42 protein-coding genes, 1 tRNA gene, 2 other RNA genes and 2 pseudogenes (2 of these 47 cut by a window edge) are annotated in these 57671 nt (G+C 64.2%); 27 read left to right on the plus strand and 20 right to left on the minus strand.

All coding sequences use genetic code 11. The features are described 5' to 3' along the window. From ACZZ0O_RS14600 to ACZZ0O_RS14630, 7 genes are all read left to right on the plus strand, one after another. A protein-coding gene (locus ACZZ0O_RS14600) for an FkbM family methyltransferase (protein ID WP_463591112.1) crosses the window boundary here: on the plus strand, positions 1-5052 show its 3' portion. The gene continues 12 nt to the left of window position 1, outside the view; the window shows 5052 of its 5064 coding nt (coding positions 13-5064); the start codon falls outside the window, past its left edge; it ends in the stop codon at positions 5050-5052. Between the two features lie 494 nt (positions 5053-5546). After that, entirely contained in the window at positions 5547-5981 is a 435-nt protein-coding gene (gene rpsF, locus ACZZ0O_RS14605) for a 30S ribosomal protein S6 (protein WP_055844662.1), read from the plus strand. An 11-nt stretch (positions 5982-5992) separates the two neighbouring features. Further along, positions 5993-6223, plus strand: a complete 231-nt coding sequence (gene rpsR, locus ACZZ0O_RS14610; RefSeq protein ID WP_005991243.1) for a 30S ribosomal protein S18 — start codon at positions 5993-5995, stop codon at positions 6221-6223. A gap of 263 nt (positions 6224-6486) precedes the next feature. Further along, positions 6487-6936 carry a 50S ribosomal protein L9 gene (gene rplI / locus ACZZ0O_RS14615; RefSeq protein WP_055844660.1) on the plus strand — a complete coding sequence of 150 codons (450 nt, stop codon included), beginning with the start codon at positions 6487-6489 and terminating at the stop codon, positions 6934-6936. Between the two features lie 210 nt (positions 6937-7146). Then, complete coding sequence (gene smc / locus ACZZ0O_RS14620; protein WP_463591113.1) at positions 7147-10650, plus strand: chromosome segregation protein SMC; 3504 nt, start codon at positions 7147-7149, stop codon at positions 10648-10650. Positions 10651-10706: 56 nt separating this feature from the next. Further along, the gene (gene zipA / locus ACZZ0O_RS14625; protein WP_463591114.1) at positions 10707-11441 is read left to right on the plus strand and encodes a cell division protein ZipA; all 735 of its coding nucleotides are present in this window, start codon (positions 10707-10709) and stop codon (positions 11439-11441) included. An 8-nt stretch (positions 11442-11449) separates the two neighbouring features. Next, entirely contained in the window at positions 11450-11833 is a 384-nt protein-coding gene (locus tag ACZZ0O_RS14630) for a hypothetical protein (protein WP_463591115.1), read from the plus strand. A gap of 39 nt (positions 11834-11872) precedes the next feature. Here the strand turns inward: ACZZ0O_RS14630 and ACZZ0O_RS14635 are convergent, their stop codons facing one another. Continuing rightward, the gene (locus tag ACZZ0O_RS14635) at positions 11873-12997 is read right to left on the minus strand and encodes a pyridoxal phosphate-dependent aminotransferase (protein ID WP_463591116.1); all 1125 of its coding nucleotides are present in this window, start codon (positions 12995-12997) and stop codon (positions 11873-11875) included. Between the two features lie 347 nt (positions 12998-13344). Here ACZZ0O_RS14635 and ligA point away from each other — a divergent pair, with 347 nt between their 5' ends. The 7 genes and pseudogenes from ligA (at position 13345) to ACZZ0O_RS14670 (ending at position 25205) form a co-directional block, all read left to right on the plus strand. Further along, positions 13345-15849 carry an NAD-dependent DNA ligase LigA gene (gene ligA, locus ACZZ0O_RS14640; RefSeq protein WP_463591117.1) on the plus strand — a complete coding sequence of 835 codons (2505 nt, stop codon included), beginning with the start codon at positions 13345-13347 and terminating at the stop codon, positions 15847-15849. Then, on the plus strand, positions 15846-16808 hold the full coding sequence (gene epmA, locus ACZZ0O_RS14645; protein ID WP_463591118.1) for an EF-P lysine aminoacylase EpmA: 963 nt from the start codon (positions 15846-15848) through the stop codon (positions 16806-16808). The genes ligA and epmA overlap by 4 nt, the downstream gene beginning before the upstream one ends. A 100-nt stretch (positions 16809-16908) precedes the next feature. Next, positions 16909-16985: non-coding RNA, sX9 sRNA (locus tag ACZZ0O_RS14650), on the plus strand. 262 nt (positions 16986-17247) lie between these two features. Beyond that, a complete protein-coding gene (locus ACZZ0O_RS14655) occupies positions 17248-17931 on the plus strand; it encodes a DUF3011 domain-containing protein (protein ID WP_055844638.1) in 684 nt (227 codons plus the stop codon). A 595-nt stretch (positions 17932-18526) separates the two neighbouring features. Continuing rightward, entirely contained in the window at positions 18527-19591 is a 1065-nt protein-coding gene (mtnA, locus tag ACZZ0O_RS14660) for an S-methyl-5-thioribose-1-phosphate isomerase (protein ID WP_463591119.1), read from the plus strand. 210 nt (positions 19592-19801) lie between these two features. Beyond that, positions 19802-22510 carry a DNA gyrase subunit A gene (gyrA, locus tag ACZZ0O_RS14665; protein WP_115553487.1) on the plus strand — a complete coding sequence of 903 codons (2709 nt, stop codon included), beginning with the start codon at positions 19802-19804 and terminating at the stop codon, positions 22508-22510. 224 nt (positions 22511-22734) lie between these two features. After that, positions 22735-25205: pseudogene (locus ACZZ0O_RS14670) on the plus strand (membrane-bound PQQ-dependent dehydrogenase, glucose/quinate/shikimate family). A gap of 166 nt (positions 25206-25371) precedes the next feature. Here ACZZ0O_RS14670 and ACZZ0O_RS14675 read toward each other — a convergent pair. Continuing rightward, entirely contained in the window at positions 25372-26112 is a 741-nt protein-coding gene (locus tag ACZZ0O_RS14675; RefSeq protein WP_463591120.1) for a hypothetical protein, read from the minus strand. 227 nt (positions 26113-26339) lie between these two features. On the opposite strand from ACZZ0O_RS14675, the gene ACZZ0O_RS14680 reads away from it, so the two are divergent. Together ACZZ0O_RS14680 and ACZZ0O_RS14685 are read left to right on the plus strand one after the other, a co-directional pair. Next, entirely contained in the window at positions 26340-26966 is a 627-nt protein-coding gene (locus ACZZ0O_RS14680; RefSeq protein WP_463591121.1) for a hypothetical protein, read from the plus strand. 6 nt (positions 26967-26972) lie between these two features. Then, on the plus strand, positions 26973-27431 hold the full coding sequence (locus ACZZ0O_RS14685; RefSeq protein ID WP_463591122.1) for a hypothetical protein: 459 nt from the start codon (positions 26973-26975) through the stop codon (positions 27429-27431). Positions 27432-27669: 238 nt separating this feature from the next. On the opposite strand, the gene hutU is transcribed toward ACZZ0O_RS14685, so the two are convergent. The 4 genes from hutU to hutI all read right to left on the minus strand — a co-directional run bounded on the left by hutU (position 27670) and on the right by hutI (position 33142). Next, positions 27670-29337, minus strand: a complete 1668-nt coding sequence (hutU, locus tag ACZZ0O_RS14690) for a urocanate hydratase (RefSeq protein ID WP_463591123.1) — start codon at positions 29335-29337, stop codon at positions 27670-27672. A 16-nt stretch (positions 29338-29353) separates the two neighbouring features. Beyond that, complete coding sequence (gene hutG / locus ACZZ0O_RS14695) at positions 29354-30211, minus strand: N-formylglutamate deformylase (RefSeq protein ID WP_463591124.1); 858 nt, start codon at positions 30209-30211, stop codon at positions 29354-29356. Between the two features lie 166 nt (positions 30212-30377). After that, on the minus strand, positions 30378-31919 hold the full coding sequence (gene hutH, locus ACZZ0O_RS14700) for a histidine ammonia-lyase (RefSeq protein WP_463591125.1): 1542 nt from the start codon (positions 31917-31919) through the stop codon (positions 30378-30380). Between the two features lie 17 nt (positions 31920-31936). Continuing rightward, positions 31937-33142 carry an imidazolonepropionase gene (gene hutI / locus ACZZ0O_RS14705; RefSeq protein ID WP_463591126.1) on the minus strand — a complete coding sequence of 402 codons (1206 nt, stop codon included), beginning with the start codon at positions 33140-33142 and terminating at the stop codon, positions 31937-31939. Positions 33143-33202: 60 nt separating this feature from the next. Between hutI and ACZZ0O_RS14710 the strand changes: the two genes are divergently transcribed. Further along, on the plus strand, positions 33203-34573 hold the full coding sequence (locus ACZZ0O_RS14710) for a formimidoylglutamate deiminase (protein ID WP_463591127.1): 1371 nt from the start codon (positions 33203-33205) through the stop codon (positions 34571-34573). Between the two features lie 42 nt (positions 34574-34615). Continuing rightward, positions 34616-35353, plus strand: a complete 738-nt coding sequence (gene hutC / locus ACZZ0O_RS14715) for a histidine utilization repressor (protein WP_055844604.1) — start codon at positions 34616-34618, stop codon at positions 35351-35353. 516 nt (positions 35354-35869) lie between these two features. Here the strand turns inward: hutC and ACZZ0O_RS14720 are convergent. From ACZZ0O_RS14720 to ACZZ0O_RS14730, 3 genes are all read right to left on the minus strand, one after another. Further along, positions 35870-36877 carry a restriction endonuclease gene (locus ACZZ0O_RS14720; protein WP_463591128.1) on the minus strand — a complete coding sequence of 336 codons (1008 nt, stop codon included), beginning with the start codon at positions 36875-36877 and terminating at the stop codon, positions 35870-35872. A 503-nt stretch (positions 36878-37380) separates the two neighbouring features. Then, the gene (locus ACZZ0O_RS14725; RefSeq protein WP_463591129.1) at positions 37381-37941 is read right to left on the minus strand and encodes a phasin family protein; all 561 of its coding nucleotides are present in this window, start codon (positions 37939-37941) and stop codon (positions 37381-37383) included. Positions 37942-38102: 161 nt separating this feature from the next. Next, complete coding sequence (locus ACZZ0O_RS14730; protein ID WP_055844595.1) at positions 38103-38378, minus strand: polyhydroxyalkanoic acid system family protein; 276 nt, start codon at positions 38376-38378, stop codon at positions 38103-38105. A 263-nt stretch (positions 38379-38641) separates the two neighbouring features. Between ACZZ0O_RS14730 and ACZZ0O_RS14735 the strand changes: the two genes are divergently transcribed. Then, the gene (locus tag ACZZ0O_RS14735; protein WP_115560481.1) at positions 38642-39451 is read left to right on the plus strand and encodes an FHA domain-containing protein; all 810 of its coding nucleotides are present in this window, start codon (positions 38642-38644) and stop codon (positions 39449-39451) included. On the opposite strand, the gene msrQ is transcribed toward ACZZ0O_RS14735, so the two are convergent. Next, complete coding sequence (msrQ, locus tag ACZZ0O_RS14740; protein WP_463591130.1) at positions 39393-40049, minus strand: protein-methionine-sulfoxide reductase heme-binding subunit MsrQ; 657 nt, start codon at positions 40047-40049, stop codon at positions 39393-39395. The two genes, ACZZ0O_RS14735 and msrQ, sit on opposite strands and share 59 nt — an antisense overlap. Before the next feature lie 131 nt (positions 40050-40180). Then, a complete protein-coding gene (msrP, locus tag ACZZ0O_RS14745; RefSeq protein ID WP_463591131.1) occupies positions 40181-41149 on the minus strand; it encodes a protein-methionine-sulfoxide reductase catalytic subunit MsrP in 969 nt (322 codons plus the stop codon). A gap of 176 nt (positions 41150-41325) precedes the next feature. On the opposite strand from msrP, the gene serC reads away from it, so the two are divergent. From serC to aroA, 3 genes and pseudogenes are all read left to right on the plus strand, one after another. After that, entirely contained in the window at positions 41326-42411 is a 1086-nt protein-coding gene (gene serC / locus ACZZ0O_RS14750; protein ID WP_463591132.1) for a 3-phosphoserine/phosphohydroxythreonine transaminase, read from the plus strand. A gap of 66 nt (positions 42412-42477) precedes the next feature. Then, positions 42478-43701, plus strand: a complete 1224-nt coding sequence (pheA, locus tag ACZZ0O_RS14755) for a prephenate dehydratase (RefSeq protein ID WP_463602905.1) — start codon at positions 42478-42480, stop codon at positions 43699-43701. Positions 43702-43814: 113 nt separating this feature from the next. After that, a pseudogene (gene aroA / locus ACZZ0O_RS14760) lies at positions 43815-45125 on the plus strand (3-phosphoshikimate 1-carboxyvinyltransferase); the annotation flags it as partial. Here aroA and ACZZ0O_RS14765 read toward each other — a convergent pair. The 3 genes from ACZZ0O_RS14765 to ACZZ0O_RS14775 form a co-directional block, all read right to left on the minus strand. After that, positions 45122-45197, minus strand: a non-coding RNA gene (locus tag ACZZ0O_RS14765) — sX9 sRNA. The pseudogene aroA and the gene ACZZ0O_RS14765 sit on opposite strands and share 4 nt — an antisense overlap. Positions 45198-45258: 61 nt before the next feature. Continuing rightward, positions 45259-45837, minus strand: a complete 579-nt coding sequence (locus ACZZ0O_RS14770; protein WP_463591133.1) for an energy transducer TonB — start codon at positions 45835-45837, stop codon at positions 45259-45261. A gap of 245 nt (positions 45838-46082) precedes the next feature. Further along, positions 46083-46748, minus strand: coding sequence for an energy transducer TonB (locus tag ACZZ0O_RS14775; RefSeq protein ID WP_055844576.1), 666 nt, complete (start codon positions 46746-46748; stop codon positions 46083-46085). Positions 46749-46859: 111 nt separating this feature from the next. Between ACZZ0O_RS14775 and serS the strand changes: the two genes are divergently transcribed. After that, the gene (gene serS / locus ACZZ0O_RS14780) at positions 46860-48140 is read left to right on the plus strand and encodes a serine--tRNA ligase (RefSeq protein ID WP_463591134.1); all 1281 of its coding nucleotides are present in this window, start codon (positions 46860-46862) and stop codon (positions 48138-48140) included. Positions 48141-48591: 451 nt separating this feature from the next. Here serS and ACZZ0O_RS14785 read toward each other — a convergent pair whose 3' ends face one another. Beyond that, the gene (locus ACZZ0O_RS14785; RefSeq protein ID WP_323514030.1) at positions 48592-49170 is read right to left on the minus strand and encodes an FMN-dependent NADH-azoreductase; all 579 of its coding nucleotides are present in this window, start codon (positions 49168-49170) and stop codon (positions 48592-48594) included. 100 nt (positions 49171-49270) lie between these two features. Here ACZZ0O_RS14785 and ACZZ0O_RS14790 point away from each other — a divergent pair, with 100 nt between their 5' ends. The 4 genes from ACZZ0O_RS14790 to ACZZ0O_RS14805 all read left to right on the plus strand — a co-directional run bounded on the left by ACZZ0O_RS14790 (position 49271) and on the right by ACZZ0O_RS14805 (position 51298). Further along, complete coding sequence (locus ACZZ0O_RS14790; RefSeq protein WP_115512009.1) at positions 49271-50290, plus strand: LysR family transcriptional regulator; 1020 nt, start codon at positions 49271-49273, stop codon at positions 50288-50290. Between the two features lie 285 nt (positions 50291-50575). After that, positions 50576-50665, plus strand: a tRNA-Ser gene (locus ACZZ0O_RS14795). Between the two features lie 92 nt (positions 50666-50757). Continuing rightward, positions 50758-51213 (plus strand): DUF6538 domain-containing protein, encoded by a 456-nt coding sequence (locus tag ACZZ0O_RS14800; protein ID WP_463591135.1) that lies wholly within the window; start codon positions 50758-50760, stop codon positions 51211-51213. Then, positions 51137-51298: a Na+/H+ antiporter NhaA gene (locus ACZZ0O_RS14805; protein WP_463592460.1), complete on the plus strand. Its 162-nt coding sequence runs from the start codon at positions 51137-51139 to the stop codon at positions 51296-51298. The genes ACZZ0O_RS14800 and ACZZ0O_RS14805 overlap by 77 nt, the downstream gene beginning before the upstream one ends. Positions 51299-51374: 76 nt before the next feature. Here the strand turns inward: ACZZ0O_RS14805 and ACZZ0O_RS14810 are convergent, their stop codons facing one another. From ACZZ0O_RS14810 to bufB, 5 genes are all read right to left on the minus strand, one after another. After that, positions 51375-53351, minus strand: coding sequence for a BCCT family transporter (locus tag ACZZ0O_RS14810; protein WP_115553531.1), 1977 nt, complete (start codon positions 53349-53351; stop codon positions 51375-51377). Between the two features lie 46 nt (positions 53352-53397). Next, positions 53398-54498, minus strand: a complete 1101-nt coding sequence (locus tag ACZZ0O_RS14815) for a hypothetical protein (protein ID WP_463591136.1) — start codon at positions 54496-54498, stop codon at positions 53398-53400. A 324-nt stretch (positions 54499-54822) separates the two neighbouring features. Further along, positions 54823-56097 carry a phophatidylserine decarboxylase associated domain-containing protein gene (locus ACZZ0O_RS14820; protein ID WP_463591137.1) on the minus strand — a complete coding sequence of 425 codons (1275 nt, stop codon included), beginning with the start codon at positions 56095-56097 and terminating at the stop codon, positions 54823-54825. 57 nt (positions 56098-56154) lie between these two features. After that, a complete protein-coding gene (locus ACZZ0O_RS14825; RefSeq protein ID WP_463591138.1) occupies positions 56155-57024 on the minus strand; it encodes an HvfC/BufC family peptide modification chaperone in 870 nt (289 codons plus the stop codon). Beyond that, positions 57017-57671 carry the 3' portion of an MNIO family bufferin maturase gene (gene bufB, locus ACZZ0O_RS14830; protein WP_463591139.1) on the minus strand. 314 nt of this gene lie beyond the right edge of the window, so 655 of the gene's 969 nt are visible here — the last part of the coding sequence; its start codon lies beyond the right edge, outside the window; its stop codon occupies positions 57017-57019. Before bufB ends, ACZZ0O_RS14825 begins: the two co-directional genes overlap by 8 nt.

Here is a 57671-nt window from a genome sequence, read left to right on the forward strand (position 1 = left end):
GCCACGGCACACCCAGGGAATGTCGACCTCCAGCCAGGGTCCGGGCCGGCATTGTCCGGCGAGCCGGTCGCGGTGCCGGCATGGTCGCCGCAGGAGCATGCCGTGATCGCGGCCCATCGGGTCGGGCAACGGGCGGTGGTGCCGGCGGCCCTGGTTGTGACCCGCGTGCTCGACGCAGTTGCCCCGGCAGACGCGGCCTGCCGGCTCGGTGGACTGCTCTTCCACGCCGGGATCGCCGCGGAGGATACGCTGCAGATGTCCTTCACAGGACGCACAGGCGATGCGGCCGTCGGCGTCAGTCTGTCGCGTCTACACGACGATGGCGACGCCACGTCCGTTGTGGAACTGGAGGCGCTGATGCCTGCCGACGGGCGCGCGCCGGATCCGGCCGCACCTGTACAGCGTGGGCCCGGCGACCGGATGGACGTCGCTGGCTTTTATCGGGACCTGGCGGCCGCAGGAAACACGTTCCTGCCTGCGCTGCGGCTCGTGACGGGGCTGTACCGGCAGGTGCAGCGGATCGACGTCGACATCACCGGTCGGGATGCACCCGATGCCGCCTGCTGGGACGCGTGCCTGCATGCGCTGCTTGCCTTGCCCGACGATGCTCCGTCGTTCGCGCATGTGATCCATTCGATCGACCGGATCGACGTCTGGGGACCGGTGCGCGGGACGTTGTCCGCCACCGGTTGGCTGCGGACCACGCACGCGCGTGGCTTCGTTGCCGATCTGCAGGTCCGCGACGTCGATGGCCAGGTCGTCGCCGAGGCCGTCGGAGTCACATACGCGCGGCTAGCGCAGTGCCGCCAGACGCTGTCGGTGGCCGGCAACATCAGCCTGGAACCGTTCCAGGAGGCGTTCGATCACCTTGCGCAAGGTGCGGGGCTGTGCGTCCTTACGGCCGGGTTCGACCAGCTGCACCAGACCCTGCTCGATCCGGCCGGCGTGGCAGACGCGCCGGAATGCAGCGAACTACTGCTGTTGGTTGACCTGTCGCAATGGGATATGCCCGAGCTTGCTGTGCAGGGCGATGCGTGGCAGGAGGCGCGTGCGGCCGGTGCCGAGGTGTCGCTGCTACCTAACCATCTACAGGTACTCGGACTGAACCGATACGAGACCGACTACCTGTACGAGGAAATCTTCGACGACCGCAGCTACCTTCGCGACAACATCGTCCTCGAGGATGACGATGTGGTGCTGGACATCGGTGCAAACATCGGTCTGTTCTCGCTGCACATGTTGGACCTGAATCCCAGCGTGCGGGTACTGGCCTTCGAACCATCGCCGGTGACGGCTGCGGTGGCACGCGCCAATCTGGAGGGGCGGGGCCGGGCCACTGTCTTCCAGCAGGGCGTGGCGGAGGCGCAGGGCAGCGCAGTGTTCACCCACTATGCGACGTCCACCGTATTCTCGGGCTTTCATGTGGACGCCCAGGAAGACCGGCGCGCCATCGAGCAGGTGATCGAGAACCAGCTCAGCGACGCGCACGTGGACGGCCAGCACGACAGCTACGTCGAGGACCTAGTGGCCAATCGTCTGGAAGGGCACAAGGTGGAAGTCGCGCTGACCTCGGTGTCCGACGTGATCGATCAGCACGGTCTTGCGTCGATCGGACTGCTGAAGGTCGACGCGGAGAAAAGCGAGGACGCGATCCTGCGCGGGATCCGTCCCGAGCACTGGCCGCGCATCTGTCAGCTGATGCTGGAAGTGCATGACCAGGAGGGCACACGCACCTCACAGATCGTCCGCTTCCTGGAATCGATGGGCTTTGCGGTGGTGCTGCGCGAGGAGGAAAAGCTTCGCCAGTCAGGCCTGGTCGCGCTGAGCGCCACGCGTACTGCGCGCCGAGCCATGCCCTCGATCGGCCGCAACGCGCGCGCGTTGCAGGTCCGCTGTGCCGAGCTTCTGGATTCGCTGCAGGCGTTCCGCGCGCGCAGCCGCAGTCCCGTGACGGTGGTTCTGGCTGCCAGCCATCCGACCAGCGCCACCTCGGCACACATGCGCCGCCAGTACCGCCACGTGATGGCCGGTTTCCGGCGCGCGGCCGGCGCGCTCCCGGGCGTTGCGGTTGTGGCACAGCGCGAGGTGCTGCGCCGCTATGCCGTGTCGCCAGCCGAGGCGGTGTCCGCGCAGGTCGAGGATGCCGGGGTGCCGTTCCCGATGGAATGGTATGCCGCTACCGCGATGTGGGCACTGCGAAGCCACGCACTGCGCCAGCATGCGTTGAAAAAGGTGTTGGTGGTCGACTGCGACAACACCCTTTGGCAAGGCTTGTGCGCCGAGGACGGTCCTCGAGGTGTCACCATCACGCCGGCGTTGCGACGCTGGCAGGCCTTCCTGGTTGCGCAGCGCCGTGCTGGCGTGGTCCTGTGCCTGTGTAGTCGCAACGTACCCGAGGACGTCTGGGCAGTGTTCGAGCAGCATCCGGACATGCTGCTGCGCGCCGAGGACATCGCATTGGCCAAGATCGGCTGGGCACCCAAGTCCACGTTGATCGCCGAGATTGCTGCCGACCTCGATCTGGCGATCGACAGCCTTGTGTTCGTGGACGACAACCCGGCCGAATGCCTGCAGGTGGGCACGGAGCACCCGGAGGTTTCGTGCCTGGTGTTCCCGCAGCAGGCAGCGCAGATCGATGCGTTCTGGCGGCACACCTGGGCGTTGGATCTGTTGCGGCGCTCGCCCGATGGCACCGACCGGGTCCAGCTGTATCGAGAGGAAGGCGTGCGCAAGGCATTCCGACGTGCCCACGGCGGGCTGGAAGCCTTTGTCGATGGACTCCAGCTGGTGGTCGAACTGGACGCCATCGGCCTCGGGCATGAGGCACGCGTAGCGGAGCTCGCGCAACGGACCAACCAGTTCAACCTGCACGCCCGTCTGCGCAGCGCCGACGCGGTGAACGCATACCTGCAGCAGCCGCGGGTGCGTGGCTGGATCATCCGCGCACGTGATCGCTTCGGCGACTATGGCGTAGTGGGCGCCTGCTACGGCGAGCTTGTCGGCGATGCTTTTTCCGTCGAGAACATCCTGCTCAGTTGCCGGGTGCTCGGCCGTGGTGTCGAGCAGCGCCTGGGGCAGCTACTGGCGACGGCGTTGGAGGGGCTGGGCATCCGGCACGGCCATCTCAAGGCACAGCGCACCGTACGCAATGTGCCGGCCACCAGTTTCTTCTTGGCGGTAACCGGCCTGGACGCCGCCGTGGGGGCTGCGGTGTTCACCACGGCGGCGTTGCGGCAGGTCCCGTTGATGGTGGTCGGCCCGGATACATGCGCCGCTGGTGGTGAAGCGGCGCGGCCTGCCGACGGCCCGGGCGCCGCTACTACGGCGGAATGGAATGCGCGCTGGGAACGGTGGATCTTCAGCGTATCGCACAGCGCGGCCGGTATCGCCGAGGCCATCTGGGGCGCGCGCGACCACGGGTCGCAGGACGACACCGTCAGCCGCACCTACGCCGAGCGCGTAGCCTACGGCCTCTGGCGCGATGTGCTTGGGGCCGGGCCGGTCCGTCGCGAGGACGACTTCTTTGCTGCAGGCGGAACCTCGTTGCGGCTGGTTCGCCTAGTCAGCGCGGTGAACCGCCATTTCGGTATTTCGCTTCGCCTGTCGGACCTGTACGGCAACGCCAGCCTTGCGGCATTGGGCGAGTTGATCGATGCCCGGCTGGGGCGCCCGTCACAGGCCGTGGTTGCCACGGGCGAGCGCGCAGCCGGCTTGGCGCCCACCCAGGAGGGCCTGTGGTTCATTCACGCACTGAACCCTGCCTCACCGGCCTACCTTGCGGCCGTGGCGGCGTGCGTATCCGCGCCTGTACAGGCGGCCGCGCTGCAGCCGAGGTTGCAGCGCCTGCTGCAGACCGATTCGGTGCTTGCCAGCCGTTATCGGCTGGACGGGGCACGTACGGTAGTGGAGATCGACCCAGGTGCGACGGTGGCCGTGGTTGAGGTCGACGCCGCAGATTGGACTTTGGCTCAACTCGTCGATCACGCCGGCGACGCATCACGCCAACTGATCGACCTGCAGCGGGGGCCCCTGCTGCGTGCATATCTGTATCGCTGGACAGCGTCGCGATCGGTCCTGTTGCTGGTCTCGCACCATCTTGTCGTGGACCTCCGATCGCTAGAGCTGCTGCTGGGCCGCTTGCTGGGCGAAACCTGGGCTTCGCAGGATATCGCCGACCGCGGCGACTTCATTGACTTCGCTGTCGCCCACCGCCGCGCGTTGGATAGCGATGTAGGGGGCACGCTGCGTCGCGAGTGGGCCAAACGCTTGGCTAATCCACCCCCGCCGTTGCTGGAGCGTGTGACGGGCGGGGCGGAATGGGGCGCGGTCGGGTTCGCTGTGGCCACGGCCAGTATCGGTTTGACCACGCTACAGCGCTTAGTAGAGAGTTCGGTGGCACTGCAGACTAGTAAATTCCTTGTGCTGTTCAGTGCCTTCGTACATCACTGCAGCGAGACTTTCGGACGGGAAGAGTTCATTGTCGGTACCCCTGTATCGCTGCGCGAGGATGACCGCCATGCCGAAGCAATCGGTAATTTCGTCACCACGCTGCCCGTTAGGGCGCGGGTGCCGGATGGTGACTTCTCGGTCCTGCATGCAGCGGTGCGCGAGGCATTCGTCGACGCGCTGGCTGGCAAAGCGTTGCCCTTGCACCAGATCAGCCAGGGATTGGCAGCCGGACGCCGACGGATAGCGCTGGTGCAGGTGCTGTTCTCTTACCATGCAGGCGAAACCGGCATCCCCATCCAACAGTTCTGCGACCACGGGCAGCTCTCTGCGCCGTTCCGTATCGGTGAGTTGCCCTGCCAGATCCTGGGCTTGCATCAGCAGGTGGAGCAGGTCGAGCTAGCGCTCGAAATCTTTGACTGCGACCGTGGCTTGGGACTAAACCTTAAATACAGCTTGGCTTACCTGGACAGGGAACGGGCGCAACAGTTTCTGCAGACATTTATCGATTTGCTGGAGTTGGTTGCTGCCGAGCCTAAGGCAACGCTGACCAAGCGGTTACATCAACCAGACGCTTGGCGATATGACACGACTGATCTCGGATAGGCAATTTTTGGCAGTGCCCGCACCGTTGTCCCTCCGGGCTGCCTTTGCAGCCCCATTGACATATAGCTATGCCGTCAAGCTGGCACGTGTCAGGTACAGGTTGTTGTGGGTGTAGTCGAGCGTTTTCGGAAAGTCGCAGCACTCGTTCGCGCCAGACGTGCTGGCCAGGTGCCCGAGCAGGATTTTCCTGGCGCTTGCGCAGGCTGCACGCGACACTGTCCGGGCAGGCGATCGCGGCGGCGAAGGGCTGAGGACTGCTGCTGGAAGCACTCTGCATCGAACGCCAACGCGTATGGCGGCGCGCTTTCGTCTGCAGCGGGTGTAACCACTCCGCATGTGTATGGCCCCTTAGCCTTGCGGTGCGGCCCCTGCGCTGCCATACTTTCCGGCTTCCTGCCCGGTTCCGGGTGGGAACCCTTGCTCCACCGGCCGCCTTGCGCGGACCACCGGGGAGCTGTCCGGCCCACGTGGCCACATCCGAAAGGTAAAACAACATGAGTCGTCATTACGAAGTCGTGTTCCTGGTCCATCCGGACCAGAGCGAGCAGGTCCCGGCCATGATCGAGCGCTACAAGTCGCTGATCGAGGGCGGTAACGGCACCATTCACCGTCTGGAAGACTGGGGCCGTCGTCAGCTGGCCTACCCGATCCAGAATCTGGTGAAGGCGCACTACGTGCTGCTCAACATCGAAGTCGACCAGGCCGTGCTGAGCGAGCTGGTGGAAAGCTTCCGCTTCAACGATGCGGTGCTGCGTCACTTGGTCGTCAAGCGCGATGGCCCGGATACCGAGCAGTCGCTGATCATGAAGAGCAAGGACGAGAAGGGCGACAAGCCCGAGCGTAGCGAGCGTCGTCGTCGTGACGACGAGGAAGGCGATGCTGCACCTGCCGCCACCGATACCGACGGCGACAACGCCGAAGCCGCTTAAGGAGCGCTGTCATGTCCAAGTTCTTCCGTCGTCGCAAGTTCTGCAAGTTCACCGCCGAGGGCGTCAAAGAGATCGATTACAAGGATCTCAACACCCTGCGTCAGTACCTCACCGAGAACGGCAAGATCGTGCCGAGCCGCGTGACCGGTACCAAGTCCAAGTACCAGCGTCAGCTGGCGACGGCCGTCAAGCGCTCGCGTTTCCTGGCGCTGATCCCGTACACGGACAACCACGACGTTTGATCGGTCGTTCGTTGAGGGTCGCTCATAGCGGCCCGCACGAAAGAAGTGAGTCCTCGTAGGAGCCCATGCGGCTGCATGCGAGTTCTCACAATAGCCCGCACATCCCTATGCGGGTTATCAAATTGATAGAGACCGGTCATTCGAGATGCGGTGTTGATCGTGCTCTTGCGATTCCCAAATCCCGATTCCCGAATCCCGTCTTTTCGGACAGCACCCGTTGCGTCGGCCAAAGTGCCAGCGCTAACGAATAACGGAGCACCACCATGGATCTGATTCTTCTGCAGAAAGTGACCAACCTGGGCAACCTGGGCGACAAGGTCAGCGTCAAGCCGGGCTACGGCCGTAACTTCCTCGTGCCGCAGGGTAAGGCCGTTCCGGCCACCGCTGCCAACGTCGAAGCGTTCGAAACCAAGCGCGCCGATTACGAAGCCAAGGCCAACACCATCCTGGCCGATGCTCAGACCCGTGCCACCAAGTTCGAAGGCGCCAGCGTCACCATCGGCGCACACGCGTCCACCGAAGGCAAGCTGTACGGCTCGGTTGGCCCGCGCGACATCGCCGAGGCGTTCACCGCTGCCGGCCTGCCGCTGGAAAAGAGCGAAGTGATCCTGGGCGAAGGCGCATTCCGCAATGTCGGCGAGTACGACGTTGTGCTGCACCTGCACGCCGATGTGGAAACCTCGGTCAAGGTCATCGTCGAATCCGACGCCTGATCCTTGCTGCATGTGTGAACCGAAGGGCGCCTTGTTAGGCGCCCTTCGTCTTTTACGGCCAGCCGCAGCGTAGCGACGGCACCGTTATACTCATGCCCCATTGTCGGTTCCACGGCCTGCAGATCTTGCCGATCAAGGGCTTAGGTGTCGGCTCCACAGGAAAAGCGCCTGCCGGCTGTGTCCGCGCGGTGCCCGGAACCCGTCCGTCCCATGCGCCTGTCCACGATCAAGCTGTCCGGTTTCAAGTCGTTCGTCGACCCGACCACGTTGCACCTGCCCACCAACATGACCGGCATCGTCGGCCCCAATGGTTGCGGCAAGTCCAACATCATCGATGCGGTGCGCTGGGTGATGGGCGAAAGCTCGGCCAGCCGGCTGCGTGGCGACTCGCTGACCGACGTGATCTTTTCCGGCTCATCGGCGCGCAAGCCGGTGTCGCAGGCGACGGTGGAACTGATCTTCGACAACTCCGATCACACCATCACCGGTGAGTTCGCCTCGTTCAACGAGATCTCGGTCAAGCGCCTGGTCAGCCGCGACGGCAACAGCGCCTATTACCTCAACGGCACCAAGTGCCGGCGTCGCGACATTACCGATTTGTTCCTGGGCACCGGCCTGGGGCCGCGCAGCTACTCGATCATCGAGCAGGGCATGATCAGCCAGATCATCGAGGCGCGTCCGGAAGATCTGCGCGTGTATCTGGAAGAGGCCGCCGGCATTTCCAAGTACAAGGAACGCCGCAAGGAAACCGAAACCCGCATCCGCCACACCCGCGAAAATCTCGACCGCCTGGGCGACCTGCGCGAAGAGATCACCAAGCAGCTGGCGCATCTGCAGCGCCAGGCGCGTCAGGCCGAGCAATACCAGGCCTTGCAGGAAGAACGCCGGATCAAGGATGCCGAGTGGAAGGCGCTGGAGTACCGCGGCCTGGATGGGCAATTGCAGGGCCTGCGCGAAAAGTTGAATCAGGAAGAAACCCGTCTGCAGCAGCTGATCGCCGACCAGCGCGATGCCGAAGCGCGGATCGAAACCGGGCGTGTGCGCCGCGAAGAGGCGGCCGAAGCGGTGGCCAAGGCGCAGGCCGACGTCTACCAGGTGGGCAGCGCGCTGGCGCGCATCGAACAGCAGATCCAGCACCAGCGCGAACTCTCGCATCGCTTGCACAAGGCGCGCGATGAGGCGCAGAGCCAGCTGCAGGAATTGACCCAGCACATCAGTGGCGACTCCTCAAAACTGGCCGTGCTGCGCGAAGCGGTGGATGCGGCCGAACCGCAGCTGGAACAGCTGCGCGAGGACCATGAGTTCCGCCAGGAATCGCTGCGCGAAGCCGAGGCGCGGCTGGCCGACTGGCAGCAGCGCTGGGAAACCCATAACCGCGACACCGGCGAAGCCTCGCGCGCCGGCGAAGTGGAGCGCACGCGTGTCGATTATCTGGACCGCCAATCGCTGGAGGCCGACCGCCGCCGCGAAGCGCTGGTCAACGAACGGGCCGGGCTGGATCTGGATGCGCTGGCCGAGGCGTTCGAGCAGGTCGAGCTGCGCCATGAAACCCAAAAGGCGTCGCTGGACGGGCTGACCGAGCAAGTCGAAGCGCGCAAGCACGCCTTGGGCGGTCTGCAGGAACAACAGCGGGCCAGCCAGGGCGAGCTGGCCGAGGTGCGCAAGCACGCGCAGGCTGCGCGCGGCCGGCTGTCGTCGCTGGAAACCCTGCAGCAGGCCGCCCTCGGCCAGGAGCAGGGCGCGGCGGTGGCGTGGCTGAAGTCGCGTGGGCTGGATTCGGCGGCGCGTGTTGGCGAGCGCATTACGGTGGAAAGCGGCTGGGAAAACACCGTCGAAAGCGCGCTGGGGCAGTTGATCGAAGGGGTGCTGGTGGAGGCGCCCGAACAGCTGGTCGACGCGCTGGGCGAGTTGGGCGAAGGCCGCATTGCGCTGGTGTCCAACGCCACCGATGCCGCCACGTTTGCACCGACCTCATTGGCATCCAAAGTGCAGGGGCCGATTGCGATTCGTCGGTTGCTGGCGCGGCTGCATGCGGCCGACGATCTGCAGGCCGCACGCGCGTTGCAAGCCGCGTTGCCGGAAGGCGACTCGGTCATCACCCGCAATGGCGAGCGCTTGGGCGAGGGCTGGGTGCGCGTATCGCGCTCTGGCGCGGCCAAGCAGGGCGCCTTGCTGCGCGAGCGCGACATCCAGGAACTGCGCACGCAGATCGACACCCTGCAGGAGCGCGAAGCCGAGCTAGAACAGCGGCTCACCAGCTTCCGCGAGCAATCGCTGGCCGCCGAACAGCAGCGCGAAGATGCGCAGCGTCAGCTCTACATGGCGCACCGCAGCGTGTCCGAACTGGCCGGCCAGTTGCAGAGCCAGCAGGGCAAGGTCGATGCAGCGCGCACGCGCATCGAGCGCATCGAAAACGAGTTGTCGCAGTTGCTGGAAACGCTGGATACCAGCCGCGAACAGGCCCGCGAGGCCCGCGCGAAACTCGAAGACGCGGTCACCCTGATGGGCGATCTGCAAGGCACGCGGCAGGCGCTGGAAAACGAACGCCGCCAGCTCACCGATGCGCGCGACCAGGCGCGCGATGCCGCACGTGGCGTGCGCGATGCGATGCATGCCTTGGCGCTGACGCTGGAATCGCAGCGCACTCAGATCACCTCGCTCAGCCAGACCCTGGAGCGCATGGACAGCCAGCGCGGCCAGCTCGATACGCGCCTGGAAGATCTGGTCTCCCAGCTCAGCGACGGCGATTCGCCGGTGGAAACGCTGGAGCACGAACATCAGGCCGCACTGAGCGAGCGTGTCCGCACCGAGCGCGTGCTCAGCGAAACGCGGACGTTGCTCGACAGCATCGACGGTGAGCTGCGCAGCTTCGAGCAGACCCGTCAGCAGCGCGACGAACAGGCGCTAGCACAGCGCGAGCGCATCAGCCAGCGCAAGCTCGATCAACAGGCGCTGGTGCTCAACGCCGAGCAGTTGTCTGCCGCGGTGGTCAAATCCGGCTTCGTGCTCGAAGACGTGGTCAATGGCCTGTCCGAGTCTGCCAACGCGCCCGAATGGGAAGCGGCGGTGAGCCAGATCGACGGGCGCATGCGGCGCCTGGAGCCGGTGAATCTGGCTGCGATCCAGGAATACGGCGAGGCTGCGCAGCGCTCGGAATATCTGGAAGCGCAGAACCTGGACCTCAATACCGCACTGGAAACGCTGGAAGAAGCCATCCGCAAGATCGACCGCGAAACCCGCGGCCGTTTCAAGGACACCTTCGATCGCGTCAACTCCGGCGTGCAGGCGCTGTATCCACGCCTGTTCGGCGGTGGGCACGCGTATCTGGAACTCACCGGCGAAGACCTGCTCGACACCGGCGTGACCATCATGGCGCGCCCGCCGGGCAAGCGTGTGTCCAGCATTTCGCTGCTGTCCGGTGGCGAAAAGGCGATGACCGCCGTGGCGCTGGTGTTTGCGATCTTCCAGCTCAATCCTGCGCCGTTCTGTCTGTTGGACGAGGTGGACGCGCCGCTGGACGAAGCCAATGTCGGCCGCCTGGCCAACATGGTGCGCGAGATGAGCGAGAAGGTGCAGTTCCTGTTCGTCAGCCATAACAAGGCGACCATGGAAGCGGCGCGCCAGTTGTCCGGTGTGACCATGCGCGAGCCGGGCGTCAGCCGTCTGGTCAGCGTGGACCTGGAAGAGGCGGCACGTTTGGCGGGTGCGGCATGACGTGCCATGCTTGCTGGAATGATGACACCTGTCACTCTTATGCGGAGGCACGCTGAATGTCCGACATGGCCATGATCCGGATCGGGATCCTGATCGCGGGACTGCTGCTGGTCGCTGCAATTTTTCTGTTCGGCCGTCCGAAGAAATCGCCACAGGGGCGTCGCGTCGACAAGGACGACGGTCAACCGCGCGAACGCCGCGAGCCGGTGATTTCCGGCGATGCGGGTGTCGATGGCGAAACGTTCGAGCGCAGCGAAGGCAGTGCCGAACAGAGCGAACTCAACCTGGACGACCAGGATGGTGCCGGCGGTAACGATGTCGGCAAGCGCCCCAACCAGGATTTCGACAAGATTGTGTCGCTGTTCGTGGCGGCCAAGGCCGGCCAGATCCTGCGTGGCGAAGATGTGGTGGTTGCCGCAGAAAAGACCGGCCTGGTGTTCGGCCATATGAATGTGTTTCACCGCCTGGTGGAAGGGCATCCGGAGCGCGGGCCGATCTTCAGCATGGCCAGCATCCTCAAGCCGGGCAGTTTCGATATGGCCAACATCCGCGAGATGCAGACCCCGGCGATCGCGTTTTTCCTGACCTTGCCGGCGCCGATGACCGCGCTGGATGCCTGGGAAAAAATGCTGCCGACCGTGCAACGCATGGCCGAGTTGCTGGACGGCGTGGTGCTGGACGACAGCCGCAATGCGCTGGGCCGCCAGCGTGTGGCGCATATCCGCGACGAACTACGTGCCTACGATCGTCAGCACCAGGCACCGCCGCTGACCAAGTCCCCGCGCTGGTGAGTTGAGCGATGTTGAGTCTGCAGGGCGTGTTGGCGGTGGCCTTGCTGCTGGTGCTGTGGGCAATTCTGGCAATGCCGCTGTTGTGGATCTTTTCGTTGATCACCGCGCGCCTGCGCAAACGCCCGCGCAACTCGCCGTGGGTGGTGGGCAGTTTCGCCGCTGCCATCACTCTGCTGGTGGCGCCGGTGCCGACGCCCTTCATCAGTGTGTTCCTGCCGCATGCGATCGCGTTGTTCGATCGCCGCTACTACGCGCACATCCTGCAAGGCCCGTCGATGTTGCGTGAGCTGCTGCTGTGGAATGCAGGCTCGATGGTGCTGACCTTTGTCATCAGCTATCTGTGGATCCGGCGCAGCTTGCGCACACCCGCCACAGCGGAACTGGATCCCTAGGTCCGCTGGTCGGGCAGGGCGCGTGGCAGGCGTTGGCCCTCAGCGCTTGGCTTTGGTAAACGCCTCGCGGAACCGCATCATCTCTGCCTCGGTGCCAACGGTCACGCGCACGCGCTTGGGCCAGATCGGCCAGCTGCGGCCGACGACCACGCCCTGCTTCTGCATCGAATCGGCAAACACGCCGGCCTCGCGCTTGACGTCCAGCATGAAGCAGTTCGCTTGCGTGGGCAGGCAGGTGTAGCCCTTACTCTTGAGCCAGGCGACGGTCTCATCGCGCACGCGTGCGTTGTCCGCGCGCCGGGTCTGCACCAGTTGCGGGTCGCGCAGGCTGGCGATACCGGCCGCCATGGCCGGGACCGGCAACGGGGTGCTGCCGAAGCTGGCGAGCTTGGTCTGCAAGCCCGGCGGGGCAAGCGCTGCGCCGAGGCGCAGGCCGGCCATGCCGTAGAGTTTGGAGAAACTGCGCAGCACGATCAGGTCCTGGCGCTGACGCACCAGGTCGACCATCGACGGCTCGTTGCTGTAGTGGATGTAGGCCTCGTCGACCACCAGCACCGCGCTGGCCGGCTTGTTGGCCAGCAGCCATTCGATGTCGCTGCGCGGGGTGATGCTGCCGGTGGCATTGCCGGGATTGCACAGATAGATCAGGCCGGCGGTTGGGTCGGCCTTGGCCATCGCCTTGACGTCGTGCGCGCCATCGGCACGCAGCGGCACCTTGCGCACCTGCACACCGCGGGCAGTGGCGCTGTCGATGACCGGGTCGAAGCTCGGGTCTGCCACCACCAGGCCGGCGCGCGCCGAGGTGAACAGGTTGCTGGCGCGATTCAGTGCGTCCCTGGACCCGGGAAACAACGCCAGATGGTCGTTGGGCAGCTGCAACTCGCCGGTCATCAGATTGCGCAGGTCCTGCTCCATCTCCTGCAGATAACGGCCCGAACGCGCCAGCGACCGCGTTGCGGCATCCAGCGCTGCCGGAGCAGGCCCAAGCGGATGTTCGTTGAGGTTGAGCAGCACCGTGCCTGCTGCCGGTGCGACGCCCGGCGCTGGGGCCGCGGCTGCGCGCTTGCGGGCCGCCTCAGCCGCGGGTGCCAGCCCCAATGCGGAAACTGCCACGCCAGTGGTGGCAAGGCTGAGAAACGAACGGCGCGAAACGGGCAACGACACGGGTGAGCTCCAGACGAGCAGGGCAAAGAGGTCGCCACGCTAGCGGGTTTGTGCCGGTCTGCCTATCGGGAAATCCCCGGGCGGCAAGCTGTTGGCCGTCAGCGGGCAGATCCGGCGGTCCAGGAAGCCAGTCGCGCCTGTCCGCGTGACGGCAAATCCTGCTGGGCTTGCTGCCGGGGTGCGAGCGAGGCGCTGCCGGCATCATTACGTTTGGCCTTGCGCGCTTGCCTGCCGCTGTTGATGCGGTCAGCGACATCGGATCGGGGGGGCGACGTCAGGGCGCGTCATCGCTTGCGCATCGGCACGGCCCGTTAGAATGGGCGGCCCAGTGCCAGCCCAGCGATCGTATGACTGTCAGCCCGGATCCCGCTCAGCGCATCGATGCCCTGCGTCGCCGAATCGAAGACGCGAACTACCGCTATCACGTGCTCGACGAGCCGCAGATGGCCGACGTCGATTACGACCGCCTGATGCGTGAGCTGGAGGCGCTGGAAGCCGAGCACCCGGCACTGGCCACTGCCGATTCGCCAACGCAGCGGGTGGGGTATCTGGCCGCGTCGCGCTTTGCCGAAGTGCGGCATGCGCTGCCGATGTTGTCGCTGGGCAATGCCTTCAGCGATGAGGAAGTGAGCGAGTTCGTCCGCCGCATCAGCGAGCGGCTGGAGCTCAAACAACCGGTGTTTTCGGCCGAACCCAAGCTCGATGGCCTGGCCATCAGCCTGCGCTACGAAGATGGCGAGTTCGTGCAAGGTGCGACCCGTGGCGATGGCGCCGCGGGCGAGGATGTCAGCGCCAATCTGCGCACGGTCAAGGCAATTCCGCTGCGTTTGCGTGGGCAGGGGTGGCCGAAGGTGCTGGAAGTGCGCGGCGAGGTCTACATGCCGCGCGCCGCGTTCGAGGCGTACAACGCGCAGATGCGTGCGCAGGGTGGCAAGGTGCTGGCCAATCCGCGCAATGGTGCGGCCGGCTCGCTGCGGCAGCTGGACGCGCGCATCACCGCGCAGCGCCCACTCAGTTTTTTTGCGTACGGCGTGGGCGAGGTGCGCGACGGCGCCTTGCCGCAGACGCATTCGGCCATCCTGGCGCAATTGCGCGCCTGGGGGTTTCCGGTCAGCCAGCTGGTCGAAGTGGTGCAGGGCAGCGAGGGCCTGTTGGCGTACTACCAACGCATTGGCGCGGCGCGCGACGGGCTGGCCTTCGATATCGATGGCGTGGTGTACAAGCTCGACGATCTGGCCGGTCAGCGGGAGATGGGGTTCGTTTCGCGCGCGCCGCGCTGGGCGATTGCGCACAAATTCCCGGCGCAGGAGCAATCCACCACGGTGGAAGCGATCGAGATCCAGATTGGCCGTACCGGTGCGGCGACGCCGGTGGCGCGACTGAAGCCGGTACATGTGGCCGGCGTGATCGTCACCAATGCCACGCTGCATAACGCCGACCAGATCGCGCGGCTGGATGTGCGCGTGGGCGACACGGTGATCGTGCGCCGTGCCGGCGATGTGATTCCGGAAGTCGCCGGCGTTGTCGCCGACCAGCGCCCGCCGGGCACGCAGGAATGGCGCATGCCTACCCAGTGCCCGGTGTGCGGGTCGGAGATCGTGCGCGAAGAAGGCCAGGCGGTGTGGCGGTGCTCGGGCGAGTTGACCTGCCCGGCGCAGCGCAAGGAGGCGTTTCGGCATTTCGTGTCGCGGCGTGCGATGGATGTCGACGGTCTGGGTGAGAAATTCATCGAAGTGCTGGTCGATAGCGGACTGGTGCAAGGTGTGGCCGATCTGTATCTGCTCACCGTCGATCAACTGCTGCAACTGCGCCTGATCAGCACCGCCGACAGCCCACATGCGTTCTTGCGCGAGGCGCGCGAGCATTTGGCAGAAAATAAATACCGCGAACTGGAAGGCTTGACGGGTTTGCTGGGCGTCGATTTGATCGATGGGCAAGCTGATTGGCCTGAGAATTGGCAAGCGCAAGTTCTGGGCTTGAAATTCACAGGCTTCGATTGGAACCGCCGCAAGATCGCCACCAAATGGGCGGAGAACCTGATCGAGGCGATCGAAGCATCGCGCGACACCACGCTGGAGCGCTTTCTGTTCGCGCTGGGCATCGAGCATGTGGGCGAGAGTACGGCCAAGGCCTTGGCGGCGTGGTTCGGCGATCTGGAGCTGATCCGCCATCTGCCGTGGCCGCTGTTCAAACGCGTGCCCGATATCGGTGGCGAAGTGGCGCGTTCGCTCGGGCACTTCCTCGATCAGCCTGGCAATCAGCAGGCCATCGACGATTTACTGCAACGTGGCGTGCGCATCGGCGATGCGCACCCGCCATCGCCCAAGCTGCGCGATGCCTTGAGTTTTGCCAGCGTGCTGGAAGACATGGACATTCCCAAGGTGACGCCGGTACGCGCGCAGCAACTGGCGGCGGCGGTGCCGTCGTTCGATGCGCTGCGCACTGCCGGCAGCGACGCGTTATTGCAGGCCGGCGTGCCCGCACCGGTGGTCGCCGCGCTGCTGCAATGGCTGGATCGCCCGGAAAATGCGGCACTCGCCACATCGGCACAACAGGCGATGGAAACGGTGCTGGCGCGCCTGCCGGACGCCGAGGCCGTGCAGGCCGGCCCCTTGGACGGCCAGACGGTCGTGATCACCGGCACCTTGGCCGCCTTGACGCGCGATGCCGCCAAACAGCGGCTCGAAGCATTAGGCGCCAAGGTGGCCGGCAGCGTCTCCAAGAAAACCGCGTTCCTTGTGGCCGGTGAGGAGGCCGGCTCCAAGCTCGACAAGGCGCAATCGCTGGGCGTGGACATCTGGGACGAAGCGCGGCTGCTGGCCTTCCTGGGTGAGCACGGCCAACAGCCATGACCGCAGCGCAACTCGATCTGGCCGGGCTGCGGTTGCGCGCCCAGCTCAATGCCGCGATTCGCGACTTTTTTGCCGAGCGCAGCGTGCTGGAAGTGGAAACGCCGGTGCTGTCGCAGGCCGGCAACACCGAGCCGAATATCGAAAGTTTCAGCACCCGCTTCAGCGGACATGTGGATGCTGGCGCGCCGCTGCGCTGGCTACGCACCTCGCCGGAGTATCCGCTCAAACGCCTGCTCGCCGCCGGCCTGGGCGATTGTTACGAACTGGGGCGCGTGTTCCGCAACGGCGAAGCCGGCGGCCGGCACAATCCGGAATTCAGCATGCTCGAGTGGTATCGGGTGGGTTGGGACGACCGTAAGTTGGCGCAGGAAACCGTCGCACTGGTGCAGCGCGCGCTTGCCCTGGTGCAGCGCGAGGCGAGCGTGCAGGTGCTTACGTATCGCGAGCTGTTCGTGCAACGCCTGGGCATCGACCCGTTGCTGGACCCGGTCGACACGCTGCGTGCAGCACTGCATGACGTTGCCATCGATCCGCAGGGACTGACACGCGACGATTGGCTGGACCTGCTGATGACCCATCGCATCCAGCCAGGCTTTGCCAGCGAGACGCTGACCGTGGTGCACGACTGGCCCGCCAGCCAATGCGCGCTGGCGCGCATCCGTCACGATAGCCCGCCGGTCGCCGAGCGCTTCGAGCTGTATCTGGGCGGCTATGAAGTGGCCAACGGCTACCACGAATTGAACGATGCGCAGGAGCAACGGGCACGCTTCACCCGCGACAACGCCGTGCGTGCGGCGCGCGGATTGCCGCAGCTGCCGCTGGATGAGCACCTGCTGGCGGTGCTGTCGCAGCTGCCCGATTGCGCAGGCGTGGCGGTGGGTGTGGATCGGTTATTGATGGCCTTGCGCGGCACCGCGCAGATTGCCGACGTGCTGGCGTTCGACTTCGCCCGCGCCTGAGTTGCGACCAGCGGAATCGGGCGATGCGCCAGGCACTGGCAGCGGCCAACAACCCTGCTGCGCTCATCGCCGGTCCTGCGTCGCTGGTGCGCGGTGCGCCATGGACTACGTGTGCACGTCGGTTCTCAGCGCGCCATCCGCACTCACATGACGACTGCGCGCTCGGTTTTCTCAGCTGCGCTCGACGCGATACCCGAATGCGGTCCCCGCGTTGCGATTGGCCGTGGCGGGCTGGAGTTGATCACAGCGCAGATCCGGACCCGCGCAGCCCATTGCTGTAGGCGATGCCGCACGCATTTGGTCGTGCGGCAAGCAAGCGTGGGTTGCGCTGCCATGCCGTTGTCATCGCCGCCGTATTGCTATCTTCACATCGATGATGCTCTCATCTTCACGTCCACGGGGGCGCGACGTTTATCGTTTCGGGGTGAGGATTGCTGGCATGAAGTGGCTGATCAGCTTATGCGGTTTGTGGTGCCTGCCGCTGCTGATGCTCGCCGATGCGCGCGCCGCTGAGCGCGGCTCCGGCGTGGTGCGTTGCGAATCCAAGGACATGGCGCGTGTGCATTGCGCGATGGATGTCGCCAGCGGCGTGCAACTGGTACGCCAGCTCTCCGAAACCAGCTGTATCCGCGGTAGCGAATGGGATGTTGACCGCGACGGTGTCTGGGTCGAGCAGGGCTGTCGTGCCGAATTCGCCGCCACCGTGCCGGCCACACCGCTGATGCGGCGTGTAGTGCGTTGCGATTCCAACGGCGGCAAGGTGGTGTGCCCGGTGGTCTTGCGCGGCGCGCCGGTACGCCTGTTGCGGCAACGCTCGATGTGGCCGTGCAAGGAAAACCGTACCTGGGGAACGCGGCGTAACGAAATCTGGGTGTCGCGTGGTTGCGATGGCGAGTTCGAAGTCGGTGCCGAAGATGGGTCCGGTTTCGTGGCGGTGCCGCGCATGGTCACGTGCGAATCGAAAAAAAGCGCGCGCCGCACATGCGGGGTGTCGGTGGAGCGCAAGGTGCGCCTGGGCCGGCAACTGTCCAGGACGGCGTGCGTGGAAGGCCAGACCTGGGGCTGGAGTCGCGACGGGGTGTGGGTCAACGATGGTTGCCGCGCGGAATTCATCGTCGACTGAGCGGCTGACGAACCTGCCGCGTGGTCTATTGCTGGCGAAGAATCTTGGCCACGTACATCGCCAGCTGCTGCGCACGTGCTTTCGCTGCACAGGGTGGCTGATCTGCTGTTTGGCTGCAGGGCCCTTGCCCGCCCACCCTCGCGGGACACGCTGCAAGTACGTCCTTGTAAGCTCTTACGCGGCATCCATGCCGCGTAAGGTCCCGCGAGGGTGGGCGGGCAAGGACCAGTCGCGACGGTCGGTGTGCACGGCTGCACGCAAGGCGTGGTGTGTTGTTTGGATAACGCCGCGTTTGATCAGCTTCGTAGCGCAGCGCGATCGACGGGCAGGTTTCAACAAGGCAATCGGCAAACTTCCTTCCAAAACAATCAGCAAACCGTCTGGTGCGGTGTGCTCGCCGATTGCGGGACCGTGTGGCGGCATGGATGCCGCTACCGAGCCTACAGGGACGTACTTGCGGCGTGTCCCGCGAGCGGCGAGGGCGCCGCGCCCTCGACCAACCAGGCTTTTGCGCTTGAGGCACTGCTGCTCGCACCCTGCAGGCTGAGCATCGCCGGTCACTGACTGGGCTACGCGCGCGCCTTACAATAGGGCGATGAACGACAGCGCCCATATCGATTACGCCCGCTACGACCACATCCGCCCCCTGCTGTGGACCGGCGATGCCCTGGAGTTGCTCGACCAACGCAAGCTGCCTTTCGTGGTGGAGCATGTGCGCTGCGAGAGCAGCGATGCGGTGGCCGAGGCCATCCATTCGCTGGCCGTGCGTGGTGCGCCGGCGATCGGTATCGCGGCCGGCTGGGGCGTGGTGTTGGCTGCGCGCGATATCGCTGCCGACGATGGCAGTGCGGTCTTGCAGAAACTCGAACCGGCGCTGTTGCGGCTCAATGCCGCGCGCCCGACTGCGGTCAACCTGGCCTGGGCGTTGATGCGCATGCGCCGGGTGTTGGGCGCGGCCGGTGCAGACTGGCGCGAGGTGATTGCGCGCGAGGCGCAGGCCATCGCCGATGAGGATCTGGCCGCCAATCGTCACATGGGCGCGCTGGGTGCCGGGCTTATCGCGCCGGGCAGCGGCGTGCTCACCCACTGCAATACCGGCTCGCTGGCTACCGCCGGCTTCGGCACCGCGCTGGGCGTGATCCGCGCCGGCATGGCGCAGCAACGTATCGCCAAGGTGTTCGCCGGCGAAACCCGGCCGTGGCTGCAGGGCGCGCGCCTGACCGTGTGGGAGCTGCAGCAGGACGGTATCGATGCCACCCTGATCGCCGACTCGGCTGCGGCGCATCTGATGAAATCCGGCCTGGTGCAGTGGGTGATCGTCGGCGCGGACCGCATCTGCGCCAACGGCGACACCGCCAACAAGATCGGCACGTACCAGCTGGCCATTGCCGCACGTCACCACGGGGTCAAGTTCATGGTGGTGGCGCCGTCGTCGACGGTGGACATGGCCACCAGCGATGGCGATCAGATCGAGATCGAGCAGCGCGATCCGGGCGAGTTGTTCGGCGTGGGCGGGGTGCGCACGGTGGCCGAGGGTATCCATGCCTGGAACCCGGTGTTCGACGTCACCCCTGGCGCGCTGATCGATGCCATCGTCACCGAACGTGGGGTGATCGAGCAGCCCGATCCGGCGCGAATGCAGGCCGCCTTCGGCGCCTGAGCCGGACCGGCGGCAAGATTGCCGCCAACGTCCCGCCAAAATCCCTGCAAGTGCTTGTTTCTGGCCGTAAAGCGACGGTATCGGGAAGCCCCTTCGTGGTACAATCTGGGGCTTGAATCGATCGGCGGGAGCGTGGGGTCGGCAGCCTGTGACTGAGGCGCCCCCGACGCGGCTTTCCGGCTCGCCCGCCACCTCACTTACGGAACCCGAATGGCAGAAACCGCCAAGGAAATCATCCAGGTCAACCTGGAAGACGAGATGCGCAAGAGCTATCTCGATTACGCCATGAGCGTGATCGTTGGCCGCGCACTCCCCGATGCCCGTGACGGCCTCAAGCCTGTGCACCGCCGCGTGCTGTTCGCGATGCACGAGCTGGGCGCCCACAGCAACAAGGCCTATTTCAAGTCGGCGCGTATCGTCGGCGACGTCATCGGTAAATACCATCCGCACGGCGACCAGTCGGTGTACGACACGCTGGTGCGCATGGCGCAGCCGTTCTCGCTGCGCTACATGATGGTGGACGGCCAGGGTAACTTCGGTTCGGTCGACGGCGACTCCGCCGCGGCGATGCGTTACACCGAGTCGCGCATGTCGCGGCTGGCGCATGAGCTGATGGCCGATATCGACAAGGAAACCGTCGATTTCCAGCCCAATTACGATGAAAAGGAATTGGAACCGACGGTCATGCCGACCCGGTTCCCGAGCCTGTTGGTCAACGGTTCTGCCGGTATCGCGGTGGGCATGGCCACCAACATCCCGCCGCACAATCTGACCGAGGCGATCAACGCCTGCATTGCGTTGATCGATACGCCCGAGCTGGATGTCGAAGGCTTGATGGAGTACATTCCGGGCCCGGATTTCCCCACTGCCGGCATCATCAACGGCACCGCCGGCATTGCCGCCGGCTACCGCACCGGCCGTGGCCGCGTGCGCATCCGCGCCAAGGCCGATGTGGAAGTGGCAGACAACGGCCGCGAGGCGATTGTCGTCACCGAGATCCCGTACCAGGTCAACAAGGCGCGGTTGATCGAAAAGATCGCCGAGCTGGTCAAGGAAAAGAAGCTCGAAGGCATCAGCGAGCTGCGCGATGAGTCCGATAAGGACGGCATGCGTATCTACATCGAAATCAAGCGCGGCGAGTCGGCCGAGGTTGTGCTCAACAACCTGTACCAGCAGACCCAGATGGAGTCGGTGTTCGGCATCAACATGGTGGCGCTGATCGACGGCCGCCCGCAGTTGATGAACCTCAAGCAGATGCTGCAGGCGTTCATCCGCCACCGCCGCGAAGTGGTCACCCGCCGCACCATCTACGAACTGCGCAAGGCGCGTGCGCGTGCGCATGTTCTGGAAGGTCTGACCGTTGCGTTGGCCAACATCGATGAAATGATCGAGTTGATCAAGACCTCGGCCAACCCGCAGGAAGCGCGCGAGCGCATGCTGGCCAAGACTTGGGAACCGGGTCTGGTCGGTGCGCTGCTGGGTGCCGCCGGTGCCGAAGCGTCCAAGCCGGAAGACCTGGCGCCGGGCGTGGGCTTGGCCAATGGCTTCTATCAGCTGAGCGAAGTGCAGGCCTCGCAGATCCTGGAAATGCGTTTGCATCGCCTGACCGGGTTGGAGCAGGAAAAGCTGACCGACGAGTACAAGCAGTTGCTCGAGGTCATCCAGGGCCTGATCCGCATCCTGGAAAACCCCGATGTGCTGCTGCAGGTGATCCGCGACGAGCTGATCAACATTCGCGAAGAGTACGGCGACGAGCGCCGCACCGAGATCCGTCACAGCGAAGAAGATCTGGATATTCTCGATCTGATCGCGCCGGAAGACGTGGTGGTGACCTTGTCGCACGCCGGTTATGCCAAGCGTCAGCCGGTGAGCGCGTATCGCGCGCAGCGGCGTGGCGGGCGTGGCCGTTCTGCCGCAGCGACCAAGGAAGAAGATTTCATCGATCAGCTGTGGCTGGTCAACACGCACGACACGTTGCTGACCTTCACCAGCAGCGGCAAGGTGTTCTGGCTGCCGGTGCATCAGTTGCCGGAAGCCGGCTCCAATGCGCGTGGCCGTCCGATCATCAACTGGATTCCGCTGGAATCCGGCGAGCGGGTGCAGGCGGTGTTGCCGGTGCGCGAATACGCCGACAACCGCTATGTGTTCTTCGCGACCCGCAACGGTACCGTCAAGAAGACCCCGCTCAGCGAATTCGCCTTCCGTCTGGCGCGCGGCAAGATCGCGATCAATCTGGACGATGGCGACGCGCTGGTCGGCGTTGCGCTGACCGATGGCGATCGCGACGTATTGTTGTTCGCCTCTAACGGCAAGACCGTGCGCTTTGGCGAATCCACTGTGCGTTCGATGGGCCGTACCGCCACCGGCGTGCGTGGTATCCGCATGCCCAAGGGCGAGGAAGTGGTCAGCCTGATCGTGTCCGACCCGGCGGGTGGGATCGAGATCGAGTCCGATGAAGACACTGCGGACGACGTCGTCGATAGCGCAGACGGCGCCGAGGCGGCGGTGATCGACGTCGCCGAGAGCGACGATATGGCCTACATCCTCACCGCCACCGAGAAGGGCTACGGCAAGCGCACTCCACTGTCCGAATACCCACGCAAGGGACGCGGCACGCAGGGCGTGATCGGTATCCAGACCAGCGAGCGCAACGGCAAGCTGGTGCGTGCGGTACTGCTGGGCGCCACCGACGAAGTGCTGCTGATCTCCGATGGCGGCACCCTGGTGCGCACACGCGGTTCGGAAATTTCGCGCGTGGGCCGCAACACGCAGGGTGTGACGTTGATCCGTCTGTCCAAGGGCGAGAAGCTGCAGGCGGTCGAACGCCTGGACGCATCGCTGGATGAAGTGGACGACGTGGTGGAAGAAGCGAGCGCAACCGTCGAGTCCGTCGCGCTGCCGCCGGCAACCGAAGAATGATCGGCTAGCGTCATCGCTGCAGTTGAACGAAAACGCCGGCAATGCCGGCGTTTTTTTATTGCATTTTGTTTATTGCGCGCTCGTTTTATTGCAGGCGATGACATGTGCAACGCAGTGTTTAAGCGCCCCCACTGCGGAAAACGCGGTGCTTTCACCGGCGCAGGTCGAAGGTGATTGGCGGTGCGGCGGCGTTGCGTCGCCGCTGAGTCGAAGAGGAACAACTGATGACGAATGTGGATCGTCCTTCCGGTCGCGGCCATTGGGCGCTTGCGATCTTGGGAGGCGTGATTGCCGTGCTGGGTGCGGTGTTGCTGGCCGGTGGCGTGTGGTTGGCCACGCTGGGTGGCTCCTGGTATTACGCACCAGCCGGTGCGGCGATGCTGATTGCTGGCGTGTTGCTGTTCCGTGGCCGCAACGCGGGCGCGTGGTGGTTTACAGCCGTGGTGGCCGGCTCGGTGCTGTGGACGTGGTGGGAGTCGGGCAGCGATTACTGGCGTTGGGTGCCGCGTCTGGGTCTGATCGTGGGCCTGGCGTTCGTGCTCGCGCTGCTGTTGCCAACACTGCAACGCCCGGTATCGCGCGCGCTGTCGCGCAGCGTGGCGGGTGTACTGGCGGCAGTGTTTGTGGTCGCGTTCGTGCTGGCGTTCATTCCGCACGGCGTCACCGAGGCCGATGGCGCGCTGGCGCATGCCGCCGGGATGGCCGGTGGTCTGGTCAATCGCAGTGCACCGGCAGCATCTGCAACGACCGATGTGCAACCGGCCAACGCGCCGGCAGATGGCGATTGGGCGGCGTACGGGCGTAGCCAGGCAGGTCAGCGCTATTCGCCGCTGCAACAGATCAACCGCGACAACGTCGCACAGCTGCAGCAGGCCTGGGTTTTCCATACCGGCGATCTGCCGAGCAAGCGCTGGGGCGCGGAAACCACACCGCTGAAGGTGGGCGACAGCCTGTACCGTGCACTGCGCGCAACCAGGTGATTGCGCTGGATGCGTCCACCGGCAAGCAGCGTTGGCGCTACGACCCCAAGGTCAAGGACGAGGCGATTCCGTATACCGCCGCGTGCCGTGGCGTGTCGTATTACGAAGTGCCAGCGGCAGCCAACGCTGGCGCTGCCGAAGTGGCATCCAATGGCTCAGCGCTGTGCCGCACGCGGGTGATCGAAGGCACGCTGGATGGGCGCCTGATTGCGCTGGACGCACGCAGCGGTCAGCTGTGCCCGGACTTCGGCAGCAATGGGCAGGTCGATATCACAGTGGGCATGGGCGAGACGCCGCCCGGCTATGTGTCGATCAATTCACCGCCGGCGATCGTGCGTGGGGTGGTCGTTACTGGGCATCAGGTGCTCGATGGGCAGAAGCGGTACGAGCCGTCCGGTGTGATCGAAGGCTTCGATGCGGTGACCGGTAAATTGCGCTGGGCCTGGGACATGACGCATCCGGATTGGGATGGCGCACCGCCACCGGGCCAGAACTGGACGCCTGGCACGCCCAATATGTGGACCACCGCCGCTGCGGACGAGCAGTTAGGGTATGTGTACCTGCCGATGGGTAATTCCACTGCCGATTACTGGAGCAGCTCGCGCACGCCTCCAGAGAATCGCTACGCCACCTCGCTGGTGGCGCTGGACGTCACCACCGGCAAGCCGGTGTGGAATTTCCAGACCACGCATATCGACGCGTGGGATTACGACCTGGGTTCGCAGCCGAGCCTGATCGACTTCCCCAAGGATGGCGTCAAGGTGCCGGCGGTGTTGCTGCCGAGCAAGCAGGGCGAGTTGTATGTGCTGGATCGGCGCACCGGCAAGCCGCTGGTCGGCGTGGAAGAACGTGCGGTGCCCGGCGGTGGCGTGGAGCCGCAGATGCGCGCAAAAACCCAGCCGTTTTCGCTGTATCACACGTTGCGCAAGCCGGATCTGACCGAGCGCGATATGTGGGGCATGACCCCGATCGACCAATTGGTGTGTCGTCTCCAGTTCCGCAAGGCCAGCTACAAGGGCATCTACACGCCACCGGAAGCCGATCTGCATTCGATCGAGTATCCCGGTTACAACGGCGGCTCGGATTGGGGCAGCGTGGCGGTGGATCAGCAGCACGGCGTGATCGTGGCCAATTACAACGACATGCCGAACTACAACCTGTTGGTACCGCGTGCAAAGGCCGACAAGCTGGGCTGGGCGCCGCGCGACCAGGTGCGCGGCGATGCCGGCGGCGCAGAAGGCGCGGGCGACCCGCAGGCAGGCACGCCGTATGCGATCAACGTCAATGCCGGCTGGCGGCTGCCGTTTACCAAGCTGTTGTGCAAGGAGCCGCCGTATGGCGGTATCCGCGCCATCGATCTGGCCAGCGGCAAGACGCTGTGGGACCGGCCGTTCGGCAGTGCGCGCGGCAATGGCCCGTTCGGCATCCGCTCCGGCCTGCCGATCGAGATCGGCACACCGAACAACGGTGGTTCGGTGGTGACAGCGGGTGGTTTGATCTTCATCGCGGCAGCCACCGACGACCTGATCCGCGCCATCGACCTGGCCACCGGCAAGGAACTCTGGCACGCCAAGTTGCCAGCCGGCGGGCAAGCCAACCCGATGGTGTATTCCTACGGCCGCCGCGAGTACCTGGTGATCATGGCCGGCGGCCACCACTTCATGGAAACCCCGGCCGGCGATGCGTTGATCGCCTACGCATTACCGCAGCATTAGTACTGGAAGTGGAAACAAAAACGCGCCGATAACGGCGCGTTTTTTTTTGCGCTAGCGAAGCGCAGTTTCAATGCTTTGGATGCGTGCAGGCGAGTTGACCCAACAGTTCTCCGATCACACGCTTTTGCGATTCCCGATTCCCGATTCCCGATTCCCGATTCCCGAATCACTGCTCCGCTGCCACCGCCACGGCCGCTTCATCGTCCTGCACCGCGTCCTGCACATCCTGCGCCAGCGTCGCCTTGACGATGATCGAGCGAATGGCGTCGGTGGCCTCCGACAGTGGCACATCGCTGCTCAGGCGCTGGAAGGTGTCGCGGCTGTTGTAGCCGGAGCCGTCCTTCAGATAGTGCTCGTACATCGACAGCAGATCCTGGCAGGCCGTGATCAATGCCGCGATATTGCCGCGCACCAACGCGTGACCCACCTGGTCGAAGCTGTGCAGGCAGTCAGCCAGCCAATGCAGGTCGTAGCGTGCCGTGCTGGGCTCGGGCGCATTGTGACCGCGGCTATAGGCGCTGTAGCGACGCAGGCTGCGTGCGACACGGGCGACATGGGCAAACAGCGTGCCGATCTCGTTGGCGATATCCAAACGCTGCACCATGACCATCGGAATCACTTGCTCGGGGACCTCTGAGCGCTGCTGTTCTACCGCGTTTTGTTCCTGCTGCTCCAGCGACTGCTTGAGCACGGTGTAGCTGCGCTGTAGCGATTCCAGCTCCAGCGTGGTGGCCGCGGCGCGTGCCTTGAGCTGCGACAGCGCCGCCTGATAGCGCGCAAGACTGTCCTGGGTACTGGCGTGCTGCCCGTACTCGACATTGAGCTGGCGCCCACGCACGAACGCCAGACCCGTGGCGATGAGCGCCCAGAGTGCGAAGGCAGGCACCAGGTAGATCAGGATGCCCATGGAGGCTCCTCGGAACGATGCATACTTTGTCGGCCTGCTGCCGGCAGTCTTTAGGGCAATCCTCGAGAATGTGACGGGCCAAGATGATTTTTGCCGTCCAAGCAGGCTGCAGCCGGCAGATCTTGCGGACCCTGACGAAAGACACGTTGCGAGCTGCATCCCTGCATGCTCGAATCAACTCACTCGCTAGTCCGGAGTCCCGCATGCGCAGATGGAGTGATTGCTGGATGACCAGGCTGCGCACCATCCGCGCAGTCGCACTGATCTGGATGTTGCTGTGCGCCACTGCGCATGCCGCACCACCCACACCGCCATCGACGCAAGTCCAGGTGGGCTATAGCGAAGCGACGGATCTTTTCAACCTGCTGGATAACCTGTCGGACTGGTTGCCGGGTTTTACGGTGCCTGTCTACCGTAGCTACATGGAAGCCCATGGAGGGCTGGATCAGGCGGATCTTGCCGCGCTGGCCGCCTATGCGGAATTCCGCCGCCGCACCTCGGGGCTGGCAAAAGAAGACGACCTGGAGGTGGTCGACCGTGTTTTCGCGCCAGACGCCACCCGTGAGGCGGATCCGTTCTCACGGCATTTCCTGGGGGATGCAGGCTTTGAGGCGTCAGCGAATGCCGCAATTGCAGAGCAGTCAGCGGATGACCAGAAACTGTTACGCGCGTATTTTACGCGGTTCGTTCCGCGTGCCAGCCGTTTGATCGTAGTTGCACCACGTTTCGAGCAACAGATGCGCGTGCTGAGAGAGGAGCTGTCCAACCCTGTCGTTTCCCGCTTGGCATCGCAGATGCGTGATTTCTTTGCTGTGCTGGACCCTCCGGTATTCGAGGCACGATTCGTGTGGTAGCCAGAGATGCATACCACTCAAGCCAAAGTACGTGGGCGCACCATGCTGCTCTATTCCCAACACGATGCGCCCACCGGCACGGCATCGATGGACTGGACGCCAATCCTGTTGCACGAGTTGAGTCACTCCTTGTCTGCGGGGCAGCCAGCCGCGCGTAAACGCATGCTTGCTGCCAACTTCTTGCGGCTGTGCCCGAGTGCAGCCAATGTGCGCAACCCGCTCAACGCCCTGGAAGAGCCATTGGCGATTTACTGGGGACAGTATCGATTCGAACACGCGGTGCGTGGACGTACGTTGCCGCGCTTATTGCAGTGGTATATCCAGGCGGATGCAGACCGCGCGGCAAAGGCGATCGCAGCCGCATACCCTGCAAGTGAGGCCGCGCCGCTGCTCGATGACAGCGCATTGCTGGCGGCTGCTGCATCTGCCTGCAAGCAGGCACAGATGGAAACCAAAGCCGACTGAGGCGATGCATCTCCCGCAGAGTATCTGGCTCGCTCATCTGGAGAGTGGTTTGTAGGCGTCGAGTCCACCTAGAGCGGCTAACAACACTGGTATAGAGCGATTGATCTGTGGCTTGGCTGTGGTGTGCTTGCCCGCCCACCATTGGAGGACACGCCGTAGGTACGTCCCTGTAGGTTCTTCTGCGGCATCCATGCCGCATAAAGTCCCGTGGTCTACCGCGCGCTGTCGGCGAGCGAACTCAGCCAAGAATCCCCGGTAAATCCAGCCCTTTTTCCTTCGCGCATTCGGTTGCGATCGCATACCCGGCATCGGCGTGGCGCATCACGCCGGTGGCGGGGTCGTTCCAGAGCACGCGTTCGATGCGCTTGTCGGCTGCGTCGCTGCCGTCGCAGACGATGACCATGCCGGCGTGTTGCGAGAAGCCCATGCCGACGCCGCCGCCGTGGTGCAGCGAGACCCAGGTTGCGCCGCTGGCGGTATTGAGCAGGGCATTGAGCAGCGGCCAATCGGACACCGCATCGGAGCCGTCGGCCATGGCTTCGGTTTCGCGGTTCGGCGAGGCGACGCTGCCCGAATCCAGATGGTCGCGGCCGATCACCACCGGGGCTTTCAATTCACCGCTGCGCACCATCGCGTTGAAGGCCAGGCCGAGCCGGTGGCGGTCGCCCAGACCGACCCAGCAGATGCGTGCGGGCAGGCCCTGGAAGGCGATTTTTTCGGCGGCCATGTCCAGCCAGCGATGCAGATGCGCATCGTCGGGAATCAATTCCTTGACCTTGGCATCGGTCTTGGCGATGTCTTCCGGGTCGCCGCTGAGCGCGACCCAGCGGAACGGGCCGATGCCGCGACAGAACAGCGGGCGGATGTAGGCGGGCACGAAGCCGGGGAAGTCGAACGCGTCGGACACGCCTTGCTCCAGCGCCATCTGGCGCAGGTTATTGCCGTAGTCCACGGTGGGCACGCCGAGCGCGTGGAAGGTGAGCATGGCGCGGATGTGGTTGGCCATTGCCTCGCGTGCGGCGGCTTCCACTTCCTTGGGCGCGCTCACGCGCTTTGCGTCCCACTCGTCCACGCTCCAGCCTTGCGGCAGGTAACCGTTGACCGGGTCGTGCGCGGAGGTCTGGTCGGTCAGCAGGTCCGGCTTGATCCCACGTAGCAGCAGTTCGTCCAGCACGTCGGCGACATTGCCGAGCAGGCCGACCGACAACGGCTTCTTTGCCGTGCAGGATTCCTCGATCAGGCGCAGCGCTTCGTCCAGCGAGTCGGTCCAGGTGTCCAGATAGCCGGTGCGCAGGCGCATGTCGATGCTGGAACGGCGGCACTCCACCGCCAGACACGAGGCGCCGGCCATCACCGCGGCCAGCGGCTGCGCGCCACCCATACCGCCAAGGCCGCCGGTGAATAGCCACTTGCCGGCCAGGCTGCCGCCGTAATGCTGGCGGCCCATCTCCACGAAGGTTTCGTAGGTGCCTTGCACGATGCCTTGCGCGCCGATGTAGATCCAGCTGCCGGCGGTCATCTGGCCATACATCGCCAGACCCTTTTTATCGAGTTCGTTGAAGTGGTCCCAGGTGGCCCAGCGCGGCACCAGATTGGAATTGGCGATCAGCACGCGCGGTGCGTCGACATGGGTGCGGAACACACCGACCGGCTTGCCCGATTGCACCAGCAAGGTTTGGTCGTCGTCCAGCCGAGTGAGTGCGGCGACGATCGCATCGAAGGATTCCCAGTCGCGCGCGGCACGGCCGATGCCGCCATACACCACCAGTTCCTGCGGGCGCTCTGCTACATCCGGGTCCAGGTTGTTCATCAACATGCGCAGCGGTGCTTCGGTGAGCCAGCTCTTGGCGGTGAGCGTGGTGCCGGTGGCGGCGCGGATGACGCGGGTTGCATCGTGACGGGTCATGCCGGGTTCCTTGCAATCAACGGTTGGCCGCGTGCGGCGCGGTGTCGGATAAGGGCGCAGTGGCGAACTGCAGGCAGGCCAGCAGCACATGCCGCAGCACTGCGCGTAACGCGGCGGCGTGCACCGGCTGCCATGGCGTAGGCCAGTTGTCGGGGGTGATGGTGTCCGGCTCGCGCATGTAGCCGCGGCAGGCCAGTTCCATCTGCAGGGTGTGCACGCCCTGGTCGGGTTGCGCGTAGTGGCGGGTGATCCAGCCGCCCTTGAAGCGCCCGTTGCGCACGGTACTGGAGCTACTGCTACGGCACAGTTGTTCGACGGCGTCGGCCAGGGCCGGATCGCAGCTGCGATCGTCGTTGCTGCCGATGTTGAACTGCGGCAACTCACCGTCGAAAAGGTGCGGGATGAAAGAGCGGATCGAATGCGCGTCGTACACCACGATGTTTGCGTGTTGCTGACGCAGGCGCGCGATCTCGTCGGCGAGTGCGGCGTGATACGGGTCGAACCAGTGCGTGCGACGCAGATCGATCTGCGCCTGATCCGGCGCCTGCCCATCGGCATACAGCGGCTGATTGTCGAAGGTGGTCAGCGGACACAGGCCCGTGGTGTTCTGGCCCGGATACAGCGAAACGCCGCTCGGGTCGCGGTTGACGTCGATGACCGAGCGCGAGATGGCGGTGCGCACCGTAGTGGCACCCAGCGACTGTGCGAAGTCGTAGACCTGGTGCACCCACCAGTCGGCGTCGCGGCGCGCCAGCCACGGCGACACGAACTGGTCGGCCACCGTGTCGGGCAGCTCGGTGCCAGTGTGCGGGAAGCTGACAAGCAACGGCGCGTCGCCGCGATGCACTTCCAACCAATCGGGCAGGGTGTTCATGGCTGCGCTCCGGTTACGTGCACAGTGGCGAGCAAGTCGTGTTGGCGATACGCATAAACGCCATCATCGTGCTGGGCGCAGCATGCAGCCGTTGCTGGTGCGGCAATACCACGCAATGCACAGCGCGGTGCTAGGACGCTGCGCAGGTGATGTGCAACCCGCCGCGTCATGCGTCCTGCTCCACACCCGGCAGTGCGATCGCCACTGCGTTGGCCAAGGCGCCTGACCGTACCAGCGCGCTTGCAGCCAGCATATCGGGATGGAAATAGCGGTCGTCCTGTAGCGTTGCGACCTGCGCACGCAACAGCGCGCGTGCCGCTTCCAGCGCAGTGCTGGAGCGCAGCGGTGCATGGAAATCGCAGCCTTGCACCGCCGCCAACAACTCGATGCCGATCACGTGCGCGGCATTTTCTGCCATGGCCAGCAGACGTCGCGCGCCGTGCGCCGCCATCGACACATGATCTTCCTGATTGGCCGAGGTCGGAATCGAATCGACGCTGGCCGGATACGCGCGCTGTTTGTTTTCCGACACCAACGCCGCAGCGGTGACCTGCGGAATCATGAAGCCGGAATTGAGGCCTGGGCGAGGGGTGAGAAACGCCGGCAGACCAGACAGTGCCGGGTCGACCAGCATCGCGGTGCGGCGTTCGCTGATCGAGCCGATTTCGCACACCGCCATCGCCAGCATGTCAGCAGCAAACGCTACCGGCTCAGCGTGGAAATTGCCGCCAGACAAGGCCTCGCCGGTATCGCTGAAGACCAACGGATTATCGGTGACGCCATTGGCTTCGATGTCCAGCGTGCGCGCGGCCTGCCGCATGATGTCCAGCGCCGCGCCCATCACCTGCGGTTGGCAACGCAGGCAGTACGGATCCTGTATGCGCACATCGCCGAGGCGATGCGATTCGCGAATCGCCGAGTTGGCCATCAAGGCGCGTAAGGCAGTTGCAGTGGCGATCTGCCCCGGTTGCCCGCGTAAGGCATGGATGCGGGCATCGAACGGCGTATCCGAGCCTTTTGCCGCTTCCACCGACAGCGCGCCGGTCACCAGGGCGGCCTGCAATACGGTTTCGATCTCGAACAAGCCGGCCAGCGCGCAGGCAGTGGAAAATTGCGTGCCATTGAGCAGCGCCAACCCTTCTTTTGCGCCGAGCACGCGTGGCTGCAACTGCGCATGCGCGAGCGCGTCCGCGGCTGGCAGGCGCTTGTCGCCGACGAAGGCTTCGCCAACGCCGATCATCACCGCGGCCAGATGCGACAGCGGTGCCAGATCGCCGGAGGCGCCGACCGATCCCTGGCACGGCACCACCGGCGTGATGCCCGCACGCAGCATCGCTTCCAGCAACGCCAGCGTACCCGGTTGCACGCCGGAAGCGCCCTGGGCAAGGCTGGTGAGTTTGAGCGCCATCATCAGCCGCACCACCGGCACCGGCGTGGGGTCGCCGACGCCGGCCGCATGCGACAACACGATATTGCGCTGCAGGGTCTGCAGGTCTTCGCGCTCGATGCGCACGCTGGCCAGCTTGCCGAAGCCGGTGTTGACCCCATAGACCGGCTCGCCGCGTGCGACGATCGCCTCCACCGTCTGCGCGCTGCGCAGCACTGCGGCCGCACAGGCGGCGTCCAGCGCCACATCGGCGCCGCGATACAGCGCACGCCATTGCGCCAGCGTTACCTGGCCGGGTTGCAAGACAACAGAAGCACTCATGACAACTCCAGAGTCGATCAGGTCGAATGCCCGCGCCAGATGCGGGCATGAAGAGGGTTGAAGCCCATGCGATAGACCAGGTCGGCCGGCGCGTCGATGTCCCAGATCGCCAGGTCGCAGTCCATGCCGGCGCGCAGCCGGCCAAGTCGCGCACTGCGGCCCAGCGCACGCGCCGCTTCGCGGGTGAACCCGGCGATGCATTCGTCCACCGTCATGCGGAACAACGTGGCCGCCATGTTCATCGTCAGCAACGGGCTGGTCAGCGGCGAAGTGCCCGGATTGCAATCGGTGGCCAACGCCAGAGGCACACCGGCCGCCCGCAGTGCATCGATCGGCGGCAGCTGGGTATCGCGGGTGAAATAAAACGCGCCGGGCAGCAAGACCGCCACGGTGCCGGCGCTGGCCATCGCATCGACGCCGGCCTGGTCCAGGTACTCGATATGGTCGGCCGACAACGCACCATGGCGCGCCGCCAGTGCCGCGCCGTGCTGGTTGCTCAATTGCTCGGCATGAATCTTGAAGCGCAAGCCGTGTGCCTGCGCGGCGACGAACACCTGTTCGGCCTGCGCCGGCGAAAACGCCAGGTGCTCGCAGAAGACGTCGACCGCTTCGGCAAGCCCCTGCGATGCAATTGCCGGAATCATCTGCGTGCAGACCGCATCGATGTACTGCTGCGCATCGCTCCCCGGCGGGACCGCGTGCGCGCCTAGAAATGTCGGCACCACTTCCACCTGCCGCAGGGTTGCGAGCTGGCGCGCCACGCGCAGTTGCTTGGTTTCGTCCTCCAGCGTGAGCCCGTAGCCGGATTTGATTTCCAGCGTGGTCACGCCCTCGGCGAGCATGGCATCCAGGCGCGGCAGGCTGGCGGCGAGCAACGCGGCATCGTCTGCGGCGCGAGTGGCGCGCACGGTCGCCACGATGCCGCCACCGGCCGCGGCGATCTGCGCATAGCTGGCGCCGCGCAGGCGTTGTTCGAATTCGTTGGCGCGATTGCCCGCATACACCAGATGGGTGTGGCAATCGATCAGGCCCGGGCTGATCCAGCGCCGCTGGCAATCGTATGTATTGTCGGCTTCGAACGTCGGTGCTTGCGCTGCCGGGCCGGCATACACGATCCGGCCGTCCCGACAGGCGATCATGCCATCGGTCACGATGCCCAGCCCGCCGTCGGCGGCGTCCAGGGTCATCAGCTGCGCGTTGTGCCAGAGAACGTCGCAATGCATGGCGCAGGCTCGTGGTGTCTGATATGTATATACAATAGATTCGTCAATCGAGGGTGTCCAGTGGCAGATCAACCGGTACAAGCGTTGTGGGCAGCGCGGGCCCTGTTGCCGAGTGGCTGGGCGGGCGGTGTGCGGATCACGCTGGAGCAGGGGCGTATCGCCACCGTGCAGACCGATGCGGCCGCGGCCGCCACCGATACGCGTGCCGATGTGCTGGTGCCTGGCCTGGGCAACCTGCACAGCCATGCGTTTCAGCGCGGTATGGCCGGCCTGACCGAAGTGGGCGGACGCAGCGGCGACAGTTTCTGGAGCTGGCGCGAGCTGATGTACCGCTTCGTCGACCGGCTGGACCCGGACAGCCTGCAGGCAATCGCCGAGCAGGCGTATGTGGAAATGCTGGAGAGCGGCTTCACCCGCGTTGGCGAATTTCATTATCTGCACCACACCGTCAGCGGTGTGCCGTACGCGCATGCCGGTGAGATGTCCGAGCGCATCGCCGCTGCGGCCGCCAGTACCGGCATCGGGTTGACCTTGTTGCCGGTGTTCTACGCGCACTCGGATTTCGGCGGGGCTGCACCGAGCGCCGCGCAAAAGCGCCTGATCCACGACATCGATGGGTTTGCGCGCCTGCTCGACGACTGCAGGCACAGTCTCAAGACGTTGCCGGATGCCGTGCTCGGGCTGGCACCGCACAGTTTGCGCGCGGTCACGCCGCAGCAACTGGCGGCGCTGGTGCCGCTCACCGATGGCCCGATCCACATCCATATCGCCGAACAGCAGCGCGAAGTCGACGCCTGCCTGGCCTGGTCGGGCCAGCGTCCGGTGCAATGGTTGCTGGCAAACGCGCCGGTGGCGGCGCGCTGGTGTCTGGTGCACGCCACGCATGTGGATGCCAGCGAGCTGCGGGCGATTGCCGACAGTGGCGCGGTGGTCGGGCTGTGCCCGATCACCGAGGCCAATCTGGGCGACGGGCTGTTCCCGATGCAGGCATTCGCTGCGGCTGGCGGGCGTTTTGGCGTGGGTTCGGATTCGAACGTGCTGATCGATGCGGCCGAAGAACTGCGCCTGCTCGAATACGGCCAGCGGCTGCGCCTGCAGGCGCGCAATGTGCTGGCGCCTGCCGACGTTTCGAGCGGGCGCTGGTTGTACGAAAGGGCGGGCGACGGCGCGGCGCAGGCGCTGGGTGTCGCGCAGCACGGAATCCGGGTCGGCGCCGCAGCCGATCTGGTGGAACTGGACACCAGCCATCCAGCCTTGCTCGCACGCAGCGACAACGCAGTGCTGGACAGCTGGCTGTTTGCCGCACGCGCCACTGCGGTGCGGCACGTCTGGCGTGGCGGGCGCCATGTGGTGCGCGATGGGCAGCATGTCGATCGCGCACGGATTGCCTCGCGTTTTGCCGGAGTCTTGCGAACAGTGCTCGGCAATTGAGCCGATGCGCGCACAATGCAGGTCTGACCGGAGACCGCAGCTTTGACCGCTACCCCCATCGCCGCGCCCGGTACCTTGCATCACCGCATCCGGCAGGATATCGAGCAACGGATTCATAGCGGCGACTGGCCGCCCGGCCATCGCATCCCGCCCGAACACGAGTTGATGACGCAGTACGGCTGCTCGCGTATGACCGTCAACAAAGTGCTCGGCCTGCTCGCCGATGCCGGCATGATCGAGCGCCGCCGCCGCACCGGCTCGTTCGTCGCCCGGCCGCATCCGCATCTGGAGCAGGTGGCGCTCTCGATCCCGGATATCGAAGTGGAAATGACCACGCGCGGTCATCTCTATACGTTTTCCCTGTTATCGCGCCGGCTGCGCAACGTGCGCCAGCGCGTGCCGCAGGAGCGCGCGTTGGGTAGTACCGGCAAGCTGCTGGCGCTCGATAGCGTGCATCTGGCCGACGGGAGCCCGTTCGCGTTGGAGCAGCGCGTGATCGATGTGACCACCGTGCCCGATGCGTTGGCGCAGACGTTCACCGATGTGGCGCCCGGAAGCTGGCTATTGCGCAACGTGCCGTGGACGCGTGCCGAGCACCGCATCAGCGCGGTCAGCGTCGACGCAGCGCAAGCCAAGTGCCTGCAGGTCAACGAAGGTGCAGCGTGCCTGGTGATCGACCGCCACACCTGGCGTGGAGATCAACCAGTGACCTACGTTCGCCAGTTGTTTCTAGGCGGCTCGTACGATCTGGTGGCGCGGTTCGCGCCTGGAATGCGTTGAGCGCTGGCGCTGGAACGCTTGGGTAGGACCTCGGTAACGGTGCTGTTGCTGATGGTGGCGAGATCGATAGCGACCTGTAGCAGGCATGGTTATCAGCGCTGGTCAGCGGCTGCCATCACGCCGGCAAATCGGACGCGAAATACTGCGCGTCGTCTGCCGGGGAATCCGTGTATCGCAACATCGGGCTTATGCAAGATCGTGACTGAGATGGCTGCACACAGTCGGCTGGTACATCTGCTTCAGGACACCGCAGACTTGCGGCTCATCGTGCGTACGACTGCTGTTTTGGCTTGATCGGCTTACAGCGGATCGTGACTTCAATGGCTGCAGGTAGTCAGCCGGCACATCTGCGGCACGCCATCGCGAGCTTGCAGCTGATCGTGCTTAGGACTGCGCGAGCTTGCAGCTGGTCGTGAACACGATTGCCGTCTCGACCCAGTCGAGCCTACAGCAAACCGCTGTGTTCAATCGCGCGACGCAGTTCGCTGGTCGTCACCCACCATCAGGCGCAACGCATCAGATCGTGGTGCACTGCCGCCAGCGCACCGGCTCGTCCACCCCCGGGCGGGGATTGAGCTGCACGCGGACCGTGCGCAGGTAGGGGTAGCGCTCAAGCTCGTTGCAGATCAATGGCCACGCCGCGCTGTCTTCCACGGTGCGATCCACCGCCAGCGTTGCCTGGGTGATCCAGATGCCACGCACCAAGCCCGGTGTTTGCGCCAAGGTTTTGGACACCTCGCGTCGATAGCCTTGCAGCGTTGCGTCGTCCGGCTCTGCCGCATTTGCGGACGGTGTTGTGGCGGCAGTCGGCGCTGCAGCTGGCGCCTGCTGCGACGCGCTCCCTGGCGAGGTGGCCACCGATGGCGTGCTCGGTTCCGCAGCAGCACGTGCACGCGGAGCAGCAGCGGTCTGCGCCGGTACCGGTGCCGGCTCGGGCGGGCGCAACGCGAGCACCGCTACAAGCGCCAGTGTGGCCAGTGCCGCGCCGGCAATGATGCTGTGGCGGATCGCCCGTCGCCGTGCCGTGTTGACCACGCCGGTTTCCACATCGCCGGGCAGATACGGCTTGAGCAAGGGCCATAGCCGCGTGCCATCCAGGACTTCGATGGACTGTTTTTCTGCGGCCGCCAAGCCTTCGCGCTCCATGCGGCCCTCGGTCACCATCATGCCGCCGCCCGCACCGGCCAGCCGCGCCATCGCCCCCAACTCGTTGACCGCCGCCACGCCGATGCGATAGCCGCGGCCATGCTTGCAGGCCACCAGGCGGGTGCCTTGATCGGTCTGCATCATGAAGTCGGCGGTGGGCAGGCCGTCCTGCGGCAGCTGGGTCGGTTGCCAGCCGCGCTGGTCCTGCAGAACCCGCAGCACCACGGCGGAAAAATCCCGCCAATGCATGGCCGCGAGGGCGCGTATGCCAGCGTCGGTTTCGTTGGCGCGGCGTCGCACCAGCCAGAAGTAAGCGGACACCGCAAGCCAGAGCAGCAGTGCAGCCAGGAGCGCCAAGATCCAGGAAGGCATAAGCATCAAGCGAAGGTATGGCGCGTATAACGAATCGGTACGCCTAGAAGAATCCTTCGCGCAGGTTTCGTCAATGGATCGCAGGCGGGGATGTCGCGAGGCGTGACCCAGACAACGAAAGACCCGCCAGTCCGAAGCCGTGAGGGGAGGGGAGCAAACGGACTTCGTGGTACAGGACTGGCGGGTCCATCCCGATTGTCTGAAAAATAATGTTGCTTTGCAACATCGGGCCGGGATGTGGCGATTGACCAACCAATCGCGTGCAAGCGTGTCTAACGTCGTCGAACTGACACTACTCGCGCAACATCATGTTCAACCGGGCAGCCCGTTTTGGAGCCCGTCAACGTCCTCCCAAGAATGCGTGAAGACGTCTCAGTGGCGCTAACGGCCCAACAGACGGTCGACATCTGAAGGTCTGCACGGGCAACCCACGTGCAGACCCGATTGCGACCGGGATACATCCGCCGCTGGAACGCGTCAGATTTCGCTACCACCTGCGGCGGTGGGGCTTATTCCCCGTCGAACGCAGCAGGATTGCCGGTCGCTGACGTGTGACCTGTCGATGCGCCTGGACTGCTCGCGTCGCTGCTGGCGGCTTGCGCGGCCTGGTTGGCGGTGCGGTTGGCCCGCTTGGTGGCCGCGGTGTTGGCCCGTACCTGCGCCTTCAACGATTCGACTTCGCGACGCAGGTTTTCCAGTTCGTCCTGCTCGGGAATGTTGAGCGTGCGCAGCACGCCTTTGACGCGGTCGTCGAACGCCTTGCCCAGCTTGTCCCAGCCGCGCACGGCGGTATCGCGGGCCTGCTCGAACTGGGTTTCCACTTCCTCGCGCAGCTCGTCCACGCTGTCGGCGGCCTTGCGCTGCCCGGTGCGCTCGTAGGCGGCGCCTTCGCGCACCAGCGAGTCGAACAACTTGCCGCCTTCGCTCTGCACGCGGCCCAGTGCGCCGAGTCCGGCTAGCCACACGGTCTGCGCCGACTCGCCAAGCCGCCGCGAAATCTGCTCTGCCTGGGCCTGGAAGCCCGACGCGCTGGTGTCGCGGTTACCGTTCTGATCGTATCCGGTCGTCATGCGATGCTCCTGTCGATTGCCAAAGTGACGTTGCGTTCACCCTAGTGCCGGCCCTGCATCGGGCAGGTGAAGCGGCGCCCGACCGGCCTGGCCTAAGCATCCGCCCATCGCCTGCGGGGCGGGTGACTTGGCGCTGAAGCAGCAACCGCAACCGCGCTCGCTCAGGCGAGCTTTTCGGAGAGCAGGCGACGGATTTCCGATTCCACCATCGGCTGCACGGCCGACAGCAGGAAGCCGAGCTCGGCCGTCACATGCACCTGCTGCGGCAACAGCGCGATCGCGCCATCCACGCCGGCGCGGGAGATGCGCAAGGTGTCGCCTTCCCAGTGCGAGGCAACTCCGTAGCGATCGGTCAGCTTGCGTGCCGCCTCGTCGATCGCCGCGCGGGCCTGTGCCGGCGGCAGGGAATGGTCGTGGCGGATATCGATGCTGGACATGAGCTGCCTGGGTAAGACGATAAGGAGTCGCGCATTGTGCGCATGCGCGCGCCTGGCTCCAAGTGCGGCGGTGCGCAACGAAGCCGCACTGGCGACCAGAGCGACTGCACGGCGACGCGCGGTGAGCGGCGATGCCTGCACCTCGAACGCTTGGGCATGGGCGCTCTACAGCCACGGCATCGACTGCGCACCGTGCTGGCATCCAACGCATGAGGCCGCGGTTGTTGGCCGCTGGCGCGAGCAAACCTGCTAGGCTGCGGCGGGTGCGCGACCTGCAAGTTCATTTCACTCACCGGCAGCAGCCGGATCATTCCCTCAAGCCCGGCGTCCACCGGATCGTCCGTCATGCCTCCGGCAGCGTGCGGGTGGTGGCTGACGCCCAGGGGGCGCTGTTGTTGGCGCAGTTCTGCCTGGACCAGCGTGGGCTGTGGTTGCAGGTGGCCAACGGGATCCGCGGCATCCACGTCAACGGGCGCCCGGTGCGGCGCATGGCGTTGCTGCGCCCCGGCGATGCGATCTATGCCGACGGCGTGGAGATGCTGTTGCGCAGTGCGCCCTCCAGCGCACCGGCCAACGATGTGCCGGAAGACGATGCCGGCCTGAGCGAAGTCTGCTTGCTGTTGCGTGGGCTGGGCGGCCGTCACCACGGGCGCAGCTTCACCCTTGACCGCTCGCGCCTGGTCGGCAGCGACCCGGCATCGGACATCGTCATCGACGACCCTGCCTTTGCCGCGCAGCACGCTCGCCTGGAGCGTCACGGCGACCGTGTGCTGATTCGCGATCTGGGTTCGGAAGAGGGCAGCTGGATCAACGGCGTGCAGGTGCGCGATGGCTGGCTGCAGGCCGGCGACCAGGTCGTGTTCGATGCCCGCCACCGCTTCGTGGTGGAAGTGCCGCGCATCCACCACGGCACTACCTGGGATATTCCCGATTCCGAACCGCCGCTGCCGCCGCGTGCCATCAGCGAGCCGGTACGCGCGCCGATGAAGGTGGCGCGTTGGCCGTGGTTGCTGCTCAGCGCGGTGCTGCTGGCGGCGGCGCTGAGCGCCTTGCTGTGGTTTGGCGCGCGCTGAGTTTCTTCCAGATCCGCCAGCCCAGCAGGACTGCGAGGATGCCGGCATACAGCGCCGGCTCGCGGATATCGGACTTCACCAGCCACCAGAAGTGCAGCACGGCCAGCACGCCGATCGGATAGATCAGCTGATGCAGGCGGCCCCAGTTGCGCTTGAGTCGACGCATCCAGCCCTGGGTCGAGGTGATCGCCAGCGGCAGCAACAGCAGCCACGCCGCAAAGCCCACGGTGATGTAGGGGCGCTTGAGAATCTCTTCGAAGATCTGCGTCCAGAAGCCGCGCAGGTCCAGGCTCAGATACACCGTCAGGTGCACGCTGGCGTAGAAAAAGGCGTACAGCCCCAGCATGCGGCGGAAGCGGATCAGCACGGCCTGGCCGGTGAGCTGGCGTAGCGGCGTGATCGCCAGCGTAATCAACAGAAAGCGCAGCGCCCACAACCCGGTGCGGTGCTCGATCTCGGCCACCGGATCGGCGCCCAGCGCATCGCTGCCGGTCTGCCACACCTGCCAGAACTGCCAGGCCAGCAAGGCGATCGGCGTCAGTGCGGCGGCATGCACCGCCACCTTGGCGGCAATCAGGGAAGCAGAGGTCTTGGCCATGCGATCTCAAAGAGGGAAGCGATGCCGCGCGGGCATTAACATGCATCGTAGGAGCGCACCCGGGCGCGATGGGCTTTGCTGGTCATGCCCGTCGCGCCCGGGTGCGCTCCTACGCGGGGGACATCACTACCTTAGAACCACTTCTTCAGGTCCATGCCCGCATACAGCGATGCCACCTGATCGGCATAGCCGTTGAATGGCTTGGTCGCGATACGTTCGGCAAACAACTTGCTGGCGGTACCGGCGATGCGGCGCTCGGTCTTCTGGCTCCAGCGCGGGTGGTCCACCGCCGGGTTGACGTTGGAAAAGAAGCCGTATTCCGACGGCTGCAGATCGTGCCAGGCGGTCTCGGGCATCTTTTCGACGAAGCGAATTTCCACAATCGACTTGATGCTCTTGAAGCCGTACTTCCACGGCACCACCAGGCGCAACGGCGCGCCGTTCTGCTGTGGCAACGGCTTGCCGTACAGAGCGGTGGCCAGCAAGGTCAGCGGATGCATCGCTTCATCGATGCGCAAGCCTTCGCGATAAGGCCAGTCGATCGAGCGATAGCGCACGCCTGGCATCTGCTGCGGGTCGGCCAGGGTGGTGAAGGACACGTACTTGGCTTTTGAGGTCGGCGCAAAACGCTTGAGCACCTCGCCCAACGGCACGCCAGTCCACGGGATCACCATCGACCAGCCTTCCACGCAGCGCAGCCGGTAGATGCGCTCTTCCGGCGTGATGCCCTTGAGCACTTCGTCCAGCGACAGGCTGCCGGGTTTTTCGCATTCGCCGCTCACCTTCACCGACCACGGCGACAGCTTGAGCGTCTTGGCGGCCTTCGATGGATCGGTCTTGTCGGTGCCGAACTCATAGAAATTGTTGTAGCTGGTGACGTCTTCCAGCTTGGTCAATTCTTCGGTGGTGCGGAAGCCGCTACGCGCTTGCGCCGGCGTCACCACCGTCTTGGGCGGTGGCGGCGGGTCGGCCTCGGCGCACCCGGCAATGCCCAGTGCCGGGGTCAGCGCAAACAGCTGCAGCAGCCGGCGCCGGTCGCGGTAGACGGACTCATCGGTGATCTCGCTGGACGGCAGTTTGAAAGCATCGCGAAACGACATGGCAGGCTCCGGCAGTGGCTGCAGCGTGAGAGTAGCCCACCGGGGCGGAAGTTCGTCCCGTGGCAGTTACCACGTTACGTGATGCTCAGCCAAAAGGATGCAGCTGCAACTTTTTTGCCCGCTGCCAAGCCCGATGCGCTGCGGCATACTAGAAGGCTAGCTCGACAAGGTGTGCCATGACACGCGCGTTCAATTTCAGTGCCGGCCCTGCGACATTGCCGGAATCGGTCCTGCGGCAGGCGCAGGCGGAGATGGTCGAGTGGAACGGCGTTGGCGCCTCGATCGTGGAAATCAGCCACCGCAGCGCCGATTTCATGGCGGTGGCGGCCGCGGCCGAAACTGATCTGCGCAGTTTGTTGTCCATTCCCGACGACTACGCGGTGCTGTTTACCGCCGGTGGCGCCACCACCATCCAGGCACTGTTGCCGCTGAATTTCGCCGCGCCCGGGCAGGCTGCCGATTATGTGATCACCGGGCACTGGGGCAAGACCGCAATCAAGCAGGCGGCGCCGTACGTGGATGCGCGCATTGCCGCAGACGCACAGGCAGATGGGTTTATCGACATCCCGCCGGTGGCCAGCTGGACCTTGTCGCCGCACTCGGCCTACGTGCACATCACCGCCAACGAGACCATCCACGGCGTGGAGTTTCGCGACACGCCGGATGTCGGCACCTTGCCGCTGTTCGCCGATTTCAGCTCGTCGATTGCGTCCGAGCCGCTGGACATTTCGCGCTATGGGTTGATCTACGCCGGTGCGCAAAAGAATCTGGGCCCGGTCGGCATTTCGGTGCTGATCGTGCGCCGCGATCTGCTGGAGCGCGCCGGCCAATCGCGTGCGGACATCTTCAACTACGCCTCGCATGCCGCGCGCGATTCGATGCTCAACACCCCGCCGACCTGGAACTGGTACCTGCTCGGGCTCACCGTGAAGTGGATGCTGGAACAGGGCGGGGTGGAAGAGTTCGCGCGTCGCAATGCCGAGAAAGCCGCGTTGGTGTACGGCGCCATCGATGGTTCGGGCGGCTTCTATCGCAACCTGATCAAGCCGGCGGTGCGCTCGCGCATGAACATCCCGTTCTTTCTGCCGAACGAGCAGCTGGACGCGTTGTTCGTCAGCGAATCCAAGGCCGCCGGTCTGTTGGCACTGAAGGGCCACAAAGCCGTCGGCGGCATCCGCGCCTCGCTTTACAACGCCATGCCGGTGGCCGGCGCGCAAGCGCTGGCGGCTTTCATGCACGATTTTCAGCAGCGTCACGGCTGAGTTCCAACTTCGACCGCGGCGCAGGCCGCGCAGGCGCTTGCGCCGTTTCTCAAGGAATGCCCAGCGATGGCTCCCAAGTCCAATAAACCCACTGCTGCCAAGGGCAGCAAGACCAAAGCAGCGAGCACGTCTGCGGACACATCGGCGACCAAACAGGTGGCCAAGTCCGCGACCAAACCGGACAAGGCCATCGGCAAGCCGGCCACCGCCGCACCGGTGCTGGCCGATGTACGCGCCAAGATCGACGCGATCGACCGCAACATCCAGGAATTGATCGCCGAGCGCGCCAACTTTGCCCATCAGGTCGGCAAGGCCAAGGGCAAGCTCGCCGCAGCGGTGGATTACTACCGCCCCGAGCGCGAAGCACAGGTGCTGCGCATGGTGGTGGACCGCAACGAAGGCCCGCTCAGCGATGAAGTGCTGGTGCACGTGTATCGCGAAATCATGTCCGCGTGTCTGGCCCAGCAGGAGCCGTTGAAGATCGGTTACCTCGGCCCGGAAGGGACCTTCAGCCAGCAAGCCGTGCTCAAGCATTTCGGTCGCTCGGCGGTGGGCTTGCCGATGGCGACCATCGAAGAAGTGTTCCAGGAAGTGGAAGCCGGCAACGCCGATTTCGGCGTGGTGCCGGTAGAGAATTCGGGGCAGGGCACCATCCAGGTCACGCTGGATATGTTTCTGACCTCCAACCTGAAAATCTGCGGCGAAGTCGAGCTGCGCGTGCATCAGTATCTGCTCTCGCGCAACGGCCGGCTGGAAGACATCGAGCGCATCTACGCGCATTCGCAATCCTTCGCACAGACCGCCGGTTGGCTGCGCTCGCACCTGCCCAAGGTCGAGAAGCTTGCGGTGTCCAGCAATGCCGAAGGCGCGCGGCGCGCACGCAATGCCGAAGATGCTGCAGCCATCGGCGGCGAGAGTGCGGCGCATGTGTACGGCTTGAAGAAAGTCATCATGAAGTCGATCGAAGACGACGACGACAACACCACGCGCTTTTTGGTGATTGGCCGGCAGATCTTCCCGTCGTCCGGGCACGACCGCACGTCGGTGCTGGTGTTCATCCACGACAAGCCGGGCGCGCTATTCGATGTGCTCAGCCCGTTCGCGCGGCACGGCATCAGCATGAACCGCATCGAGTCGCGGCCCTCGCACCAGGCCAAGTGGGAATATGGGTTCTTCATCGATCTGGTCGGCCATGTGGAAGACGAGGCGATGAAGCAGGCACTGGCCGAGCTGGAAGCGCATTCGGCGCAGATCAAGGTGCTGGGCTCGTATCCGGTCGCGATTCCCTAAGCGCTCGATCACCCGCCCAACTGGCGCGCCGCCGCTCTGGCGATGACGGCGCTGCCATCTCTATACCAAGCGCATCGCCTGCATGGCGGCGGCGCAGCAATCGGATCATTCGCATGAGCAGCAGCACGCAATACTGGATCGCGCAGCAGGGCCGCGCATTGCGCGGTACGTTGGCCATTCCCGGCGACAAGTCGGTGTCGCACCGTGCGGTGATGTTTGCCGCACTGGCCGATGGCATCTCGCAGATCGACGGGTTTCTCGAAGGCGAAGACACGCGCTCCACCGCAGCCATTTTCGCCACGCTGGGCGTGCGGATCGAAACGCCGTCGGCATCGCAGCGCATCGTGCATGGCGTCGGCGTGGACGGCTTGCAGCCGCCCACCGAGGCACTGGATTGCGGCAACGCCGGCACCGGGATGCGTCTGCTCGCCGGCCTGCTGGCCGCGCAGCGCTTCGACAGTGTGCTGGTTGGCGATGCGTCCTTGTCCAAGCGGCCGATGCGGCGCGTGACCGGCCCGTTGGCGCAGATGGGCGCGAAAATCGAGACGCAGGACGATGGCACGCCACCCTTGCACGTGCACGGCGGTCAGGCATTGCACGGCATCGACTTTGTGTCGCCGGTCGCCAGTGCGCAGGTCAAGTCGGCCGTGCTGCTGGCAGGCCTGTATGCGCAGGGCGAGACCTCGGTGACCGAGCCGCACCCCACACGCGACTACACCGAGCGCATGTTGTCTGCGTTTGGCGTGGAGATCGCGTTCTCGCCGGGCAAGGCGCGCTTGCGTGGCGGTCAGCGGCTGCGTGCGACCGACATCGCAGTACCGGCGGATTTTTCGTCGGCAGCATTTTTCATCGTGGCCGCCAGCATCATTCCCGATTCGGTGGTCGTGCTGCGCGCAGTGGGCTTGAACCCGCGTCGTACCGGGCTGCTGGCTGCGCTGCGCTTGATGGGCGCAGACATCACCGAGGAAAACCATGCCGAACACGGCGGCGAACCGGTGGCCGATCTGCACGTGCGCTATGCACCGTTACACGGTGCGCAGATCCCCGAAGCGCTGGTGCCGGACATGATCGACGAGTTCCCTGCCTTGTTCGTCGCCGCTGCGGCTGCAAACGGCAAGACCGTCGTTACCGGCGCGGCCGAACTGCGGGTCAAGGAATCGGATCGCCTGGCCGCCATGGCCACCGGCCTGCGCACGCTCGGCGTTCAGGTCGATGAGACCCCAGATGGCGCCACGATTCATGGCGGCGCGATTGGCAGTGGCGTGATCGAAAGCCATGGCGATCACCGCATTGCGATGGCGTTCGCCATTGCCGGCCAGCGTTCGACCGGCACCGTGCAGGTGAACGACATCGCCAACGTCGCCACCTCGTTCCCGGATTTCGACACCCTGGCGCAGGGAGCCGGTTTTGCGCTTAGCGCGGCAAACAAAACGTAGCGAGCAGTTGTCAGGTGGATGTGGACGGCGCGGAGGAACCGCAGTGGACGAACGGCACATGCCGCACCGAGCACCGGCCGCGCCCGTCTGGCGCTGAGCACCGTCGTTTTGTTCGCTGCTCTTAGCGCTCTGGGCTGAACTCGACCGGCACCTGCACGCTGCTGACCACCGCGTGGCCGTCGCGGGTGGCCGGTTCAAAGCGCCACTGGCGCAGGCTGTCGGTCACCGCTGCGTCCAGACGCGGGTCGTTGCTGCCACTGCGGTCGACGATGGTTACCGCGCGCACCTCACCCTGCATGTCGAGCTGCAGGCGGGCGGTTCGACTGCCCTGAATGCCGGCGCGTGCAATCGCTGCCGGGTAGCTGGGCATCGCGTTGCCCGGCAGCGGCTTCGCATCCACGCTACTGACCGCCGCGCGCACCGGCTGATGCGGAATCATGGTCATCGCGCGTGGGCCATCGGTGCTGGGCAGAATTTGCCGGCTGGTGACAGGCGCGGGGCGGGTATCGGTGGCGAACGATTCGTCGCCATGGCGGGCCCACCACCACGTAGGGATGACCACCAACAAGGCAATCAGCGTCGCCCACAGCCAGGGAGAGGCGCCGTCATGCTCCACGTCCTGCCCGCGTCCGGACGCTGCAGCGGTGCGGCGAGACAGCGACGGCGTGTGGTGTGAAGACGGATTCGAGATGAAGGACATGGCCGGCCTCCTGGCGCATCTTTGGGATGACGCAATCAGTCTGGTCGGCGCTGCCTGAGGCGCAGCTAAGGCGGGAGTCTGCCAGGCGGTCATCGCGCTGCAGGTGTTCAGCTTTGCGACGACGATAGCGCTGTTGCGCTGCCGCCGTTTGCGCAAGCAGTGCCATGCATTCCCTTACATCACAATCAATTGCATGTGCCTGCGGTTGCGTGCGCCTGGGTCGTCGTCCAGCGCGTTAGCCGCGCTTATTGCGCCGGCTTGAACTCGAAGGGGATATCCAGGTTGCCGGCCACCGGCTGGCCGTTTTGCTGCGCCGGGTGAAAGCGCCAATGGCGTACCGCCTCCATTGCCGCGCGGTCCAGATCGCGCGAGCCGCTGCGCTGGACCAGGGTCACACCGCCCGGATTGCCGGCCGCGTCCACATCCACACGCACCACTACATCGCCGGCATCTCCACGGCGCAGTGCTGCCGACGGATAGCGCGGCGGCGGCATCTGGCCCTGCATGGGGACCGGGCGGTTGCCGCCTGCCACAGGCGCGTTGGAGGGCGCTGCAGTGCCGGGCGCACCGGGCGCGGCGTTTTCCGGCAACGGAGCCGGCGCGGGTGGGGCCGGTGGCGCCGTTTCCACCAGAGTCGGCGTCTCTTCGGGCGGCTTGGCCTGCGGCATGTCGCTGGCGCCGTCCTGGGCGGGTAGCGGTGCCGGCAACGGTTGAATGGTGTCGTCTGCGGCCGGCGTGCCGGCCGTCGGCTGTGCCGGGGAGGCTTTGTAAAAGTCGTCCTTGCGGCCAGTTGCCCACACCAGCAGGAAAAGCAGCAGACCGGCGCCGAAGGCGATACCGGCAATTTTCAGGGTGTGGCGGGGCAGACGCAGGACGATCTGGCGATCGGACGCAGGGCGGGGCGCGGGCATAGGGCTCACCTGAAGGATCGCAGTAATTCTGGCATAGCCCCGGTGAATCGATCGCAGCAGATGGCGGAACAGGCGATAATCTTGTGCTTCCTACCGACACACAGACTTCCGATGCTAGATCCGGCCCTGCTTCGCCAACATCCCGCCGACCTTGCCGAGCGCCTGCGCAGCACGCGCAGTTTCTCCCTGGACACTGCGGAACTGGAGTCGCTGGAGAGCGAGCGCAAGCGGATTCAGGTGCGCACGCAGGAATTGCAGAGCATGCGCAATTCCAAGTCCAAGGCGATCGGGCAGGCCAAGGCCAAGGGCGAAGATGTCGCCGTGCTGATGGCTGAAGTGGCCGGTTTCGGCGATGAGCTCAAGGCCTCGGAAGACGCGCTGGACGAGATCCGCGCCAAGCTCGAAACCATCGCGCTCGGGCTGCCCAATCTGCCGGCCGACGATGTGCCGCTGGGCAAGGACGAGAGCGAAAACGTCGAGCAGTCGCGCTGGGGCACGCCGCGCAGTTTCGATTTCGCGGTCAAGGACCATGTGGAACTCGGCGCGCCGCACGGCTGGCTGGATGGCGAAACCGCCGCCAAGTTGTCGGGCGCCCGTTTCACCGTGCTACGCGGGCCGATCGCGCGCCTGCATCGCGCGCTGGCGCAGTTCATGCTCGATTTGCATGTCGGCACGCACGGCTACGAAGAAACCAATGTGCCGCTGCTGGTCAATGCCGAGTCGATGCGCGGCACTGGGCAGTTGCCAAAGTTCGAAGACGATTTGTTCCAGACCGAAGTGGGCGAATCGCGCCGCTATCTGATCCCGACCTCCGAAGTGCCGCTCACCAATATCGTTCGCGACGACATCGTCGATGCCGAGCGACTGCCACTGCGCATGACCGCCCATTCGATGTGCTTTCGTGCCGAAGCCGGCAGCGGCGGGCGCGATACACGCGGCATGATCCGCCAGCACCAGTTCGAGAAAGTGGAGTTGGTCACTGCCTGCGCGCCGGAAGACAGCGATGCCGAGCATCAGCGCATGACGCGCTGCGCTGAGGTGGTGCTGGAACAACTCGGCCTGCCGTACCGCAAGGTGCTGTTGTGCACCGGCGACATGGGATTTGCTGCGATCAAGACCTACGATCTGGAAGTCTGGCTGCCGTCGCAGGATACCTATCGCGAGATTTCGTCCTGCTCCAATTGCGGCGATTTCCAGGCCCGTCGCATGCAGGCGCGCTGGCGCAACCCGACCAGCGGCAAGCCGGAACTGCTGCATACGCTCAACGGCTCCGGCACCGCGGTCGGCCGCGCGATGATCGCGGTGATGGAGAACTACCAGAACGCCGACGGCTCGATCGACGTACCGCAGGTGCTACGCCCGTACATGGGCGGGCTGGAACGCATCGGCTGAAACGTCTGCATCGGGCTTGCAGCGCTCGGCGTCGGTCGAAGAACATGCGTCATGTGTCGCATGGTTTTGGCACCAGCGCTGCGCTCTCAGGCAGAGTTTGGTTGCTTGACCTTGCCGCGCGAGTAGCGCCTCATGTCGCCGCCGCAGGCAATACATAAGCACAAAAAACGGGACCAGCGATGGTCCCGTTTTTTTATGCAGGTGGCACTATCCCCACAAGCAGCCCGCACCGGCTAAGGCGCACAGCGCGCGGCGCGTGCAAGGGCACAATGCCAGCGTGGTGCACGAACACGCACGCCATCACCGCCCAGTAGCAGGATGACACTCAGCGCGACGTGCGGTGCTGGAAGATGCGTCACAACGACTCCGATGGTTTATCGGGAATCGGCTATTACCAATCCCGACTCCCCAATCCCCAATCCCCAATCCCAACCGCACAAAGCCTGCGTGCTTAGGCCACGGCTTCTGCCGGTTGCTGCAACTCGGCCAGCGCCTGCGCAAGCGCATTGCTGCGATGCTCTGGCGAATACGCCACGCCTTCGGCGCGGACGAAGGTGATGTCGTCGATGCCCAGAAAGCCGAACAACTGGCGCAGGTACGGCTCCTGAAAATCGTTGGTCGGGTCGGCATAGATGCCGCCGCGTGCGCTGGCGATGATGATGCGCTTGCCGCCGGCCAGACCTTCCGGCCCCGTTGCGGTGTAGCGGAACGTGCGCCCGGCAACCGCAATGCGGTCGATCCACGCCTTGAGCGTGGAGGGGATCGCGAAGTTGTACATCGGTGCGCCGATCACGATGACGTCGGCCTCCAGAAACTGCTGCATCGCCTGTTCGGCCGCCGCAGCCTCGGCTGGGTCGGCCTGTGCCAGCGACTGCCCGGTCAGGTGCGGAAGCGGCTCCAGGTCCAGATCGCGATAGGTCACCTGCAGCTGCGGGTGCAGCAGGCGCTGCTGGGCGACGGCGGCGGCACTGAGTTCACGGCTGATGGAGTTGGCGCCCAGGGCGCTGGAATCGAGATGGAGCAGCTTCATGGCGAAGACCTATTGCAAGCGGCAACGCCGCGGAGGTGCGCAGATTAGGTCGTTGCTCTGTTGGGATAAAGGTGGTTAAATATCACTTATCGTTCTATCCATGGATACCTGCGCCATGCACGACCTGAATGACCTGTACTACTTTGCGATGGTGGTGGACCACGGCGGCTTCGCTGCTGCCGAGCGTGCGCTGGGGATTCCCAAGTCGCGCCTGAGCCGCCGTATCAGCCAACTCGAAACCGACCTGGGCGTGCGCTTGCTGCAACGCTCTACGCGACGCTTCGCCGTCACTGACGTCGGTACCAGCGTGCACCGACATGCCCAGACCATGCTGGCCGAGGCCCAGGCCGCGCGCGAGGTGGTGGATCGTCTCAGTGCGGAGCCACGCGGTCTTGTACGTGTGAGCGTTCCTGTCTCGCTCGCGCAAATTCAATTGCCCAAGCTGCTACCCGAATTTCTGGCGAAGTACCCCAAGGTGCGGCTGCAGCTCAACATCAGCAACCGCCGCGTCGACGTCATCAACGAGGGCTACGACATCGCGCTACGCGTGCGTTCGCGCCTGGACGACGACGGCAGCCTGGTGATGCGCAGCTTTGGCCAGGTGCAGGAATTGCTGGTCGCCAGTCCCAAGTATCTGGACCGCGCCGGCCGCCCGAAAGACCCGAGCGAGCTGGCCAACCACACCACCATGAGCACCAGCGAAGACGAAGCGCATCAGCGCTGGGAACTGCACGGCCCCAACGGCGAAATGCGCCGCGTGGACCTGCAGCCGCGGCTGGCCGGTTTCGATTTCCCGCTGCTGCAATCGATGGCGCGCGACGGCTTCGGCATCACCATGCTGCCGGAAACCGTCTGCGCCGAAGCGGTGCGCAGCGGCGAACTGGAAGTGGTGCTGCCGCACTGGTCGCTGCCACAGGGCATCTGCCATGCCGTGTTCGCCTCGCGCCGCGGCCTGCTGCCGGCGGTACGGGTGTTCATCGACTTCCTGGCCGAACACCTGCCGCAGGAAATCGAACGCTCGCGCCTGGATTGCGGCGGCAATTGCGCCGAACTGGCCGAAAAGCTCAAGCGTGCAGCAGGCACTGCCAGCGCACCGCGCCTGGTGGCTGAAGCAGGCTGAGCGACGCACTGCTGATTGCGTCGGTGCCCCTCACTGGTGAGTCGGTACCTTTCGCTGCGTAGGGTTAGCCCACTGGTTGACGCGCCGCCCGGCAAGCCGGGCGCGTAAGGCTAGCGATGCCGCTTAGCAAAGCACGCCCGGGCATGCGAGAATGCGCGCCCGGGAGCGATCCCGGGATTGGCAGAACCGCACTCGATGACCGTGCGGCCCTGTCAGGCGCCACCCGCGCAATGCGGATCGCCCACGTGACAACCGATACTTTCGGCGATCACGCGCAGCAGCATCGGAGAGATGGCCGAGCGGTTTAAGGCACCGGTCTTGAAAACCGGCGAAGGGTCAAACCTTCCGTGGGTTCGAATCCCACTCTCTCCGCCAATATCCATCTAAGTCATTTATTTGGTTGAACTTATTGTGGATAGCTGAGTCTGCCAGCGAAATGTAGATCGGGAAACATCTCCCGAGTGCGCATGCCCCATCATCTTGTTCGCACCCTCGCCGGCAACTACGCTTTTCATCAGCGTGTGCCCAGCGATTTGCAGGTCATCATCGGCCGCAAGGTCATCAAACAAACACGTCGGACTGCGAACGTCGCCTCAGCCAGGTTGCGAGCGGTTGTCTTGGCATCAGACTACGCTCACGCGTATGACGTGTTGAGGGATCGACGGGTAGGTCGGTTTAGCGAGAAGGATCTGGAAGCGCTCGTTGATCACCTAAGCAGCGTGCAGGTCGGCGCCATCTCACGTCTTCCTCGGACGCAGGCGGCAGATGGCACGATCACCGAGCGCTGGCAGATCGACCGCGGAGACGACGTCCAGCGCATCGTGGCTGCAAATCTACGACGTGAGTTTGCTCTGCGGCATTGGCTTCAAGATGTGCTTTTTCATCAGCTCGCTCGCGTTCCCTTCGGATCCTGTGCTCGTTGAGAATGCCAAGGTCGGCATCTTGCCGGGATCGCTACTTCCTGCGTTGCTGGGAGCGGTCGTTTTGAGGTTTGCGCCCAGAACCTAGAGCAGGCTGCTTGGCTGGGTGCAAGGCATTTTGGCCGAAGTCCCGACCAACCGGTTTCGGTTGGCCGGGACATTGATCAGCGAACGTGATCCAGGAACTGGCGGTGGCGCTCGTATTGGTCGAGCACATCATGGATCACTTGCACTTTGGGCCAACCCATGACGTCGTAGTCCTGTCCGCCCTCGCGCAGGTAGACTTCAGCCCGATAGTGACGGGTGCCCTCGCTCACGGGGCGGCGTGGATCTTGCAGCGCGAAGGTGGGTGGTTCGTAAGGCTGAGGACGCACGGAGTAGAAGAAGTCCATTTCCTCGCCATGGCCTACGCGAAGCCAAGCGCGCCCATCTTCTCCCTCGGTGACTTCAACCGGAAGATCCTGCTTGCGCAGCTCCACTGCAACCTCTTGGAGTGCGGGCAGCACCTGATCTTTGATAAAGGCAACCACCTCCATCTTGACGGGGTTGTGCGCGAGCAGCTTGAGCCTGGCGCGCCAGTCTTCGCTGGTGCCTGGAAGCAATCGTGCATCACGAGAGATTGAGCGCTTCGTTGCGTCCAGATGCATGGCTTTGAGTAGTCCCCAACACATCAAGATCATGACGATCGTGAAGGGAAGGGCGCTAGCGATGGTCGCAGCTTGGAGTGATTCAAGGCCGCCTGCAATGAGCAGGGCAACGGCAATGCCGCCGACCAGAAGCGCCCAGAAAATGCGTTGCCAGACCGGCGATTCCTCCTCACCCTTGGAAGTCAGCATGTCGATCACCAACGCGCCGGAGTCAGCGGATGTGACAAAGAACAGCGCGACGAGCACAACGGCAAGCGAGGAGGTGAACATCGTCAGCGGGAGGTGGCGCAGGAACTCAAACAACGCCATCGAGCTGTCATCCGAAACCGCCTTCACGAGCTCTTGAACACCTTCGGAGCGAACCATAAACAAGGCGGAGTTGCCATAGATCGTCATCCAAAGAAACGTAAACCCGATCGGCACGAGCAAGACGCCAACCACAAATTCACGCACCGTGCGGCCTCGCGAAATACGGGCGATGAACATGCCAACGAAGGGCGACCACGCAATCCACCAGCCCCAATAGAACAAGGTCCAGCCGCCAAGCCAGCCGCTTGGCTCATAGGCATACAGGTTGAATGTCATTGAGAAAAGCTGAGAGGCATACATGCCGGTGTTCTGTACAAATGCCTGCATCAAGTGGACGGTGGGGCCGCAGACAAGCACGAATGCAAGCAGTGCGACGGCCATGATCATGTTGATCTCAGACAGGCGACGGACACCGCTGTCGAGCCCCGCGACCACAGACCCTGTTGCCACCAGGATGATGATGCCGATCAACGACACCTGCACGAGGGTGCTCACTTCCAGGCCGAACAGGTAATTCAGTCCGGAGTTGATCTGCATGACCCCGAGGCCAAGCGAGGTGGCTAGGCCAAAGATGGTGCCAAGGGCAGCAAACGTATCGACCGCGTGACCGATAGGTCCGTGGATGCGTTCTCCAATGAGCGGGTAGAGAGCCGATCGCACCCGCAGGGGCAGGTTGTGGCGATAGGCAAAGTAGGCCAGCGCCAATGCAACAACCGCGTAGATGGCCCAGGCGTGCACGCCCCAATGGAAGAAGGTGATACGCATCGCCTGACGAGCCGCCTCGGCAGACTCGGGCGTGCCTGTCGGCGGAGTGGCGTAGTGCATGATCGGCTCAGCCACGCCGAAGAACATCAGGCCAATGCCCATGCCTGCGGCAAAGAGCATGGCAAACCACGAGGCATAGCTGTAATCAGGGCGGCTGTGGTCTGGGCCGAGCTTGATCCGCCCGTAGCCACTGATTGCGACACCGACCACAAAGACCAGGAAGCCCGCGACCGATAGGATGGTGAACCAGCCTGCGTCGTTGGCGGTCCAGTTTTTGGCTGCTGTGAACCAAGTCGTTGCTTTTTCTGGAACGAAGATGGATAGCGCCAACAGTAAAAGCACGATGGCCGCAGTAGGAATGAACACCTGCGGCAAGATGCGCTGGCGAACAGGAGTGGATGGCGGAGCTGAGCTCTGCATAAGTTCCTCCGGTTGATGATCGTTGAAGCGAAAATGCGGCTTGCGCTTAGAAATAGAACCCGATGTTGAGGTTCAGCCGGCTATGCCAGCGGGATGGACCACCGTCGTTGATTCCGATGCCGTCGCCGCCTGCAAACCACATGTTCTTGCCGGCAATCCAGTCCACATAGGTCAACATGATCCCCTTTTGTAGGCTGCATCCGGTGACGTTTTGCCATGACTCCCTCACGCCCTGACTGCGCCCGGCTGGGAGGGTCATGCTGAGGTTGTTGTAGCAGGTGATGTCATCAAGCCAATGCTTTTCGCCGAAGGAGTAAGCCACGTTGACACTGGGCACATCGGCTTCTGACGCAATCTCGAACGGGGCAAGGAACGCTGACATCGCAATTCGTTCGCCCGGCACGCTGTAACGGTAGCGAGCCCATTGCAGCTGAGTCGTCCAGCCATCCCGTTTCCACTGGGCATGCAGCGCCGCACCCTGGTGACCATAGTGACGGCGGGTGGTGGTGTTCTGAACCTGACCGCTGAATGCAGATGCCCCGAGCAGCAGCTCACCGGCATTCAAGAAGCTCGTATGTTCGTATCGGAGATGAGCACGCTCCCGTTCCTTGTAGGGCAAATCAGCGGTCTGTGCCACATCAAAGGAGTAGCGGTCGTAGCGAGATCCGCTTCCGTATTCATCCCCTGAGAACCAGCCGGCTATCCAGTGATGGTCGCCACTTTTATGGCTAAACGTCACACCTGGATCGTAATCGTCTTCAATGCCAAGGTAGTAGCCTGAGCCAAACCAAAAGCTCTGAGAGACAGTAGGCAAGAGTCCGAAAGGGACCTGCTGGATGCCTGCTTTAAGCTGCATTGCGTCGTTGAAATTCCATCCGGCATAGGCATGGTGGACGGCATCGAAACCGTCATACCAACGATACTGGGCCGAGAAGAACAGGGGTCCAGCTCCGGCTTTGACATCTGCGCGGAGCAGTTCAAGTTGCAAGCGGCTTGTGGGGCCGTAGTCCAGCCAGCCATAGTTGAACCGGACGGCGCCGCCCACATCGACAAACGGTTCAACCTGAGTGTTGGGTGCTTCTTGAGCATGGATTGTGTCTGTGGCCGTTGCGGCACCACAGAAGAGAATCAGGGGGAATACCTTCACGATAGTGTCTTGTGGCCTCCATATTGCGAATGAAAGCGTCCAAGTCTAGCGCGTTAGCATGGGCCACCCAAGCAAGGGGAACCTTCCGCAAGGTCTGCGGAGCGTGATTAAGCCGCAACTGGGACGCATTGAGGCGGTATAGACCCATGATGTCCGTGCAAACGACGGAAGGGCGCGGCGTGCGACTGTCGGAAGCAGTGAGACGTTGCCTGTGCGGCCAATTGAATGAGAAGAATGTGCCTAAACGAGCGCGGTTTTACGACCGCGACGGAAAACGGAATACGGTTGCCTGAGGGGGTGTCGGCATGCACTGGGCTCTTAAACTCACCGTCTGCCAGGCGTGTTCAATTTTGCAAGCTGCGCGTTGACCTCAATGGTTTGACCACTTTGCAGAGTGCCGAAATCCAGCTGCACATCTTTCTCGAACACTAAGCACAGCGTGGAGCCGCCGTAGTTGAAATAGCCAAGCTCATCGCCTTTGCTGACGTGCTGGCCATTAGCCGCGGTCTGTGTCAGCGAAGAAATTTCCGTGATGCCGATCGGCATCACGAATACGGTGCCAAGGCGCGCATCGTCGGCAGCGATGGAGACGACGCCGCGGTTGTTGACCGCCGCTCCATACACCTGCGATGTCACGCCTGCATCGGGATCGAAGCTGTTGTCTTCGTTCTCGCTGAAAAGCAGTCCGTCGACATCCTCATAGGTGACCACGCCGTCCACGGGCGCGTGCCAGCGGTGATAGTCCGCGCCGCTCAGGAAGATTTGCACCACCGTGCCTCCCACAAAACGCTGCAACACGTCTTGGCCTGGATTGGCGAGCATGTCTTGCAGCGAGTAGTTCTGCTCCTTGATCCAGAACACCGCGCTTTGCTGCACATTAGTGGCGATGCGATAGACCGTGCCATCGTTGGGTGAAGTGATGATGTTGGCATCGCCTTCTCCTGCAAGTGGGCGGCAGCTGGCCTGAATTTCGCGATGAAAGAAGGCGTTGTAGGACTGGAAGCCACCGTGTTCGGCGTCCCAGTCAATAACAAAGTCGGCGAGTTTGAATTCGTGGATGGCGGCGGTGCCTAGCCAGCCTTTGTTGGCGTCCCGGTTCAGCACCCAGCAGCTGGCCGGGCTGTCGAGATAGTTGGACCATGTTTTCAAAATGGCCCTGAGCGCCTCATTGAACGCATCGAGGCGGAAGAGGGCCTTGCCCGCCGGCGTTGCCATCATGTCGACAAACAGCGCAGACATCGGGAACAGCACCCGAGCGTTCTTGTCGACGTTGTATTCGGGCGCCGTGGTGCAGATGACATCGAGCTGGGCCAGCATGTCCTGGATGGAGGCAATGTTCTTTGTAAAAGCACTGGTTTGGTCGATGGCCTCGGTGACATACATGCGCACGATGCCGTTGGTATCGATCAGGTTGGCTAGATCCTGCACCGCCTGGTTGGCGTAGCCAGGCCCCTGCGCGTTGCTCAACGTTGCGGCTTTCTCCCGAATGGCGGCATGCCATGTGGCCAGCCCACTGCGATCCTGCGGAAGATATCCGGCCATCGCGCCAAAACTGCGTCGGTAGTGCGCGTCCAACACTGGTGTGGTGATGTCAGTCACGGTGGTGATCCTGGTCGGTTGGTGGGCGTGCGTGCGTTTCTGTGGAGGCGCGGGTGGCTATGGAGACGCCAGTAAGGCCATGCTTGATGCCTGGGCGGTGGGTAGCCACAAGGCGAGGAGCGCCTGCAGCTCGCCTGCTGCTATTCCGGTGCGACGTGCTGCCGCCTGCGCGCATGAGAGAAGCGTGCGTGGTCGACGCGCGGCGTGGCGCAAGGCGAAGAATTGCCAGTCGGCCAACGGCTCAATCCCCACCCGGTAGCGGTGTCGCCGAACTACCAGGAACGTCCGGCCAGCAGTCGGGGGCTCACTCGGGCTTGCGCCCGACAGCCAGTCGCGAAAACTCTCCGAGGTGTGCGACACGATGGACAACCTGGTGGTTGCGGGAAGGTGTACGACGCAGGGCCAGCCAAGCGCCAGCGCGGCTGCATCCATTCGTGGATCGATGACTGCCTCTTCCAGGCCCTGCGCGCGACTGGCCTCGGACAGTACGCGCTCGACCCACGCCAGCTCGAGAGGGAAGCGCTGGCGGTGTTGTCCAACGCGAGCCCGTTGCGAAATGCGGAGAAAGCGGGGGAAGCGTGCGCCCAGCGCATGCAAGGTGGGCGACCTTGACGGATGCTCACTCAGATACGCACGGGCAAAGAATGCAAACAGGTCCGGGCCGAGCAGGCGTGACAGTGCTGGATACTCGGCCTGCAGGCATTCGATCAGCCTGAGCCAATACCCGTTGGCATAAATCGCCAGGCGCGCGTGTGGGTCGACACCAGCGGGCGAGGCAACGAGTGTGTGGATATCCAGGCCCTGACCGGCGTGCGCAGCCCTGAGGCCTTCTCTTAGCCCCGCTGGATGCGTGGTTGCCGTCAGCATCCAGCGCTGCACGTCGCCAAGTGGTGTCTCGACGGGAGCGCCTGTTGAGGAGCTAAACATCCAGAGGTTCCGCCTGCGGATGGTGGAGCGGCGTGGAAAGCGCATGCTCTGCCACGACGAGAGGCGACGTGGCAGGCATGTTGCCCGCCATCACTTGGCGCGCCTTGTTCAATTCGTCCAGGAGGTCGGCGTAGTCAGGGAGATTGGCATCCCATTCCAGCAACGTCGACACGCCACCGGTCAATTGTTGCGCCAGTGCATACAACTCCCAGACGCGGCCAGGCACGGGTTGGTCATGCGTGTCGACCAAGCAATCGCCATATTGGGTCGGCCCTGCCAGATGGAGCTGCACCACTTGCCGATGCGGCAAGGCGCGCAGATACACTTCGGGGTCGAAACGGTGGTTGTGAGCACTCACATAGACGTTGTTGACGTCCAGCAAGATGCCGCAGCCGGTGCTTTCGGCCAGCCGCGCCAGGAATTCCCACTCCGGCATGGTCGATGTCTGAAACTGGAGGTAGCTCGACGGGTTTTCCAGCACCAGCGCTCTGCCCAGCACGTCCTGCACGCGCAGGACGCGATCGCGTACGTGAGCGAGCGACTCTGCATTGAAGGGCAGGGGGAGGAGGTCGTGCGAGTTGTGCGAACCGAGTCCGGTCCAGCACAGATGATCGGACACCCAGACGGCGTTGATGTCTTCCGCCAAC

The sequence above is a fragment of the Xanthomonas sp. AC360 genome, assembly GCF_979258225.1.

Bases quoted from the DNA above. Each gene is read 5' to 3' on its own strand.
- ACZZ0O_RS14790 (WP_115512009.1), top strand. From the start codon at position 49,271: ATGGATACCTGCGCCATGCACGACCTGAATGACCTGTACTACTTTGCG.
- ACZZ0O_RS14775 (WP_055844576.1), bottom strand. From the start codon at position 46,748: ATGCCCGCGCCCCGCCCTGCGTCCGATCGCCAGATCGTCCTGCGTCTG.
- ACZZ0O_RS14630 (WP_463591115.1), top strand. From the start codon at position 11,450: ATGTTGAGTCTGCAGGGCGTGTTGGCGGTGGCCTTGCTGCTGGTGCTG.
- ACZZ0O_RS14720 (WP_463591128.1), bottom strand. From the start codon at position 36,877: ATGCTTATGCCTTCCTGGATCTTGGCGCTCCTGGCTGCACTGCTGCTC.
- serS (WP_463591134.1), top strand. From the start codon at position 46,860: ATGCTAGATCCGGCCCTGCTTCGCCAACATCCCGCCGACCTTGCCGAG.
- ACZZ0O_RS14810 (WP_115553531.1), bottom strand. From the start codon at position 53,351: ATGCAGAGCTCAGCTCCGCCATCCACTCCTGTTCGCCAGCGCATCTTG.
- serC (WP_463591132.1), top strand. From the start codon at position 41,326: ATGACACGCGCGTTCAATTTCAGTGCCGGCCCTGCGACATTGCCGGAA.
- pheA (WP_463602905.1), top strand. From the start codon at position 42,478: ATGGCTCCCAAGTCCAATAAACCCACTGCTGCCAAGGGCAGCAAGACC.
- gyrA (WP_115553487.1), top strand. From the start codon at position 19,802: ATGGCAGAAACCGCCAAGGAAATCATCCAGGTCAACCTGGAAGACGAG.
- ACZZ0O_RS14770 (WP_463591133.1), bottom strand. From the start codon at position 45,837: ATGTCCTTCATCTCGAATCCGTCTTCACACCACACGCCGTCGCTGTCT.
- hutI (WP_463591126.1), bottom strand. From the start codon at position 33,142: ATGCATTGCGACGTTCTCTGGCACAACGCGCAGCTGATGACCCTGGAC.
- hutG (WP_463591124.1), bottom strand. From the start codon at position 30,211: ATGAACACCCTGCCCGATTGGTTGGAAGTGCATCGCGGCGACGCGCCG.
- hutH (WP_463591125.1), bottom strand. From the start codon at position 31,919: ATGAGTGCTTCTGTTGTCTTGCAACCCGGCCAGGTAACGCTGGCGCAA.
- ACZZ0O_RS14680 (WP_463591121.1), top strand. From the start codon at position 26,340: ATGACCAGGCTGCGCACCATCCGCGCAGTCGCACTGATCTGGATGTTG.
- rpsF (WP_055844662.1), top strand. From the start codon at position 5,547: ATGAGTCGTCATTACGAAGTCGTGTTCCTGGTCCATCCGGACCAGAGC.
- epmA (WP_463591118.1), top strand. From the start codon at position 15,846: ATGACCGCAGCGCAACTCGATCTGGCCGGGCTGCGGTTGCGCGCCCAG.
- ACZZ0O_RS14825 (WP_463591138.1), bottom strand. From the start codon at position 57,024: ATGTTTAGCTCCTCAACAGGCGCTCCCGTCGAGACACCACTTGGCGAC.
- hutU (WP_463591123.1), bottom strand. From the start codon at position 29,337: ATGACCCGTCACGATGCAACCCGCGTCATCCGCGCCGCCACCGGCACC.
- ACZZ0O_RS14655 (WP_055844638.1), top strand. From the start codon at position 17,248: ATGAAGTGGCTGATCAGCTTATGCGGTTTGTGGTGCCTGCCGCTGCTG.
- rpsR (WP_005991243.1), top strand. From the start codon at position 5,993: ATGTCCAAGTTCTTCCGTCGTCGCAAGTTCTGCAAGTTCACCGCCGAG.
- rplI (WP_055844660.1), top strand. From the start codon at position 6,487: ATGGATCTGATTCTTCTGCAGAAAGTGACCAACCTGGGCAACCTGGGC.
- zipA (WP_463591114.1), top strand. From the start codon at position 10,707: ATGTCCGACATGGCCATGATCCGGATCGGGATCCTGATCGCGGGACTG.
- ACZZ0O_RS14675 (WP_463591120.1), bottom strand. From the start codon at position 26,112: ATGGGCATCCTGATCTACCTGGTGCCTGCCTTCGCACTCTGGGCGCTC.
- ACZZ0O_RS14730 (WP_055844595.1), bottom strand. From the start codon at position 38,378: ATGTCCAGCATCGATATCCGCCACGACCATTCCCTGCCGCCGGCACAG.
- msrQ (WP_463591130.1), bottom strand. From the start codon at position 40,049: ATGGCCAAGACCTCTGCTTCCCTGATTGCCGCCAAGGTGGCGGTGCAT.
- ligA (WP_463591117.1), top strand. From the start codon at position 13,345: ATGACTGTCAGCCCGGATCCCGCTCAGCGCATCGATGCCCTGCGTCGC.
- ACZZ0O_RS14785 (WP_323514030.1), bottom strand. From the start codon at position 49,170: ATGAAGCTGCTCCATCTCGATTCCAGCGCCCTGGGCGCCAACTCCATC.
- mtnA (WP_463591119.1), top strand. From the start codon at position 18,527: ATGAACGACAGCGCCCATATCGATTACGCCCGCTACGACCACATCCGC.
- ACZZ0O_RS14685 (WP_463591122.1), top strand. From the start codon at position 26,973: ATGCATACCACTCAAGCCAAAGTACGTGGGCGCACCATGCTGCTCTAT.
- ACZZ0O_RS14800 (WP_463591135.1), top strand. From the start codon at position 50,758: ATGCCCCATCATCTTGTTCGCACCCTCGCCGGCAACTACGCTTTTCAT.
- ACZZ0O_RS14725 (WP_463591129.1), bottom strand. From the start codon at position 37,941: ATGACGACCGGATACGATCAGAACGGTAACCGCGACACCAGCGCGTCG.
- msrP (WP_463591131.1), bottom strand. From the start codon at position 41,149: ATGTCGTTTCGCGATGCTTTCAAACTGCCGTCCAGCGAGATCACCGAT.
- smc (WP_463591113.1), top strand. From the start codon at position 7,147: ATGCGCCTGTCCACGATCAAGCTGTCCGGTTTCAAGTCGTTCGTCGAC.